The 56,667-nt window shown below is 61.0% G+C and carries 51 protein-coding genes (1 of these 51 cut by a window edge); 29 read left to right on the forward strand and 22 right to left on the reverse strand.

Annotated elements, in window-relative coordinates:
- Positions 1–971 carry the 5' portion of a branched-chain amino acid ABC transporter substrate-binding protein gene (locus NH234_RS07320; RefSeq protein ID WP_085712959.1) on the reverse strand. It extends 157 nt beyond the left edge of the window, so the window shows 971 of its 1,128 coding nt (coding positions 1–971); it begins with the start codon at positions 969–971; its stop codon lies beyond the left edge, outside the window.
- Between the two features lie 352 nt (positions 972–1,323).
- Between NH234_RS07320 and NH234_RS07325 the strand changes: the two genes are divergently transcribed.
- The gene (locus tag NH234_RS07325; RefSeq protein WP_260522488.1) at positions 1,324–1,629 is read left to right on the forward strand and encodes a DUF2288 domain-containing protein; all 306 of its coding nucleotides are present in this window, start codon (positions 1,324–1,326) and stop codon (positions 1,627–1,629) included.
- A gap of 293 nt (positions 1,630–1,922) precedes the next feature.
- Here the strand turns inward: NH234_RS07325 and NH234_RS07330 are convergent, their stop codons facing one another.
- Complete coding sequence (locus tag NH234_RS07330) at positions 1,923–4,124, reverse strand: hypothetical protein (protein ID WP_085729920.1); 2,202 nt, start codon at positions 4,122–4,124, stop codon at positions 1,923–1,925.
- 197 nt (positions 4,125–4,321) lie between these two features.
- Between NH234_RS07330 and NH234_RS07335 the strand changes: the two genes are divergently transcribed.
- Positions 4,322–5,218 carry an NAD(P)-dependent oxidoreductase gene (locus NH234_RS07335; RefSeq protein WP_367256132.1) on the forward strand — a complete coding sequence of 299 codons (897 nt, stop codon included), beginning with the start codon at positions 4,322–4,324 and terminating at the stop codon, positions 5,216–5,218.
- On the opposite strand, the gene NH234_RS07340 is transcribed toward NH234_RS07335, so the two are convergent.
- Together NH234_RS07340 and NH234_RS07345 are read right to left on the reverse strand one after the other, a co-directional pair.
- A complete protein-coding gene (locus tag NH234_RS07340) occupies positions 5,109–7,391 on the reverse strand; it encodes a bifunctional diguanylate cyclase/phosphodiesterase (RefSeq protein ID WP_085729921.1) in 2,283 nt (760 codons plus the stop codon). The two genes, NH234_RS07335 and NH234_RS07340, sit on opposite strands and share 110 nt — an antisense overlap.
- Before the next feature lie 164 nt (positions 7,392–7,555).
- On the reverse strand, positions 7,556–7,909 hold the full coding sequence (locus NH234_RS07345) for a YkgJ family cysteine cluster protein (protein ID WP_367256133.1): 354 nt from the start codon (positions 7,907–7,909) through the stop codon (positions 7,556–7,558).
- A gap of 301 nt (positions 7,910–8,210) precedes the next feature.
- Between NH234_RS07345 and NH234_RS07350 the strand changes: the two genes are divergently transcribed.
- Entirely contained in the window at positions 8,211–9,560 is a 1,350-nt protein-coding gene (locus NH234_RS07350) for a spinster family MFS transporter (RefSeq protein ID WP_367256134.1), read from the forward strand.
- Between the two features lie 67 nt (positions 9,561–9,627).
- On the opposite strand, the gene rapA is transcribed toward NH234_RS07350, so the two are convergent.
- Complete coding sequence (gene rapA / locus NH234_RS07355) at positions 9,628–12,474, reverse strand: RNA polymerase-associated protein RapA (protein WP_367256135.1); 2,847 nt, start codon at positions 12,472–12,474, stop codon at positions 9,628–9,630.
- Between the two features lie 240 nt (positions 12,475–12,714).
- On the opposite strand from rapA, the gene NH234_RS07360 reads away from it, so the two are divergent.
- A complete protein-coding gene (locus NH234_RS07360; RefSeq protein WP_085729925.1) occupies positions 12,715–13,056 on the forward strand; it encodes an aspartate-semialdehyde dehydrogenase in 342 nt (113 codons plus the stop codon).
- On the opposite strand, the gene NH234_RS07365 is transcribed toward NH234_RS07360, so the two are convergent.
- From NH234_RS07365 to NH234_RS07375, 3 genes are all read right to left on the reverse strand, one after another.
- The gene (locus tag NH234_RS07365; RefSeq protein ID WP_367256137.1) at positions 13,026–14,237 is read right to left on the reverse strand and encodes an aminotransferase class V-fold PLP-dependent enzyme; all 1,212 of its coding nucleotides are present in this window, start codon (positions 14,235–14,237) and stop codon (positions 13,026–13,028) included. The two genes, NH234_RS07360 and NH234_RS07365, sit on opposite strands and share 31 nt — an antisense overlap.
- Positions 14,234–14,704, reverse strand: coding sequence for a RidA family protein (locus NH234_RS07370; protein ID WP_367256138.1), 471 nt, complete (start codon positions 14,702–14,704; stop codon positions 14,234–14,236). The genes NH234_RS07365 and NH234_RS07370 overlap by 4 nt, the downstream gene beginning before the upstream one ends.
- An 89-nt stretch (positions 14,705–14,793) precedes the next feature.
- Positions 14,794–15,660, reverse strand: a complete 867-nt coding sequence (locus tag NH234_RS07375; protein WP_367256139.1) for a LysR substrate-binding domain-containing protein — start codon at positions 15,658–15,660, stop codon at positions 14,794–14,796.
- A gap of 185 nt (positions 15,661–15,845) precedes the next feature.
- Here NH234_RS07375 and NH234_RS07380 point away from each other — a divergent pair, with 185 nt between their 5' ends.
- Complete coding sequence (locus NH234_RS07380; RefSeq protein ID WP_167443762.1) at positions 15,846–16,007, forward strand: hypothetical protein; 162 nt, start codon at positions 15,846–15,848, stop codon at positions 16,005–16,007.
- A 145-nt stretch (positions 16,008–16,152) separates the two neighbouring features.
- On the forward strand, positions 16,153–16,269 hold the full coding sequence (gene ccoM / locus NH234_RS07385) for a cytochrome c oxidase subunit CcoM (protein ID WP_007959205.1): 117 nt from the start codon (positions 16,153–16,155) through the stop codon (positions 16,267–16,269).
- 566 nt (positions 16,270–16,835) lie between these two features.
- Here the strand turns inward: ccoM and NH234_RS07390 are convergent.
- Both NH234_RS07390 and NH234_RS07395 read right to left on the reverse strand, forming a co-directional pair.
- On the reverse strand, positions 16,836–18,311 hold the full coding sequence (locus tag NH234_RS07390) for an inorganic phosphate transporter (protein WP_367256141.1): 1,476 nt from the start codon (positions 18,309–18,311) through the stop codon (positions 16,836–16,838).
- 375 nt (positions 18,312–18,686) lie between these two features.
- Positions 18,687–18,887, reverse strand: coding sequence for a hypothetical protein (locus NH234_RS07395; RefSeq protein WP_007957826.1), 201 nt, complete (start codon positions 18,885–18,887; stop codon positions 18,687–18,689).
- A gap of 639 nt (positions 18,888–19,526) precedes the next feature.
- On the opposite strand from NH234_RS07395, the gene pcaR reads away from it, so the two are divergent.
- The 11 genes from pcaR (at position 19,527) to pcaC (ending at position 30,371) form a co-directional block, all read left to right on the forward strand.
- Positions 19,527–20,369: a pca regulon transcriptional regulator PcaR gene (gene pcaR / locus NH234_RS07400; RefSeq protein ID WP_007917109.1), complete on the forward strand. Its 843-nt coding sequence runs from the start codon at positions 19,527–19,529 to the stop codon at positions 20,367–20,369.
- Between the two features lie 295 nt (positions 20,370–20,664).
- Positions 20,665–22,011, forward strand: coding sequence for an MFS transporter (locus NH234_RS07405; RefSeq protein WP_367256143.1), 1,347 nt, complete (start codon positions 20,665–20,667; stop codon positions 22,009–22,011).
- 187 nt (positions 22,012–22,198) lie between these two features.
- The gene (locus tag NH234_RS07410; RefSeq protein ID WP_003222404.1) at positions 22,199–23,056 is read left to right on the forward strand and encodes a CoA transferase subunit A; all 858 of its coding nucleotides are present in this window, start codon (positions 22,199–22,201) and stop codon (positions 23,054–23,056) included.
- On the forward strand, positions 23,056–23,835 hold the full coding sequence (locus tag NH234_RS07415) for a CoA-transferase subunit beta (RefSeq protein ID WP_085729930.1): 780 nt from the start codon (positions 23,056–23,058) through the stop codon (positions 23,833–23,835). Before NH234_RS07410 ends, NH234_RS07415 begins: the two co-directional genes overlap by 1 nt.
- On the forward strand, positions 23,832–25,037 hold the full coding sequence (pcaF, locus tag NH234_RS07420; protein ID WP_170929614.1) for a 3-oxoadipyl-CoA thiolase: 1,206 nt from the start codon (positions 23,832–23,834) through the stop codon (positions 25,035–25,037). The genes NH234_RS07415 and pcaF overlap by 4 nt, the downstream gene beginning before the upstream one ends.
- Before the next feature lie 36 nt (positions 25,038–25,073).
- On the forward strand, positions 25,074–25,778 hold the full coding sequence (gene pcaH / locus NH234_RS07425) for a protocatechuate 3,4-dioxygenase subunit beta (protein ID WP_085729932.1): 705 nt from the start codon (positions 25,074–25,076) through the stop codon (positions 25,776–25,778).
- A gap of 1 nt (position 25,779) precedes the next feature.
- Entirely contained in the window at positions 25,780–26,346 is a 567-nt protein-coding gene (gene pcaG, locus NH234_RS07430) for a protocatechuate 3,4-dioxygenase subunit alpha (protein ID WP_085729933.1), read from the forward strand.
- A gap of 111 nt (positions 26,347–26,457) precedes the next feature.
- The gene (locus NH234_RS07435; protein ID WP_085729934.1) at positions 26,458–27,753 is read left to right on the forward strand and encodes an MFS family transporter; all 1,296 of its coding nucleotides are present in this window, start codon (positions 26,458–26,460) and stop codon (positions 27,751–27,753) included.
- Positions 27,754–27,799: 46 nt separating this feature from the next.
- Positions 27,800–29,164 (forward strand): 3-carboxy-cis,cis-muconate cycloisomerase, encoded by a 1,365-nt coding sequence (locus NH234_RS07440; RefSeq protein WP_367256146.1) that lies wholly within the window; start codon positions 27,800–27,802, stop codon positions 29,162–29,164.
- Positions 29,165–29,176: 12 nt separating this feature from the next.
- Positions 29,177–29,968: a 3-oxoadipate enol-lactonase gene (gene pcaD, locus NH234_RS07445; protein WP_367256147.1), complete on the forward strand. Its 792-nt coding sequence runs from the start codon at positions 29,177–29,179 to the stop codon at positions 29,966–29,968.
- A gap of 10 nt (positions 29,969–29,978) precedes the next feature.
- A complete protein-coding gene (gene pcaC, locus NH234_RS07450) occupies positions 29,979–30,371 on the forward strand; it encodes a 4-carboxymuconolactone decarboxylase (protein ID WP_011332825.1) in 393 nt (130 codons plus the stop codon).
- A 51-nt stretch (positions 30,372–30,422) separates the two neighbouring features.
- Here the strand turns inward: pcaC and NH234_RS07455 are convergent, their stop codons facing one another.
- The 5 genes from NH234_RS07455 to emhA all read right to left on the reverse strand — a co-directional run bounded on the left by NH234_RS07455 (position 30,423) and on the right by emhA (position 38,718).
- A complete protein-coding gene (locus NH234_RS07455) occupies positions 30,423–31,238 on the reverse strand; it encodes a methyltransferase domain-containing protein (protein WP_085729937.1) in 816 nt (271 codons plus the stop codon).
- A gap of 167 nt (positions 31,239–31,405) precedes the next feature.
- Positions 31,406–32,665, reverse strand: a complete 1,260-nt coding sequence (locus NH234_RS07460; RefSeq protein WP_367256148.1) for an OprD family porin — start codon at positions 32,663–32,665, stop codon at positions 31,406–31,408.
- 288 nt (positions 32,666–32,953) lie between these two features.
- A complete protein-coding gene (gene emhC, locus NH234_RS07465) occupies positions 32,954–34,414 on the reverse strand; it encodes an efflux RND transporter outer membrane subunit EmhC (RefSeq protein WP_367256150.1) in 1,461 nt (486 codons plus the stop codon).
- A complete protein-coding gene (gene emhB, locus NH234_RS07470) occupies positions 34,411–37,560 on the reverse strand; it encodes an efflux RND transporter permease subunit EmhB (protein WP_085729940.1) in 3,150 nt (1,049 codons plus the stop codon). The genes emhC and emhB overlap by 4 nt, the downstream gene beginning before the upstream one ends.
- 3 nt (positions 37,561–37,563) lie before the next feature.
- Entirely contained in the window at positions 37,564–38,718 is a 1,155-nt protein-coding gene (gene emhA, locus NH234_RS07475; protein WP_085729941.1) for an efflux RND transporter periplasmic adaptor subunit EmhA, read from the reverse strand.
- Positions 38,719–38,985: 267 nt separating this feature from the next.
- Here emhA and emhR point away from each other — a divergent pair, with 267 nt between their 5' ends.
- Entirely contained in the window at positions 38,986–39,618 is a 633-nt protein-coding gene (gene emhR, locus NH234_RS07480) for an efflux system transcriptional repressor EmhR (RefSeq protein WP_085729942.1), read from the forward strand.
- Between the two features lie 251 nt (positions 39,619–39,869).
- Here the strand turns inward: emhR and NH234_RS07485 are convergent, their stop codons facing one another.
- From NH234_RS07485 to NH234_RS07495, 3 genes are read right to left on the reverse strand one after another with little or no spacing between them, the layout of a single operon-like run.
- Positions 39,870–40,919 carry an alkene reductase gene (locus tag NH234_RS07485; RefSeq protein WP_282317734.1) on the reverse strand — a complete coding sequence of 350 codons (1,050 nt, stop codon included), beginning with the start codon at positions 40,917–40,919 and terminating at the stop codon, positions 39,870–39,872.
- Between the two features lie 32 nt (positions 40,920–40,951).
- Positions 40,952–42,115, reverse strand: a complete 1,164-nt coding sequence (locus NH234_RS07490) for an MFS transporter (RefSeq protein ID WP_367256151.1) — start codon at positions 42,113–42,115, stop codon at positions 40,952–40,954.
- 34 nt (positions 42,116–42,149) lie between these two features.
- Complete coding sequence (locus NH234_RS07495) at positions 42,150–42,452, reverse strand: helix-turn-helix transcriptional regulator (protein ID WP_007957866.1); 303 nt, start codon at positions 42,450–42,452, stop codon at positions 42,150–42,152.
- Between the two features lie 171 nt (positions 42,453–42,623).
- On the opposite strand from NH234_RS07495, the gene NH234_RS07500 reads away from it, so the two are divergent.
- On the forward strand, positions 42,624–43,196 hold the full coding sequence (locus NH234_RS07500; protein ID WP_085729945.1) for an ACP phosphodiesterase: 573 nt from the start codon (positions 42,624–42,626) through the stop codon (positions 43,194–43,196).
- A 14-nt stretch (positions 43,197–43,210) separates the two neighbouring features.
- On the opposite strand, the gene NH234_RS07505 is transcribed toward NH234_RS07500, so the two are convergent.
- Positions 43,211–44,005 carry a 1-acyl-sn-glycerol-3-phosphate acyltransferase gene (locus NH234_RS07505; RefSeq protein ID WP_085729946.1) on the reverse strand — a complete coding sequence of 265 codons (795 nt, stop codon included), beginning with the start codon at positions 44,003–44,005 and terminating at the stop codon, positions 43,211–43,213.
- Complete coding sequence (gene olsB / locus NH234_RS07510; protein ID WP_085729947.1) at positions 44,005–44,760, reverse strand: L-ornithine N(alpha)-acyltransferase; 756 nt, start codon at positions 44,758–44,760, stop codon at positions 44,005–44,007. Before olsB ends, NH234_RS07505 begins: the two co-directional genes overlap by 1 nt.
- A 153-nt stretch (positions 44,761–44,913) precedes the next feature.
- On the opposite strand from olsB, the gene NH234_RS07515 reads away from it, so the two are divergent.
- The 5 genes from NH234_RS07515 to NH234_RS07535 all read left to right on the forward strand — a co-directional run bounded on the left by NH234_RS07515 (position 44,914) and on the right by NH234_RS07535 (position 49,060).
- Positions 44,914–45,819 (forward strand): acyl-CoA dehydrogenase family protein, encoded by a 906-nt coding sequence (locus NH234_RS07515; protein WP_367256153.1) that lies wholly within the window; start codon positions 44,914–44,916, stop codon positions 45,817–45,819.
- A gap of 31 nt (positions 45,820–45,850) precedes the next feature.
- Positions 45,851–46,930 carry a serine hydrolase domain-containing protein gene (locus NH234_RS07520; RefSeq protein WP_367256155.1) on the forward strand — a complete coding sequence of 360 codons (1,080 nt, stop codon included), beginning with the start codon at positions 45,851–45,853 and terminating at the stop codon, positions 46,928–46,930.
- Positions 46,927–47,229 carry an amidase gene (locus NH234_RS07525; protein ID WP_367256156.1) on the forward strand — a complete coding sequence of 101 codons (303 nt, stop codon included), beginning with the start codon at positions 46,927–46,929 and terminating at the stop codon, positions 47,227–47,229. The genes NH234_RS07520 and NH234_RS07525 overlap by 4 nt, the downstream gene beginning before the upstream one ends.
- An 81-nt stretch (positions 47,230–47,310) precedes the next feature.
- Complete coding sequence (locus NH234_RS07530; protein ID WP_085729951.1) at positions 47,311–47,901, forward strand: YceI family protein; 591 nt, start codon at positions 47,311–47,313, stop codon at positions 47,899–47,901.
- A 1-nt stretch (position 47,902) separates the two neighbouring features.
- A complete protein-coding gene (locus tag NH234_RS07535; protein ID WP_085729952.1) occupies positions 47,903–49,060 on the forward strand; it encodes a phosphatidylserine/phosphatidylglycerophosphate/cardiolipin synthase family protein in 1,158 nt (385 codons plus the stop codon).
- A 69-nt stretch (positions 49,061–49,129) separates the two neighbouring features.
- Here NH234_RS07535 and bglX read toward each other — a convergent pair whose 3' ends face one another.
- A complete protein-coding gene (bglX, locus tag NH234_RS07540) occupies positions 49,130–51,421 on the reverse strand; it encodes a beta-glucosidase BglX (RefSeq protein WP_085729953.1) in 2,292 nt (763 codons plus the stop codon).
- Between the two features lie 260 nt (positions 51,422–51,681).
- Between bglX and NH234_RS07545 the strand changes: the two genes are divergently transcribed.
- The 4 genes from NH234_RS07545 (at position 51,682) to NH234_RS07560 (ending at position 55,011) form a co-directional block, all read left to right on the forward strand.
- Positions 51,682–52,290, forward strand: coding sequence for a LemA family protein (locus NH234_RS07545; protein WP_085729954.1), 609 nt, complete (start codon positions 51,682–51,684; stop codon positions 52,288–52,290).
- A 13-nt stretch (positions 52,291–52,303) separates the two neighbouring features.
- On the forward strand, positions 52,304–53,056 hold the full coding sequence (locus tag NH234_RS07550; protein ID WP_085729955.1) for a TPM domain-containing protein: 753 nt from the start codon (positions 52,304–52,306) through the stop codon (positions 53,054–53,056).
- A gap of 30 nt (positions 53,057–53,086) precedes the next feature.
- The gene (locus NH234_RS07555; protein ID WP_085729956.1) at positions 53,087–53,704 is read left to right on the forward strand and encodes a TPM domain-containing protein; all 618 of its coding nucleotides are present in this window, start codon (positions 53,087–53,089) and stop codon (positions 53,702–53,704) included.
- Between the two features lie 89 nt (positions 53,705–53,793).
- Positions 53,794–55,011, forward strand: coding sequence for an SAM-dependent methyltransferase (locus NH234_RS07560; RefSeq protein ID WP_085729957.1), 1,218 nt, complete (start codon positions 53,794–53,796; stop codon positions 55,009–55,011).
- Here the strand turns inward: NH234_RS07560 and NH234_RS07565 are convergent.
- Positions 55,001–55,915 carry a DMT family transporter gene (locus NH234_RS07565; RefSeq protein WP_085729958.1) on the reverse strand — a complete coding sequence of 305 codons (915 nt, stop codon included), beginning with the start codon at positions 55,913–55,915 and terminating at the stop codon, positions 55,001–55,003. The two genes, NH234_RS07560 and NH234_RS07565, sit on opposite strands and share 11 nt — an antisense overlap.
- Before the next feature lie 169 nt (positions 55,916–56,084).
- Between NH234_RS07565 and NH234_RS07570 the strand changes: the two genes are divergently transcribed.
- Positions 56,085–56,666, forward strand: coding sequence for a DJ-1/PfpI family protein (locus tag NH234_RS07570; protein ID WP_085729959.1), 582 nt, complete (start codon positions 56,085–56,087; stop codon positions 56,664–56,666).
- The last annotated feature ends 1 nt before the right edge of the window (position 56,667 follow it).

A 56,667-nucleotide genomic window follows, 5' to 3' on the forward strand; every position in this document is an offset into this window, starting at 1 on the left:
TCGGATTTGGCAGCGGTGATACCCTGGGCAATCACTTCAACCGCCGAGTAGGACGGGAACACGAACGGGCCGCTCGGGTCTTCTTTCTTCGCCTTGAAGTCTTCAGCCAGCTTCTGGTTGGCCGGATCCTGGTCGAAGGACTTCGGCAGGGTTACCAGCAGGCCTTCGGACGCGTCCTTGGCGATCTGCGAGATGGAGTCGTTACCCACGCCTTCCGGACCCATGAACTTGGCTTTCAGGCCTTTTTCCTGGGACTGACGCAGGATCAGGCCCAGCTCCGGGTGGTAGCCGCCGTAGTAGACGAAGTCGACGTTGGCTTGCTTGAGCTTGGAGATCATCGAGGAGAAGTCTTTGTCGCCGGCGTTGACGCCTTCGAACACGGCAACCTTGACGCCTTTGCCTTCCAAAGTTTTCTTCACGGCGGTGGCAATGCCTTCGCCGTATTGCTGTTTGTCGTGCAGAACAGCAACGATTTTCGGTTTCACGTGATCGGCAATGTAGTTACCGGCGGCAGGGCCCTGGGCGCTGTCCAGACCGATGGTGCGGAACACCATTTTGTAACCACGGCTGGTGATGTCCGGGCTGGTGGCAGCCGGGGTAATCATGATCACGCCTTCGTCTTCGTAAACGTCCGAAGCAGGCTGGGTGGAGCTGGAGCACAGGTGACCGACCACGAACTTGACGCCGTCGTTGACGACCTTGTTCGCAACGGCTACCGCTTGTTTCGGGTCGCAAGCGTCATCGTATTCAACGGCTTCGAGCTTCTTGCCGTCGACGCCGCCCTTGGCGTTGATCTGTTCGATGGCCATTTTGGCGCCACTGAACTGCATGTCGCCGTACTGGGCTACCGGGCCGGTTTTAGGGCCGGCGATACCGATCTTGATGGTGTCAGCTGCGAACGAATGGCTGGCAACCCCGGCCAGTACCATAGCGGCAAACAGTTTGGAAATCTGCTTAGTAGCCTTAGTCATAGTGCTCCACTCTTACTGTTGTATTTTTTTAGAGTCCTGACGCCGTAGCAGCAGAACCGGGCTGGATATCTTCGCGATACCTTCCGGAAATGCCCCCGGCAACTGTACCGGTACAGTGTAGAGCGCCGGTTGTTGGCCTGGGAAGCTGGCGCCCAGGGGCAAATTCTGGAGATGTCGCTTTAGTGAAAGAAAAAGACAGAATTGCGGCGGGACGTTCAAAGGGCTTATACCCCGATCATCAGCATTCCCTGGCCTTCCTGCTCTTTTCGTTCGGTACAGCCTTTTGCTACCGGGTTTTTCTGCCGGACCACCGACGTTATCATTCGCGCCGATTTCTTTTCCGGACAGTCCCATGAATCAAGAACCTAGCACCCTCTATGCCAAGCTGCTTGGTGAAACCGCATCTATTACCTGGAAAGAGCTGGAGCGCTTCTACGCCCAGGGTGCCCTATTGTGGGTCGATGGCGACCTGGATTTGATCGCCGTGGCCGAGGCCGTGGCATCGGATCAGGGCGAGAAAGTCGCTGCCTGGCTGGCCGAAGACAAGGTCGCCAAGCTGTCTGAAACGCGGGCGCTGGATATTTTCGAACGTGATCCAGAGATGTGGGCGGTGGTGGTTCGACCGTGGATCCTGGTCCAGGAAAGGGCGTTGGCCTGAAGGGTTGCACCTTGTTGGTGCGCACAATGGCCGAGGAAAAGTGTGTAGCCGAGTAGCGTGATGGCACGTTGCCGTAGAGAAATGCCACAAGCGCGGGTGGCATAACGGTGACGTAAACGTAACGGGCACAGTTTAGTAAGCAGCCTAACGGCTGCTTAATTGTTTCGGGATGTTGGAAAGGTTGGATAAATCGGGGAATTCGAGGGCCTCATCTTGAGCAGGCTCGCTCCCACAGGAAACATCTTCCAATGTGGGAGCGAGCCTGCTCGCGAAGGGCGCGACTCGGTTCAGGATCAGACCGAGTAAGTCTTGCCAGTATGGTTATTCAGCGAGATGACCTTGGTCTTGCCGATCCGGTGACGGTAAATCTCGCGCAGGTATTTGATCGACTTCTTCACACAATCTCGCGACAGGCGGATGTCGTTGATCGAGACAAATTTTTCTTTGTCGTTGATCAGCTCGCGGTACTTCTTCTCGTACATCGGTTTGATCGCGTACCAGTTGGTATCGAGGATCTTCGCCGGGTTCTCGAACTCGTTGAGCAGGTCATCGATACGCGCTTCATCGAATTCTTCATTGATGATGAAGTCGAGGATCGAGTTGTCCAGGGTCTCGTCGAAACGGTACGGGGTCTTCGCGAAGCAGCGCTTGATGAACGCCACAATCAGGGTCAGGAAGTCATCCGACAGGCACGGGCTCTTGGCGATCAGGGTGGTCAGCGACAGGTTGGCCGAGGCGCCGATCACCAGCGCGTAACGCTTCAGTGTGGTGTTGGGGAACAGGCTGTTGAGGTGGGTCTTCAACCGGTTCAGGTCCATGTACGACAGCTTGTAGTCTTTGGGCAACGAGACGATCGAGACCACCGACGAGCAGTTCTTGAAGAAGTGCAGGTCGTGCAGCGCAGCCGCGTCATAGCCGGAGTTCTTGTACTGTTCGAGCGAGGCGCGATAGCGCTTGGATTCGATCGGCAGCAGGCTGATGCCTTCGATGGCCTGGGTGACTTTGTTGAAGTGCGGCAGGTCGATCGAGCGGAAGAACAGATCGTCGATGTTCAGGCGCTGTGGCTCTTTGTCGAACACTTTGAATTTGTCGCTGCTCGGCGGCGGCGTTTCCGGCACCACGGATTCTGCGTAGGCAATCGCCACCGGGCCAGCCAGACTCATGAACAGATCGTTGGCGTCCAGGCGAATGGTCTCGCCGATATCGATGCCGGCACGACGGAAATAGTTCTGGTCGTAGTCGGTCGTGACTGCCTGGGCCGTCAGAATGTTGAAGATCTGCTGCGAGATGTACTGGTTGGCGTGCTTCTCCATCGCATTGACATCAATGTTCTGGATGTTGCCGTCGTCGCTCTCTTCGGCGTAACGCATGATGTCGTTGGAGATCAGCATCATCGCGTTCCATGGGCGGATACGGCCCATGACGCTGGCTTCGCTGCTGTCTTCGTTGGCGAAGTTGTATGAGAAATCCCATTCCTCCGACAGGTATTTGCACAGCAGGCGACCGGCGTTGATGTGCAGCGCCTCGGACATTTCGCTGCGGTGGTCGGAAATGTTCGGCAGCACGCAGATGCCGCTGGTGAAGATCGGCTCGAACACGAACGAATGACCGCTCTTGCCGTCATGCTCGTCCATCGGCTTGGTGTCGAACGTCTTGTTCATGTACGAGTGCTGCTGGGCCAGGCCGAATTCCGAGGCCATGCCTGAACCGGTACCGCCGCCGGCACTGAAGATCGAGAAATACAGGCGCGACTGGTTGGCCTTGATGCCGCAGCTGTCGATCAGGTACGAGTGGATCATTTTCCAGTCAGGGCTGGAGAAACGCTGGGTGTCCTTGTTCAGGATGATCTTCGCCAGGTACTGGCCGAGGATCGGCGCGTTACCAGCGCCACCGGCGTGGACTTCGGACAAGTCCATGATCTTCATTTTGCTGTAGTCGCGCAGGAAGCCACTTTTCTCGCCCTTGCGCGAGAAACGGATGCGCCCGGCAATGTCCTTGTCGAGGTCGCCGAGCATCACCAAGGGTTCCACCAGGAACACCGGTTTGGTCGATTTGTTCGGGCCGATCCGCAGGTTCTGCTTGATCCACTGGGCCGGGCTGTAGCCTTTGTCGGAGGCCAGGCGACGGTCAGCCACGCGGTCTTCGTTGTTGAATTCGTTGAGGTAGAACTTGCGCGCGTTGTACACCAGCTCCGCCACGTCGAGGGCGATGTTGGAGCCGCAGCGACCGAGGCCGATCAGGCACACCGACGGGAATTCCTGGTCGTTGTGCTGCTCGTTGTCGCCTTCCAGGTGCGGCGGGCGCGGGAACACCAGGTCACGCAGGCCGTCGAGGTTGTCGAGGATGCGATCGGTGTTGGTTTCGGTGAAGTACAGGTATTGCTGGGTGCCCAGAGGGCGCGAAGGAGGCAATGGCTTCATCGGGGCAGGGCTGTTCGCCGCAGGGCTCAGGGTCAGATCGGATACCGCGGTGGCCGGATTGTTTTTAGAAGTCATTGTGCGCCATTTACCTGGACTGGTTGGCTCGGCGACCACTGTCGTCGAGCCTCACGGAATGGGAATCTCGCGTCTTTTTTCTGCGCGTATTTGGCCCGTGCGTCAGGGTCTTTGCCTGTGTGTCGCACGGGGGAATCCTTTCCTGATTGATGATGGATCGGCCATGATTCGGCGATCTTTAATCAAAAGGAGGCTAAATGATGTCAACGCTACCTTCGTTGGGGTTTGCCGGAATCGGCCTGATGGGCCTGCCGATGTGCCGGCGTCTGCTGGCGGCGGGTTATCCGCTGACGGTGTGGAACCGCAACCCGGACAAATGTGCGCCGCTGGTCGAGGCGGGTGCCCGGCAAGTCGCGACCTCGGCCGAACTGTGCGGACACGCCGACGTGGTGATGCTGTGCCTGGCCGACACGGCCGTGGTGCGCGAGGTAGTGTTTGGCCCGGCCGGTGTTGCTGAAGGCGCAAGAAACGGCCAGTTGCTGGTGGACTTTTCCAGCCTTGAACCGACAGCGACTCGCGAGATGGCAGCAGAACTGGCGCAAAAGACCGGCATGGCCTGGCTCGATTCACCGGTGTCCGGCGGCGTGGTCGGGGCCGAGGCTGGCAGTCTGGCAATCATGGTCGGTGGTGACGCCGCAGATCTTGATAGTGTTCGCCCGGTGTTGCTCACCCTCGGTCAGCGCGTCACGCACATGGGCGGCATCGGTGCCGGCCAGGTGACCAAGGCCTGCAATCAGATGATTGTTGCCTGCAATGCGCTGGTGATTGCCGAAGTGGTCGCGCTGGCCGAGCAGTCCGGGGTCGACGCCAGCCTGATTGCCAAGGCGCTGGCCGGTGGTTTTGCCGATTCGAAGCCGCTGCAGATCCTCGCTCCGCAAATGGCCGAAAGCCGTTTCGAACCGGTGAAATGGCATGTGCGCACGCTGCTCAAGGATCTCGATACGGCGGTGAAGTTTTCCCGAGAAGTCGGCTCGGCCACACCGATCAGCGGATTGGCCGCACAACTGATGCGCCTGCATGGGGCGCAGGGCTTTTTGGAGAAAGATCCATCGACACTGGTGAAAATGTACCGCGAGCCAGCGTCAGCGGATTGATCGAGTGGGCGTGTTTGCGTTGATTGATCTCTTCGAGGACCGGGCGCAGTTCGTGCAGCGGCACCGGACGGCTGAGCAGGTAACCTTGAATGAAGTCGCAGCCGGAGCGCTCGAGGAATTCGTATTGCTCCAGGCTTTCCACGCCTTCGGTGACCACCTGCAAGTGCAGGGTGTGGGCCATGACGATGATCGCCTGGACGATTTCCATGTCGGCGGTGGCCTTGGGAATATCGAGAATAAATGAGCGGTCGACCTTCAAGGTGTTGAGCGGCAGCCGCTTGAGGTAAGCCAGCGACGAATAGCCGGTGCCGAAATCGTCGATCGACAGCGAGACACCCAGGGCGCGGATCTGCCGCAACAGCACTAGCGTGTTGGCGATGTTGCCCATCAGGGCGTTTTCGGTCACCTCCAGCTCCAGCCGTTCGGGGGCGACGCCGGCACTGCGCAAGGCATATTCGATTTCATTGGCCAGTTCTTCCCGCGCCAGATTCAGGGGGGAGCAGTTCCAGGCGATTTTCAAGTCGCTGCAGCCGTGGCGCGACAGCTCGCCCAGGTCTTCGCAGGCCTTGCGCAGCACCCAGTTGTCCAGCTCCGCGATCAGGCCGTTGTTTTCGGCGATGGCGATAAAACGGTCCGGGGTCAGCAGGCCGTGCACCGGATGCTGCCAGCGAATCAGCGCTTCGAGCTTGGTGACCTTGCCGGTCTTCAATTCGAAGATCGGCTGGTAATACAGCATCAACCCGTTCTCTTCGCGCAGGGCATGGCGCAGTTCTTCCTCCAGTTGCAGTTCCAGGCTGGCGCGGTTTTTCAGGTTGGAATCGAAAAAGTGCACGCCGTTGCGCCCGGCGCCCTTGGATTGATACAGCGCCAGGTCCGCGTGTTTGAGCAGTTCATCACAGGTGGTGCCGTCTTCGGGAAACAGGCTGATGCCGATGCTGGTGGTCATCACCATGCGCCGCCCCGCCAGTTCGATCGGCTCCTTCATCTTGAGCATGATGCGCTGGGCCAGGTTGCGCGCCTCTTCACGGTCGCGCAGGCCAATGAGGATGCAGAATTCGTCCCCGCCAAAACGGGCAACCACGTCTTCATGGCCGCGCACCGAGCCTTTGATGTGCTGGGCGATGACCTTGAGCAACTCGTCACCGGCGTCATGACCAAGGCTGTCATTGATGCGCTTGAAGTGGTCGATGTCGAGAAACATCACCGCGAGCATGCCGCCCTCGGTGGATTTCTGGCTGAGCTTTTCAGCAAAGAGCTGGTTGAAACCGCGACGGTTGATCAGGTTGGTCAGCGCATCGTAATTGGCTGCCTGTTGCAGCGACATCCGCGCCTGATCGAGCTGGCTGAGCAGCATGTTGACCCGGCGCAGGTCTTGCTCCTTGTTCTGCAGTTTCTTGTCGGCGAGTGCGGCGCTGATGGCGCTACCGAGGATCAGCAGGGTGATAAAGGCGACGGTGAGCCCCAGTTGCAAGTGGCTGGAATCGACCTTCAGTGTGGGAATTCTTCCCTCCGGGAGGACCAGTTGCAACGCTGCCATGCCCGTTAAGTGCATGCTGATGATGCCGGCCCCGAGAATCAGGGTAGCCACGTATTTGAGCATCTGGTTGTGCAGGCCGCTGCCTTCACGCAAATTCCCGGCCACCCACAGCGCGGCGAAACTGGCACCGATGGCAATCAGGATCGACAGCCCGAACAAGGTCGGTTCGTAGTAGGCGGTGGCGGCGGATTGCATGGCGGCCATGCCGACGTAGTGCATGCCGGCGATGCCCAGACCGATGACGATGGCGGTCTTGAAGTATTGCAGCAGACTGGGCTGCGGTTCGCTGAGGGTGTGCATCGCCAGCCAGGAGGCCAGCACGGCGATCACCAGGGAGAACAGGGTAATGGCCAGGTCGTACTGGATGTCGATCGGTGTCTGGAACGCCAGCATGCTGATGAAATGCATGGCCCAGATGCCGCCGGCCAGACAAGTGGCGCCGATCCAGCGCCAGAGCCTGCGCGATCCGGGATCTTCAGCATGGCCGACGCGTTCCGCCATATCGAGGGTGGCGAAACTCGCGGCACACGCCACCAGATAGGCGACCAGCACCAGCAAGGGATTGTGTGTGCAATTGAGAATGACCTGCCCGCTCTCCGGCAGCTCGGCAACAAACTGCAAACCAAGCCACTCCATAGCATGCCCCGTCTCTGAGTGCTTCCTTACTGCGTCATCAACGCAGGCGAATGAATGCAGTATAGAGGCCGATCTCGGGGCGCAAGCGGTGATGGCACATTGGCTCTAATGATTTTGGCATGAGCGTCATAGCGATTGGTGCTAAGTCTCGCAGGCTCGGTTTCTCAGGCCACTTCGTTCCAGTGCGGTTGCAATGGCGGCAGGCCAAAACGGGCACGCGCCTTGTCGCAGTCGGGATTCTGCTCGCCGTTTTCCCACGACGCCTCGAACTCGCGGCAGGGGCTGGAACGCTTGTCGTAGATCGTGCAGGCCACCGATTTTCCGACTTCGCCTTCCAGCGCGGTGCAGCGCGGCGCCTTGCGGTCGGTGCCGATCATGGCGACCCGGCTGGGCGTGATCTGGGTGACCAGTTCATCAGGCACGGTTCCGCCGGAGGATGCACATTCACCCCAGAAAAATGACACACGAAAATGGGAACAGCAGGCACCGCAATTCAGACACGGACTGACATCGGACATGGGAGGGGCATCAAAGGGATTGATCGGCTGGATCCGGACGGATCCGGCGCCATTCTAGGCTTTGCCACGGCGTTGGGAAGGGGGGCGCGAAAGTATTTTTTCATTGCCGGATTTTTCCGCAAAACCCCCGGTTTTCGGGGGATTCGAGCCTTTTCAAGCGCTTACGTTTCGTTACAGTGCCATGGCTCCCTATCAGGCTGACGAATGATCACAGACAGTCCCGACGAGCGTGACTAGATTGCAGGTTCCGGGCTCGGATGCGTCGGCAGTGAAGCCCTATAACAATAAAAGAGACGGACCCATGCAGAACTCGACCCAAGCGGCGAATGCCTGGCGCATTCTGTTCCTGCTGTTCCTCGCCAACCTGTTCAATTTCTTCGATCGCACCATCCCGGCGATCATCATCGAACCGATCCGAATGGAGTGGCACCTCAGCGATTTTCAGCTAGGGATCGTCGGAACCGCATTCACCATCGTCTATGCCATCGCCGGCCTGCCGTTGGGGCGCATGGCCGACACCGGCTCGCGCAGTAAGCTGATGGGCTGGGGCCTGGCGACCTGGAGTGCGTTGACCGCGGTCAACGGACTGGTCGGCAGTTTCTGGAGTTTCCTGCTGGTACGCATGGGCATCGGCATCGGCGAGGCCAGTTACGCGCCTGCCGCCAACTCGCTGATTGGTGATCTGTTCCCGGCGCACCGTCGTGCGCGGGCCATGGGCATCTTCATGCTGGGCTTGCCGTTGGGCCTGCTGCTGGCGTTTTTCACCATCGGTGCGATGGTCAAGGCGTTCGACAGCTGGCGCGCGCCGTTCTTTATTGCTGCCGTGCCGGGGTTGCTGCTGGCGGTGTTCATGTTCTTCATCAAGGAACCCAAGCGCGGCGCGGCGGAGACCGTGCAAGTGTCGCAGGAGAAAGTCGACAAGCCGATCCGCCGGATTCTCGCGGTGCCGACTTTTCTGTGGCTGGTGATGGCCGGGTTGTGCTTCAACTTTGCCACGTATGCCTGTAACTCGTTTCTGGTGCCGATGCTTCAGCGTTACTTTCTGCTGCCATTGCAGGAGGCGGCAGTGGCCACGGGGCTGATCGTCGGCGTGACCGGGCTGATCGGCCTGACCCTCGGCGGCTGGATCGCCGACAAGATCCATCAGCGTGTGGCTAACGGGCGGCTGCTGTTTGCGGCGTTCAGCCTGATCATTTCCACCGTGTGCACCGCTTGGGCACTGCACGCCGGGCTGATCGAGATCGGTGTGTTTGTCGCGCTGTTCAGTGTCGGCTGGCTGTTTGCCTATAACTTCTATACCTGCGTGTACACGGCGATTCAGGACGTGGTCGAACCGCGCCTGCGGGCCACGGCGATGGCGTTGTTCTTTGCCGGATTGTATTTGCTTGGCGGGGGCTTGGGGCCGGTGGTGGTCGGTGGATTGTCCGATCACTTTGCCAAGTCGGCCATGATTTCGGCGGGCGCCGAGCAGATGACTGAAGCCTTCAAAGCGGTCGGCCTGCATGACGCGATGTACCTGATCCCGGTGGCGCTGTTTCTGACCATGGTGTTTCTGTTTTTGGCGGCGCGGTGTTTTGTGCGGGATGCGAAGCGGATGAAGGAGGGGTTGGTCGCGGTGGTCGAGCCAGAGGGCGCTGCGGTGACTGCGTAACCGCAGGCAAACAAAAAGGCCCGCGTCGCTGCGGGCCTTTTCATGTGTGGCGATGGAGCAGGGCGGTTTAACCCGCCACCAGCACCCGGATCGCTTCGAGTCGCAGCGCAGCCTTGTCGAGCATGGCCAGGCCTTGCTCGCGCTGTTTGCGCAGGGCAACCAGTTCGCTGTCGCGTACGGTCGGGTTGACCGCTTGCAACGCGGTCAGGCGCGCCAGTTCTTCATCGGTATCGGCTGCCAGACGACGGCGGGCCTCGGCCACGCGCTCGGCGTGACGCGGGATGACCTTGTCTTCACCGGCGTTGATCCGTGGCGTCAGCTGATCGCGCTGGGCCTGGATGAACTTGTTGGCACTGGCGCGTGGCACGCTTTCCAGTTGATCGTTCAGGGTTTCGAACGACACACGGGCCGACAGGTCGTTGCCATTGGCATCGAGCAGGCAGCGCAGGGCGGCCGGCGGCAGGTAACGGCCCAGTTGCAGCGAGCGCGGTGCAACCACTTCGCTGACGTACAGCAGTTCCAGCAACACAGTGCCTGGCTTCAACGCCTTGTTCTTGATCAGCGCGACAGCGGTGTTGCCCATCGAACCGGACAGCACCAGGTCCATGCCGCCCTGCACCATCGGGTGTTCCCAGGTGATGAACTGCATGTCTTCGCGCGACAGCGCCTGGTTGCGGTCGTAGGTGATGGTCACGCCTTCGTCGTCGCCCAGCGGGAAGCTGGCGTCGAGCATCTTCTCGCTCGGCTTGAGGATCAGGGCGTTTTCCGAATGGTCTTCGCTGTCGATGCCGAACGCGTCGAACAGGGTTTCCATGTAGATCGGCAGGGCGAACTGGTCGTCTTGCTCGAGGATGTCCTCGACCAGCGCTTCACCTTCGCCGGCACCGCCGGAGTTCAACTCCAGCAGACGGTCGCGACCGGTGTGCAGCTCGGCTTCCAGACGCTCGCGCTCGGTGCGCGCCTCGTCGATCAGCGTTTGCCACTCGCCATCGTCAACCTCTTCGAGCAGCGGAAGCAGGCGCGGGCCGAACTGATGCTGCAAGGCGTTGCCGGTCGGGCAGGTATTGAGGAACGCGTTCAGCGCCTCGTGATACCACTGGAACAGACGTTCTTGCGGGCTGGTTTCCAAGTACGGCACGTGCAGCTCGATGATGTGTTTCTGGCCGATCCGGTCCAGACGACCGATCCGCTGTTCCAGCAGGTCCGGGTGCGACGGCAGATCGAACAGCACCAGGTGGTGGGCGAACTGGAAGTTACGACCTTCACTGCCGATTTCCGAGCAGATCAGCACCTGCGCGCCAAACTCTTCGTCGGCGAAGTAGGCGGCGGCGCGGTCTCGCTCGAGGATGTTCATGCCTTCGTGGAACACCGTGGCCGGGATGCCGGAGCGCACGCGCAGGGCGTCTTCCAGGTCCATCGCGGTTTCGGCGTGGGCGCAGATCACCAGCACTTTGGTGCGCTTGAGCATTTTCAGCTGATCGATCAGCCACTCGACGCGCGGATCGAATTTCCACCAGCGTTCTTCTTCGCTGGCGTCCGGCTGGGCCTGGAAGCTGACTTCCGGGTACAGCTCGGCGTGATCGCCCAGTGGCAGTTCGAGGTATTCGTCCGGGCACGGCAGTGGGTACGGGTGCAGCTTGCGCTCCGGGAAACCCTGCACGGCGGCGCGGGTGTTGCGGAACAGCACGCGGCCGGTGCCGTGGCGGTCGAGCAGTTCGCGCACGAGGCGGGCGCTGGCTTCGCTGTCGCCATCGTTGACGGCGGTCAGCAGGGCTTCACCTTCGTTGCCGAGGAAGCCGTGGATGGTCTTGTGCGCGGCAGGCGACAGGCGACCCTTGTCCAGCAGCTCCTGAACGGCTTCGGCCACCGGGCGATAGTTCTCGCTTTCGGCGCGGAAGGCGGCCAGGTCGTGGAAACGGTTCGGGTCAAGCAGGCGCAGACGGGCGAAGTGGCTGTCCTGGCCGAGTTGTTCCGGGGTGGCGGTGAGCAGCAGCACGCCCGGGATCGTCTCGGCAAGCTGTTCGACCAAGGAGTATTCCGGGCTGACTTTTTCTTCGTGCCAGACCAGGTGGTGTGCTTCGTCGACCACCATCAGGTCCCAGCCGGCGGCGAACAACGCGTCCTGGGCCTTTTCGTCTTCGACCAGCCACTCCAGGGCCACGAGGGCCAGTTGGGTGTCTTCGAACGGGTTGGAGGCATCGCTTTCGATGAAGCGTTCTTCGTCGAACAGCGCGACCTCAAGGTTGAAGCGGCGGCGCATTTCCACCAGCCACTGGTGCTGGAGGTTTTCCGGCACCAGGATCAGCACGCGGCTGGCGCGGCCCGACAGCAGTTGGCGATGGATCACCAGACCGGCTTCGATGGTCTTGCCCAGACCCACTTCGTCCGCCAGCAATACCCGTGGGGCGATGCGGTCGGCGACTTCACGGGCAATGTGCAACTGGTGCGCGATCGGTTGTGCGCGTACGCCGCCCAGGCCCCACAGCGCGGACTGCAACTGGCGGCTGGTGTGTTCCAGGGTGTGGTAGCGCAGGGAGAACCACGGCAGTGGGTCGATCTGCCCGGCGAACAGGCGGTCGCTGGCCAACCGGAACTGAATGAAGTTCGACAGCTGGGTTTCCGGCAGGGTGACGGCTTCGTTCTCGGCGTTCAGGCCGTGGTAGACGAGCAGGCCATCGGCATCCTCGACTTCGCGCACGGTCATCTTCCAGCCTTCGAAGTGAGTGATGGAGTCGCCCGGCGAGAATCGCACGCGGGTCAGGGGCGCATTCCTTAGCGCGTACTGGCGGGTTTCGCCAGTGGCCGGGTAAAGCACGGTCAACAAGCGGCCGTCCTGTGCCAGAACGGTGCCTAAACCAAGCTCTGCTTCGCTGTCACTGATCCAGCGTTGCCCCGGTTGATACTGCTGCGCCATGCTGCCTGACTCCCACCTTGAAAAAGCGGGCTATCTTAACGGAATGAGGCCCTGAGGCCAAAGGATTAGGCGTCGTTGCGGCCATTAAATGCCGACGGCCGACTGAGGGAAGATTAGGTCATGCGTCGGTTTCAGGAGCGCTGGCGGCACGATTGAGTGCCAACCCGGTCACAAGTTTTCGACCGATGGCTCAAGGCCCCGATGCCGCAGCCGATAGCCTGCTGACAGGAGACCCTTCATATGCTGCCACCGATGCTCCCCTTGAGCGCCGTGCCGATCACTTCCCAGCAGGACCCGATCCGCCAGCGGCCGGACATTCCTCCGGTGGTGCCGGTGCAGGAAAGCTCCAACGAAAGCACGATCGACCTGCAAAAGCGTGACCCGGAGGAAGACGGTTATCTGCTGCGCGAAGAACAGCGGCGCCAGCAGGAGCGTGAGCGTCGCCGGCACGAAGCCGACGACGATCCGGAAGAACACCTCGCCGTGCCGGGCACCGAACTCAATGCCGACAACACCGTGCCGGTGGTGCCGCTCATGGAAGATCAGCCGCGTCAGGGTTTGTGGGTCGACATCGAGATCTGAGGCTGCGCGGCCAGTTCAGCCAGATTCGTCAGCAATGTTTCGACTTCTTCTTCGGTATTCAGATAACTCACCGACACCCGCGCAATATTCGCCAACCCACGTGCCTGCATGTCCAGCGGTGTGTAGGCCACGCCATTGACGCCGACGTTGATTCGCCGCTCGGCCAGCGCCTGCTTCAGCGCCAGGCAATCCCAGCCTTCCAGCGTGAAAGCGATCAGTCCGGATTGTTCGTTGGCCGGCCCGAGATCTTGCAGTGTCAGCCCCGGAATCCCTTTCATACGCTTGCGCAATGGTTGGCTCAGTTCAACGATCCGTTTTCGGATTGCCGTTGCTCCGATGCGCTGATGTTCCTCCAGCGCATTGGCCAGCCCGGCCAGCAGCGCCAGCGATACTTCACTGGTTTCAAAGCGGCGGGCATCATCACGCAAAGTAAAGCGCTGGCCGTCCCACGGCGCCGACAGGACGTCGCGCTGCACCGGCAACAGTCGTTGCAGGAATTCTGGTCGGATGTACATCAACGCCGTACCGCGTGGCCCACGCAGGAACTTGCGCCCCGCACCCTTGAGCACATCGCACTGCAAGGCCTGGACGTCACAGGGCAATTGCCCCAGCGCCTGTCCGGCGTCGATGAAATACGGAATGCCATGACGACGGGCTATCGCTCCGATCTGCGCCGCCGGGTTGATCAGGCCACCATTGGCCGGCAGCCAGGTCAGGGCGATCAGGCGCACATTACGGTCAATCATTTGCGCCAGCGCCTTGGGATCGACAGCGCCATGAACATCGCAAGGGATCACTTCCAGTCGCGCGCCGGCCTTCACCGCTTCGGCCATGCAGGCCAGGTTGCCGGCCCATTCATGGCGCCCGACCAGAATCCGCTCACCCGAGTACCACGGTCCCAGAGCATTGAATGCCTGGCCCCACGCCGCCGAACCGCTGCTGGCAAAGGCGATGTCTTCGGGTTGGGCATTGAGCAGGGTGGCTGCGGCTGCTCGTGCGCGTTGCTGCACTTGAATGTCCGCCGTTTCCATCGGTCCGCCGAGCGCTTCGCGTTGTAACTGTCCGATTACCGCGTCGAGGGTAGTCTGACTCGGTAGCGAGGCCCCGGCGTGATTGAAGTGGATCACCTGCGCGCAACCGGGCGTGGCATCGCGAAGATGCTGGATTTCGTCGACGTTCACGGCTTGAGTTCGAAGATCGCGTCGACTTCCACCGCTACGCCGGCCGGCAGGCTCGACACGCCCACGGCGGTGCGCACATGGCGGCCCTTGTCGCCGAGGACGTTGACCAGCAGATTCGAGGCGCCGTTGGCGATCACGCCCTGGCGCGGGAAGTCGGGAGTACTGGCGATGAACGCGCCGAGCCGGATGATCCGTACCAGTTTCGACAGGTCATCGCCCAAGGCATCGCTGAGTTGTGCCAGCAGGCCTAATGCGGCAAGTTCGGAGGCGTTGATCCCTTCTTCGTCGGAGATCGCCTCGCCAAGTCGTCCAAGAAAGGCAGGTTTGCCATCGAGCATGGGAATCTGCCCAGCGATGTACAACTGATTCTGACTGATCACGTGACTGACGTAGTTGGCCACCGGCTGACTGGGTGCGGGCAATTGCAGGCCGAGTTGCTGGACGCGTTGTTTGATCGAGTCGGTCATGTGAAATCCTCCTGAATGAGGACTCCAGCATGTTGGCGCAGGAGGGTGGGCGACAAACGGATAGATTTGATTCGACGTATCCAAAAAACTCATGCGTCGATGACTTGCTCCAGCCATTGGCTGAACGCCTGAGCCGCTGGGCTTGGCGGGCGCTCCGGAGTGACCAGCCAATAGCCGATTTCGCCGGTCATGGGTGAGGTGTCGAAGGCTGGCACCAGTGCACCTTCCTTGAGTCGGCGATCAATCAGGCATTGGCGACCCATGGCGATGCCTTGGCCGGCCACCGCCGCTTCGACCACGATGTTGTAGTCGTGGAGCATCACGCTGGGCACTTGTGCGAGGTCGATGCCGCTGTGTTGCTGCCAGTCGATCCATTCGAACGGCTGGTGCGACTTGGCCATCAACAGCGGGCCGTTTTGCACGCCTTTGGCCTTGAAGGCGGGGCTGCACACCGGCGTCAGGGTTTCCGTCATGAATCGGTGTGCCTGGGCTTTCGGCCAGCCGCCCTTGCCGTAGCGGATCGCCAGGTCCACTTCGCCACCGTCGACATCGGCCAGTTGTACGGCAGGCAGCAATTCGACGTGGATGTTCGGGTATTTGGCGTTGAAGTCCGCCAGTCGCGGTGCCAGCCAGAGCGTGGCGAACGAAGCGAGCAGACCGATGCGCAGAGTGGTGGAGCGCTCGCCGCGCAAGTCACGGGTGGCGGCGGCAATCGCGGCGAGGGCGGGCTCGATCTGTCGGTAATATTGTTCGCCGGCCGGCGTCAGGTCGATCGCCCGGGTGCGGCGCACGAACAGTGGCTGTTCGAGAAACTCCTCGAGTTTATGCACCTGATGGCTGATCGCACTTTGCGTCACCGACAGTTCGTCGGCAGCCTTGATGAAGCTCAAGTGACGGGCCACGGCCTCGAAGGCGCGCAGGGCCATCAGCGGCGGCAGATCCTGATGCAAGGGCACGGCAGATATCCTCGTGGTTCAGCGCAAAGCGCAGAGTGTGCGGGCAAAAGCGCTGGCCGGTACACGATTTGTTGTATAGCGCCTGCGTCGACGACTGGTCAGCGTCGGCGCGAGGCCGCATTATTGGCGCAGTCCTGTCGGTGATCCGGCAGTTGTGATTCAGTCCAAGCGATGCATCGAACGCCATGAGCCAAGACGACAAACTGATCGACCTCAGCACCGAACGCGCCAAGCGGGTTCACGACCTCAACGAAAAACGCCTGAATGAAGTGCGCAAGGCTTTCGAGCAGGCAATGCCGTTGGGAAAACCGAAGAAAAAGTCGAAAAACAAACCGAAAAAGCGTTGATTTCCCCTGCATCCTTTGATGCAGGTCAGTTATTTCCCCTCCTTTCTCCCACGTGTTGACCGGCATTGATCCCGGTCAATTCCTGTGCCTGCCTGATTGGTTAACTTAGTTCCATCGCAGCAAAGCAGGGGCCAGGAGGCCAGTCATGTTTTTCGATAACGTGGTGTTTGCCGGGGTTCTCACAGTAGGCCTGATGGTTCTGTTTTTTGCAGGGTTTGGATTTTTTATCTGGAAGGATGCGAACAAGCGCAAGAAGCCTTGATTCTTCCGGATTTGATGAGCACGCAAGGCATTTTGGGCAACTTCGGTTGCCCTTTTTTTTGGTCTTCTTGGCGGCCTTTGAGCCGACCAGGTTGTGGTTTGTTTTGTGTGAATATCCGTTTTTTTGTAACGGCTTCTTATGGTTCCGCCCTTACGGCGGCTCACTTTTTCAAACGCCAAAAAGTAAGCAAAAGGCTTGGCCCCTGCGTTCGGCGCCTCGCTGAGGCTCGACGTTCCTTCGTTCCGGGATTCATCCGGGGGCATCGCCTACGGTTTGCTTCGCTGCACCTCCTCTCGATGCATGCGGCTGCGCCGCAAGGTCGCTGCGCTCCCACCCCCGGATAAATCCCTCCACTCAGCCTACCGATGGGGCCGGCACGTCAAGAGCGGTACTCGAGCTAACGCTCATCGTGTTGAGTGGTGGGAAGCCAAAGCAGAAGCAGGAGTTGTTGATCGTTCCCACGCTCTGCGTGGGAATGCCGCCCGGGACGCTCTGCGTTCCATTTCTGGAAGCAACAAAAAAGGCGTGATTCTTGCGAATCACGCCTTTTTCATTACAGCGATCTATCAGCTACCCAGCGCCTTCGACGCCAGCCAGAACAGGCCGGCCGACAGGGCTACGGTGGCTGGCAGGGTCAGGACCCAGGCCAGCAGGATGGTTTTCACCGTGCCGCCTTGCAGGCCGCTTTTGTTGGCGACCATGGTGCCGGCCACGCCCGAGGAGAGGACGTGGGTAGTGGACACCGGCAGGCTGAAGATGTTGGCCAGGCCGATCAGGCTGGCGGTGGTGATCTGTGCCGACATGCCTTGCGAGTAGGTCATGCCTTGCTTGCCGATCTTCTCGCCGATGGTCAGTACCACACGTTTCCAGCCAACCATGGTGCCCAGGCCCAGGGCCAGGGCGACTGCCAGAATCACCCAGAACGGGGCGTATTCGGTGGTGGTGGTCAGGTCTTTGCGCAGTTTGTCCAGGTCGGCTTTTTCACGAGCGGCGAGGCCAGGCAGTTTGCTGACTTTCTTCGCGGTGTCGTCCAGGCAGAGCAGGTAGCGGCGCACTTCGATGCGGCTTTCCGACGACAGCGCGTGGTAGTCCGCTACACCTTTGAGGGTGTCGAGCAGGGCGGTGATGGTCGGTTCGGTCTGTTGCGGGTTGCAACGGAATTTCTCCGGCAGGTCGCCTTCCACGCTTTTGCCCAGCGCCAGGAACTCGCCCAGGGTATCGGCGTTGCGCTTGTAGAACTGGCTCAGGTGCAGAGTTGCGTCGCGAGTACGTTCGATCTGGTAAGTGGTGCTGTTCAGGTCGAGCACGAACTGCGCAGGCACGATACCGATCAGTACCAGCATGATCAGGCCGATGCCTTTCTGGCCGTCGTTGGAACCGTGCACGAAGCTTACGGCCATGGCCGAGATCACCAGGACCAGACGGTTCCAGAACGGTGGGTGCTTTTTGTCGTCGATCTTGCGGCGCTGTTCAGGCGTCTTGTGCATTTTCGACAGCGGGCGCCACCATTTAAGGCCGATCAGGATCAGCGCAGCGATCAGGAAACCGGCCATTGGCGAGAACACCAGCGAGGCGCCGATATCGATCGCTTTCTGCCAGTTTACGCCGTCGGCCAGTGGAATCTCGTTGATCAGGGCGTTGGCCAGGCCGACACCGAGGATCGAACCGATCAGGGTGTGGGAACTGGAGGCCGGGATACCGAAGTACCAGGTGCCCAGGTTCCAGGCGATAGCGGCGGCGAGCAGCGAGAACACCATTGCCAGACCATGGCCGGTGTTCACATTGATCAGCAGTTCCACCGGCAGCAGGTGAACAATGGCATACGCCACGCCAACGCCGCCCAGCAGCACGCCGAGGAAGTTGAACACGCCCGAGAAGAACACCGCCAGGTGAGGCGGCATCGCTTTGGTGTAGATAACAGTGGCTACCGCGTTAGCGGTGTCATGAAATCCATTGATGAACTCGAAGGCGAGGACAAATGTCAGGGCGAGCAGGAGGCTCACAAGCACCCAGGCATCCAGTCCGCTGAATAAATCGATCATGAAGGTTTTCTGACCCGGTCATAAGGGGGCGCGATTATGCCAGAAAAGACTGGAAATCGATCCCCTACCTGCTCATCGGTAACCTTCTTAGCCAAATTAATTTGTATCAAGGTGCATTACCCAAGCTTTTTGCAGGGTTTTGCAAGGTGTTGATTCAATTGAAAAAAATGCGAAGCACCGATGAATTGACCGGTGTGCGGGAGGGGGCAGAAGCTTGTATGAAATATCTGAGAAACGTGTCTGACATGCTCCAAACCTGTGCAATACAGGGGAGTTGGCCGCTGCCCGCGGGTAGCGGGCGCGCAAGGCATCGTCAGCCCACCGCGCTTGTAACCCGGTGAGTACGCTTACCCTCGAAAGTCTCAAAGGAAGGCATCAAGGCTCTTCGGCTTTGAGTTCCTCTTCCATTTTTTTCAGTTCTTGCTGGAAGACCTGATCCTGAACGGTAGGGCGTTTACGCCAGGCTTTGCGTTCCGGTTCGGGCTGGGCGGCGTAGGTGGTGACTTCCCCGCCGTAAACTTCCTTGTAACGTTGTTCCTGGCGCTCAAGTTCCGCGCGCAGTTCGTCTTTCGTCACAGTGCTACCTGTATGAGTTGAGATAAATGTCTGGTGAAACGCACTGCAACGAATCAATTGAACCGGTTCGCCAACTAGCCACGGCCTGAACAGGCAGCGGTGTTATCGGCAGGACGGTCAAGACTTCCATGTTACAGGCGGCTACGGCACCAGATTAAAACTGACGCAGCATCAGTTTCCTGTTTCAGCGAGCGCGCTGGCGGTGCATGGTGATGATCGTCAGGTGCTGGCCGGGGCTGAAGGCAATGGACATCGCCTCAGCGAGTGGCGTCGACGGCAATAAAAGTGCGGCGCCACTGAGGTGCATTATAGCGGCCGATTCGGGATTGACTATCTTTGCCAAGTTAAAAACGGTTCCGGATGTGTGATTGTTTTGTGACTCGCAACTTTTACCAATAGTTGAATCGTTGTTGTCGGGTGTTGTATTTCTGGCGCCATTTAGCCGAACAACTAAGGCGCCGGGTGCATGAGTGATACCGAGTTTGAAACGGTCGTGAGCGATTCTCGCCGAGACGCAGGGATCGTTGCGATTATCGGTCGATGGTTCGATAATCGCCCAGTGTTGGCGATCGGGCGCTTGTGCACCTGTCTGCGAGCCGCTTGTATAGCCGTCGATCCGTACAGGAAAAAGGACCTGACATGAACGATCAAATGCGCAATTCCTTTACGTCGGTGGCGCCGCCGATCGTTGCTTCACCGGCCAAACGCATCCAGGCCCTGACCGGCGATCCGGATTTCATGACCTCCCTGGCCCGTGGCCTGGCGGTGGTCCAGGCGTTTCAGGAACGCAAGCGTCACTTGACCATCGCCCAGATCAGCCACCGTACGGAAATCCCCCGCGCCGCCGTGCGTCGTTGCCTGCATACGCTGATCAAACTCGGTTACGCCACTACCGACGGGCGCACGTACTCGTTGCTGCCCAAAGTGCTGACCCTCGGTCACGCCTATTTGTCTTCGACGCCGCTGGCGGTTTCCGCCCAGCCTTACCTCGACCGCATGAGCGAGCAGCTTCACGAGGCCTGCAACATGGCCACACTGGAAGGCGACGACATTCTCTACATCGCGCGTTCGGCCACGACTCAACGCCTGATCTCGGTGGACCTGTCGGTGGGCGGGCGCTTGCCGGCGTATTGCACGTCCATGGGACGGATTCTGCTGGCAGCGCTGGACGACACCTCGCTGCGCGAATACCTCGATCACGCTGAACTGGTGGCCAAGACCAGTCGCACGATTCACACCCCCGACGCCTTGCTCGAATGTTTGCAGGAAGTCCGGCAGCAGGGCTGGTGCATCGTCGATCAGGAACTGGAACAAGGTCTGCGTTCAATTGCCGTGCCGGTGTATGACGCTTCCGGTCAAGTGGTGGCCGCGCTCAATGTCAGCACCCACGCCGGTCGCGTCAGCCGTACCGAACTGGAACAGCGCTTTCTGCCCGGCCTGTTGAGCGCCAGTCGTGACCTCAGCGCGCAGTTGTTCGCCTGATGAACCTGTTCGATAAACGCACAGAGTTGCGTTTATCGAATTGACGCTAAAACCCTCGGATCATTAATGTCGCGGCAGCGTCATCCGGCGCAAATGTGAATGAGCCCGCCGGATTGTCGACTCCCATAATAATGACAAGAGGCAACTTCCCATGCGCACGTTCCCAGACTGTCGCCGCTCCCGTTCCTGTTGACGGTATTAGCGCAACGCCTGATTTCTTCCCTATATAGTTGTGACCGTGCCGACCTCTGGCCGGCCGCCGTTCGACTGCGTTTTCTTGCGTGGAATAAAAATAATGAACCAGCCTCAGTCCGCTGTGGGGCACTGCCTCGACGTGCAGTCCTTCATCAATACCCAACCGATCTCGCGCTATCAGTGGCGCGTCGTGATCCTGTGTTTCCTGATTGTGTTCCTCGATGGCCTCGACACCGCGGCCATGGGATTTATTGCTCCAGCGCTTTCCCAGGACTGGGGCATCGACCGCGCCAGCCTCGGCCCGGTGATGAGCGCCGCGCTGATCGGCATGGTCTTCGGTGCGCTGGGCTCCGGTCCGCTGGCTGACCGCTTCGGGCGAAAAGTCGTCCTGGTTGGCGCGGTATTTCTGTTCGGTGCTTTCAGCCTGGCGTCGGCCTACGCCACCAACGTCGAGCAATTGCTGGTGCTGCGATTCCTCACCGGTCTGGGATTGGGCGCCGGCATGCCGAACGCCACCACGCTGCTGTCGGAATACACTCCGGAACGCAAGAAGTCGCTGCTGGTGACCAGCATGTTCTGTGGCTTCAACCTCGGCATGGCCGGCGGCGGATTCATCTCGGCCAAGCTGATTCCGGCGTTCGGCTGGCACAGCCTGTTGCTGATCGGCGGGATTCTGCCGCTGATCCTCGCCGTGGTGTTGCTGCTCTGGTTGCCGGAATCGGCGCGTTATCTGGTGGTGCGTAATCGTGGCACCGACAAGGTACGCAAGACTCTCGCACCCATTGATCCTGCCACCGTCGCTCAGGCCGCGAGTTTCAGTGTCCCGGAACAGAAAACCGTAAAAGCCCGCAACGTGTTCGCGGTGATTTTCTCGGGCACCTACAGCGTAGGTACGTTGCTGCTGTGGCTGACTTATTTCATGGGCCTGGTGATCGTGTACCTGCTGACCAGTTGGCTGCCGACCCTGATGCGCGACAGTGGCGCGAGCATGGAGCAGGCAGCCTTCATCGGCGCGTTGTTCCAGTTCGGCGGGGTGTTGAGCGCGGTCGGCGTAGGCTGGGCGATGGACCGGTTCAATCCGCACAAGGTCATCGGCATTTTCTACCTGCTGGCCGGGGTGTTTGCCTACGCGGTCGGGCAGAGCCTGGGCAACATCACGCTGCTGGCGACGCTGGTGCTGGTGGCGGGCATGTGCGTCAACGGCGCGCAATCGGCGATGCCGTCGCTGGCCGCGCGGTTTTATCCGACCCAGGGCCGAGCGACCGGTGTGTCGTGGATGCTGGGCATTGGCCGGTTCGGCGCGATTCTCGGCGCATGGATGGGCGCGACGCTGCTGGGCCTGGGCTGGAATTTCGAACAGGTGCTGACAGCGCTGGTGATCCCGGCCGGGCTGGCCACGGCTGCGGTGGTGATCAAGGGTCTGGTCAGTCACGCGGACGCGACCTGATATCGGAATTGATCGACCCGCCCTCGGGGCGATCATTAGGGTGGTAACAATCTGTTCGATAAACGAACACTCAGTCGATTATCGGATTGTTTGGCGAAAATCAGCGGCTTAATCTTTAGTGACTCCGGCGCAGAACCTCGCGCCTTTTTATCACTGGCGATCCACTACAAAAACGGGAGCCCGCTCCATGGCTGAGATCCTTTCGCTGCACGACGCGGTGAAGCAATTCGTCAACGACGGCGACACCGTCGCGCTCGAAGGCTTCACTCACCTGATCCCTACGGCGGCGGGTCATGAAATCATTCGTCAGGGCAAGAAAGATCTGACCCTGGTGCGGATGACGCCTGACCTGATCTACGACCAACTGATCGGTGCCGGCTGTGCGCGCAAGCTGATCTTCTCCTGGGGGGGCAACCCTGGCGTGGGTTCGCTGCACCGTCTGCGTGACGCGGTCGAGAAACAATGGCCACACGCCCTGGAAATCGAAGAACACAGCCACGCCGACCTGGCCAACGCTTACGTCGCCGGCGCGTCCGGCCTGCCGTTTGCGGTGTTGCGGGCCTACGCCGGTTCCGACCTGCCGAAGGTCAACCCGCTGATCAAATCCGTGACTTGCCCGTTCACCGGCGAAGTGCTGGCGGCGGTGCCGTCGGTGCGTCCGGACGTGACCGTGATCCACGCCCAGAAAGCCGACCGTCAGGGCAACGTGCTGTTGTGGGGCATCCTCGGCGTGCAGAAAGAAGCCGCGCTGGCCGCCAAGCGCTGCATCGTCACCGTCGAAGAAATCGTCGACAACCTCAACGCCCCGATGAACGCCTGCGTGCTGCCGACCTGGGCCTTGAGCGCGGTCTGCCACGTACCCGGTGGCGCGCATCCGTCCTACGCCCACGGTTACACCGAGCGTGACAATCGCTTCTATCAGGCGTGGGATCCGATCGCCCGCGACCGTGAGACGTTTACCGCGTGGATCAACGAATACATCCATGGCTGCGCTGACTTCAGCGAGTTCCAGGCCAAGTTGGCCGCTGCTTCGGAGGCCAAGTAATGACTTACACCACCAATGAAATGATGACCGTCGCCGCGGCCCGTCGCCTGAAGAACGGCTCGGTGTGCTTCGTCGGCATCGGCCTGCCGTCGAAAGCCGCCAACCTGGCGCGCCTGACTTCGTCGCCGGACGTGGTGCTGATCTACGAATCCGGCCCTATCGGCGCCAAACCCAGCGTGTTGCCACTGTCCATCGGTGATGGCGAACTGGCGGAAACCGCTGACACCGTCGTGCCGACCGGTGAGATTTTTCGTTACTGGCTGCAGGGCGGACGCATCGACGTCGGTTTTCTCGGCGCAGCGCAGGTTGACCGTTTCGGCAACATCAACACCACGGTGGTGGGCGACTATCACCAGCCGAAAGTGCGCCTGCCGGGTGCCGGTGGCGCGCCGGAAATCGCCGGTTCTGCCAAAAGCGTGCTGATCATCCTTAAACAGTCGTCGCGTTCGTTTGTCGACAAGCTCGATTTCATCACCTCGGTCGGCCATGGCGAGGGCGGCGATTCACGCAAGCGTCTGGGCCTGCCGGGCGCCGGGCCGGTCGGGATCATCACCGACCTGTGCATCATGGAGCCGGAAGAGGGGACCCACGAGTTCGTCGTTACTGCCCTGCATCCGGGTGTGACCCGCGAGCAAGTGGTCGCCGCCACTGGTTGGGCGATCCGTTTTGCCGACAGCGTGGCCACCACTGCCGAACCGACCGAAGTCGAGCTGACCGCCCTGCGCGATCTCGAAGCCCGCACCGCAGCGGCCCACGGCCAGGCACCGGGAGAAGCATGATGCGCGACGTTTATATCTGCGATGCGATTCGTACCCCCATCGGTCGTTTCGGTGGTGGTCTGGCGGCTGTTCGCGCCGACGATCTGGCCGCCGTGCCGATCAAGGCCCTGATGGAGCGCAACCCGTCGGTGGACTGGAGCGCGATCGACGAAGTGTTCCTCGGCTGCGCCAACCAGGCCGGCGAAGACAACCGCAACGTGGCGCGCATGGCGCTGTTGCTGGCGGGCCTGCCGGACAGCGTGCCCGGCGTTACCCTCAATCGCCTTTGTGCGTCGGGGATGGATGCTATTGGGACGGCGTTCCGCGCCATCGCCAGCGGCGAAATGGAGCTGGCGATTGCCGGTGGCGTCGAGTCGATGTCCCGCGCACCGTTCGTGATGGGCAAGGCCGATGCGGCGTTTTCGCGCAACATGAAACTGGAAGACACCACCATTGGCTGGCGTTTCATCAACCCGCTGATGAAGGCCCAGTACGGCGTCGACGCGATGCCGCAGACCGCCGACAACGTGGCTGACGATTACGAAATTTCCCGCGAGGATCAGGACGCTTTCGCCCTGCGCAGTCAGCAACGGACGGCCGCCGCACAGGCTGCCGGCTACTTTGCCGAGGAAATCGTCGAAGTGCGGATCGCCCACAAGAAGGGCGAAACCGTGGTCAGCCAGGACGAACACCCACGCGCCGACACCACGATTGAAGCGCTGACCAAGTTGAAACCGGTCAACGGCCCGGACAAGACCGTCACTGCCGGCAACGCATCGGGCGTGAATGACGGTGCCGCCGCGCTGATTCTGGCCTCGGCCGAAGCGGTGAAAAAACACGGTTTGACTGCCCGCGCCAAAGTGCTGGGCATGGCCAGTGCCGGGGTCGCGCCACGGGTGATGGGCATCGGCCCGGTGCCGGCGGTGCGCAAACTCACCGAACGCCTTGGAGTGGCGGTCAGCGATTTCGATGTGATCGAACTCAACGAAGCGTTTGCCAGCCAGGGTCTGGCGGTGCTGCGCGAGCTGGGATTGGCGGACGACGCCGCCCAGGTCAACCCGAACGGCGGGGCGATTGCCCTCGGCCACCCCTTGGGCATGAGCGGTGCGCGGCTGGTATTGACGGCGCTGCATCAGCTGGAAAAGACCGGCGGCAAGAAAGGTCTGGCGACCATGTGTGTCGGTGTCGGCCAGGGGCTGGCCCTGGCGATCGAACGCATCTGACACACAGCCGTGACGAATTGAACAGAGGAAAGCGAAATGACTGACAAGCCTGGCTACCGTCGTCCACAGGAAGGCACCCAGCCGCCGTACCTGCACCCGACTTATCAATCCACCAATCTGCGCTCGCCATCCAAGCCATTGGTGTTTCTGCCCCATTCGCTGTCTGAAATCACTGGCCCGACCATCGGTGCCGAGCGAGTGGCCGACACCGATAACGATCTGACCGCACAGCATGCCGGCGAGCCGCTCGGCGAGCGGATCATCATCCACGGGCGCGTGCTCGACGAAAACGGCCTGCCGGTGCCGGGGATTCTGGTCGAGATCTGGCAAGCCAACGCCGCCGGTCGCTACAACCATGCCCGTGACTTGCACGACGCACCGCTGGACCCGAACTTCACCGGCACCGGCCGCACCGTGACTGACGCCGACGGCTGGTATCAGTTCCAGACCATCAAGCCGGGCGCGTATCCGTGGGGCAACCACCACAACGCCTGGCGTCCGGCGCACGTGCACTTCTCGCTGTTCGGACCGAGCATTTTGACGCGTCTGGTCACGCAAATGTATTTCCCGGGCGATCCGCTGCTGGCGTATGACCCGATCTATAACTGCGTGCCGGATACCTCGGCCAAGGAACGCCTGATCGCCGCATTCGATCTGGAAAAAACCATTCCGTCCTACGCCCTTGCTTATCGCTGGGACATCGTGCTGCGCGGCCGCGAAGCCACGCCGATGGAGAAATGAGATGACCCTGATTGCGACCACGTCCCACACCGTCGGGCCGTATTACCACATCGGCCTGACCTGGCTGAACCGCGAGAATCTCGCCAACGAACTGACCCTCGGCCAGCGCGTGGCGATCAGCGGACAAGTGGTGGACGGCAACGGCGATGTCGTCAACGACGCCATGCTCGAAGTCTGGCAGGCCAACGCCGCCGGTAAATACGATCATCCGGAAGACGAGCAGGCTAAACCGCTGGACCCGAATTTCGAAGGTTTCGGCCGGGTGCCGGTGGATGCCGAAGGGCGCTTCCGTTTCACCACGATCAAGCCGGGCACCGTCGAAGGCCTGAAAGGCACGACCCAGGCGCCGCATCTGGTGGTGTTGGTGTTTGCGCGCGGTCTGGTGAAGCACTTGCTGACGCGGATTTATTTCGAGGGCGATCCGGCGAACGTCAATGATCCGCTGCTCGAATGCGTACCGGCCGAGCGGCGCAGCACGTTGCTGGCGAAGCCGGATGCAGAGGGTGTCTATCAGTGGAATGTGATCCTGCAGGGCACTGACGCGGAAACCGTGTTCTTCGATTACTAAAAGAACACTGCACCTTCCCTGCTACAGGGAAGGTGTGTTGCTGGTCCAATGTGGAACGGGACTGTTGCGAAGTGTGTCTAGACTCTCACTGTCCCTATCGAGTGAAAAACAATGATAACCACCACAGCTCATTACACGGGCGAGGAGCGCAGCAAGCGCATCTTCGCCATTGTCGGCGCCTCGTCCGGCAACCTGGTCGAATGGTTCGACTTCTATGTCTACGCCTTCTGCGCGATCTATTTCGCCCCGGCGTTTTTCCCCTCGGACAACCCCACGGTGCAGCTGGTAAACACCGCAGGCGTGTTCGCCGCCGGGTTCCTGATGCGACCGATCGGCGGCTGGATCTTCGGCCGGGTGGCGGACAAGCACGGGCGCAAGAATTCGATGCTGATCTCGATTCTAATGATGTGCTTCGGCTCGTTGCTCATTGCCTGTCTGCCGACCTACAACAGCATCGGCGTCTGGGCACCGTTGCTGTTGCTGTTCGCGCGCCTGTTGCAGGGCTTGTCGGTGGGCGGTGAGTACGGCACCACAGCGACCTACATGAGCGAAGTGGCACTCAAGGGGCAGCGCGGTTTCTTCGCTTCCTTCCAGTACGTGACCCTGATCGGCGGTCAACTGCTGGCGGTGCTGGTGGTGGTGATCCTGCAGCAGTTCCTCTCTGAAGACGAACTGCGGGCCTACGGCTGGCGGATTCCGTTTGTGGTCGGGGCGGTGGCGGCGCTGATTTCGTTGTTCCTGCGTCGCACCCTGAAAGAAACCACCAACAAGGAAACCCGTGAACACAAGGACGCCGGCAGCATCGCTGCGCTGTTCCGCGATCACAAAGCCGCGTTCATCACCGTGCTGGGTTACACCGCCGGTGGCTCGCTGATTTTCTACACCTTCACCACGTACATGCAGAAGTACCTGGTGAACACTGCCGGTATGCACGCCAAGACCGCCAGCTTCATCATGACCGGCGCGCTCTTCTTATATATGTGCATGCAGCCGCTGTTCGGCATGCTCGCCGACAAGATCGGCCGGCGTAACTCGATGCTCTGGTTCGGCGCCCTCGGCACGCTGTTCACCGTGCCGATCCTGCTGAGCCTGAAAAGCATCAGCAGCCCGTTCCTGGCTTTCGTGCTGATCACCGTGGCACTGGCGATTGTCAGCTTCTACACCTCGATCAGCGGCCTGGTGAAAGCCGAAATGTTCCCGCCGGAAGTCCGCGCCCTCGGCGTGGGCCTGGCCTACGCGGTGGCCAATGCGATCTTCGGCGGTTCGGCGGAGTACGTCGCTCTTAGCCTCAAGGCCGGGGGCATGGAAAACGCCTTCTACTGGTACGTCACGGTGATGATGGCAGTGGCGTTCCTGTTCAGCCTGCGCCTGCCGAAACAGGCCGCGTATTTGCACCACGATCTCTAAACCGAAGTGCGCGGGCCGCGATGGCCCGCGCCGGCAAGGACTGTTTATGACTCAGCGACCGGGCAATCAATTGTTCGATGCCTATTTCACTGCCCGCGAAATGCGCGAGGTGTTCTGCGATCAGGGCCGGGTGCAGGCGATGCTCGATTTCGAAGCCGCTTTGGCCCGGGCCGAAGCGCGGGTCGGGGTGATTCCGGCGAGTGCTGTGGCATCCATTGAGAACGCCTGTCGCGCCGAGCTGTTTGATTTCGCAGCCTTGGGCGAAGCCATCGCCACAGCGGGCAATTCGGCGATTCCGCTGGTCAAGGCGTTGGGCAAGCGGATCGCAGCATCCGACGCTGAAGCCGAACGTTATGTGCATCTGGGCGCCACCAGCCAGGACGTGATGGATTCCGGGCTGGTGTTGCAATTGCGTCAGGCGCTGGAATTGATTGAAGGGGAGCTGGCGCAACTGGCCGATGCCCTCGCCACCCAGGCGCAATGCCACGCCGCGACGCCGCTGGCCGGGCGCACCTGGCTGCAACATGCGACCCCGGTGACTCTCGGCATGAAGATCGCCGGTTGGCTTGGCGCGATCACTCGCAGCCGTCAGCGTCTGCGCGAACTCAAGCCGCGCCTGCTGGTGCTGCAATTCGGCGGCGCGTCCGGCACCCTCGCGGCGTTGGGCGAACAGGCGTTGCCGATTGCCCGTGCGCTGGCCGAAGAACTGCAATTGACCCTGCCGGAACAGCCGTGGCACACCCAGCGTGATCGCATCGTTGAGTTTGGCGCGGTGCTCGGTTTGATCGCAGGCAGCCTCGGCAAACTCGGCCGCGACATCAGCCTGTTGATGCAGACCGAAGCGGCGGAAGTGTTCGAACCGTCGTCACCGGGCAAGGGTGGCTCCTCGACCATGCCGCACAAGCGCAACCCGGTGGGCGCAGCGGTGTTGATTGGCGCGGCGACCCGGGTGCCGGGTCTGGTCTCGACGCTGTTCAGTGCCATGCCTCAGGAACACGAACGCAGCCTCGGCTTGTGGCACGCCGAATGGGAAACCCTGCCGGAGATCTGCTGCCTGGTGTCGGGCGCGCTGCAACAGGCGCGGCTGCTGGCTGATGGTCTCGAAGTCGATGCCGCGCGCATGACCCGCAACCTCGAATTGACTCAAGGTCTGGTGCTGGCCGAAGCAGTGAGCATCGTGCTCGCACAACGGGTAGGTCGCGACGCGGCGCATCATCTGCTCGAACAATGCTGCAAACGGGCGGTGGCCGAACAGCGCCATCTGCGTGCGGTACTCGGTGACGAGCCGCAAGTGACCGCCGAACTCAGCGCTGCTGAACTGGATCATCTGCTTGATCCCGCCCACTACCTTGGCCAGGCGCAGGTCTGGGTCGAGCGTGCGGTGGCCGAACACAACGCATTGTCTGACTGAAAGGAGAGGGCTGTGGCTTTCGTTCAACTCGCCGACGGCGAACTGCATTACTCATTGGAAGGCCCGGTCGATGCGCCGGTGCTGGTGCTGTCCAACTCGCTGGGTACCGATCTGCACATGTGGGACGCCCAGATGCCGGCGTTCACCGAGCACTTTCGCGTGCTGCGTTTCGATACCCGTGGTCACGGTCAGTCGCTGGTGACGCCGGGGCCTTACAGCATCGAGCAACTGGGTCGCGACGTGGTGGCGCTGCTGGATGCGCTGCACATCGAACGTGCGCATTTCTGCGGTCTGTCGATGGGCGGTTTGATTGGTCAGTGGCTGGGGATCAACGCCGGCCAGCGCCTGAATAAACTGATCGTCTGCAACACAGCGGCGAAAATCGGCGATCCAACGGTATGGAATCCACGTATCGAAACCGTGCTGCGCGACGGCCCGGCGGCGATGGTCGCGTTGCGTGACGCGTCGGTTGCCCGTTGGTTTACGCCGGATTTTTCGGCGGCCAATCCGGCAGCGGCCAAGCAGATCACCGACATGCTCGCGGCCACCAATCCTGAAGGTTACGCCGCCAACTGCGCGGCGGTGCGCGATGCGGATTTTCGCGATCAACTGGCGTCGATCACGGCTCCGTTGCTGGTGATTGCCGGCTCGGAAGATGCGGTGACGCCACCGTCCGGCGGGCATTTCATTCAGGAGCATGTGCGCGGCGCCGAGTACGCCGAGTTCCATGCTGCACATCTTTCCAACGTTCAGGCCGGCGACGCGTTCAGCGATCGTGTGCTGACGTTCCTGCTGGCCGCTTGAGGGGACTTTTGTGGACGAGAAACAACGTTATGACGATGGCATGCAAGTGCGCCGCGCGGTGCTCGGTGACGCTCATGTCGATCGCAGCCTGACCACGCTGACCGAGTTCAACTCGGAGTTCCAGGAGATGATCACCCGTCACGCCTGGGGCGACATCTGGACCCGCCCTGGCCTGCCGCGTCACACCCGTAGTCTGATCACCATCGCCATGTTGATCGGCATGAACCGGGAAGGTGAACTCAAATTGCATCTGCGCGCAGCGGCCAACAATGGCGTGAGCCGCGGCGAGATCAAGGAAGTGATCATGCAGAGCGCGATCTACTGCGGGATTCCGGCAGCGAATGCGACGTTTCATCTGGCCGAATCGGTCTGGGATGAGTTGGGTACCGAATCACGCGAGTGATCGTTGAACTCGAAGGATCGCAGCCTGTGGAACGCTGCGATCCTTTGAGCTTCACACCTTCGCCACAATGAAAATCCGCTTGAACGCAAACAACGTGTGCCCGTTTTCCTCCTGCGGATAATGCGCATGCACTCGCATCAGGTAGCGATAGATGAAGCGCGCCTGTTCTTCTGACGTCAGTCCGTGCATCACCGGCCTTAGCGCCGACGCCTTCACCCAGTCATAAATCGGTGAGCTTCCGCGCACGACCTGCAACTGCTCGGTTTCCCAGATCTCCAGCGACTGGGTCAGCGGCGCGAGCAAACGGTAGTAATCCTCCAGCGATAACAACGGCCGCGCCGCCATGCGCTGGCGCAATTGCGCAGTGCCGATGGGGCGGCCGCAAGGGCCGGCATCGTCGAGGGTGTCGAGCATCAGCCGATACCACAGCGCATCGCGCCAGTCGGGCATGTGGGCGGCCAGGCATCCGCCGGGGTTGAGGTGGTGGAGTAATCCCGGGAACAGCGTTTGATGGTCATCGATGAAATGCAACACGGCGGCGGCGAACAGCAGGTCGGCCGGTTGTCGGGGTTTCCAGCGTTGCAGCTCCGCGTGTTGCCAGCGCGCCTTGATCGGCAGGCAGCGGGCGACCTTTAGCATGTCATTCGAACTGTCGATACCTTTGAGAAGTGCTCGGGGCCAGCGATCTGCCAGAACCTTCGTGGCAATCCCGGTGCCGCAACCGAGGTCATAAATGCGTTGAGGATTGTCCAGGTCGACACGACCGAGCAATTCATCGACCGGTTGTTGCCTGAGACGGGAAAACTGCAGGTACGCCTTGGCATCCCAGTCCTTGTCGACGGGAGCCGGTTTGAGTCGGGTGATCATGAGGTGGTCCTCCGGTGATCAGCAGGGTCTTCCGATGACAACCTGGCCAAGTCTTGAGGACCTACATCAACAGATAACGGAAGCGAAGAGGGTGGAGCACCTGAGTCCTTCAGGTTTTTCCACTCTAGATGATGGCTGGTGCAACGCCAGCCATTCGGACAGGCGGCCTAGAGCAGGCTGATCGGATAGCTGACGATCAGACGGTTCTCGTCGAACTCGTTGTTGCTGAAGTCACGACGCATGGTCGAGTTGCGCCATCTGACGTTCAGGTTCTTGAGCGCGCCGCTTTGTACGGTGTAGCCCAGTTCCGATTCGCGGCCCCATTCCTTGCCGTCAGTGATGGTGCCGGTGTGCACGTTGTCGCCGCTGATGTAGCGGTTCATCAGGGTCAGGCCGGGCACGCCGAGGGCGGCGAAGTTGTAATCGTGGCGCAGTTGCCAGGAACGTTCCTGCGCGTTGTCGTAGCTTGCGTTGTAGCTGTCGTTGGCCAGAGTGCCGCCGCTGGTGCCGTTGACGCGCATCCAGGCGCTGTCACCGGTGAGCTTTTGCAGGCCGACGTAGAAGGTGTTGCCGCCGTATCGGGCCGAGAACATCCCCGACCAGGTCTTGTTGTCGAGGTCGCCGGCGCGGGCACTGCCATCGTCTTTGCCGTAGAAGAAACCGAGGTTGGCGCCGAGGGTCCAGTCGCCGACCGGCTGGCTGTGAATCAGGTTGACGTATTGCTGGCTGTAGATGTCCTTGAGCTCGGCGTTCCACAGGCCGATCTGGGTGCGCTTGTCGTTGAACACGTATTCGCCACCCTGGAAGTTGAAGCGGTCGGAGGTGAACGCGGCTTTGCCGGTCATCGACATGTCGCTCATGCTGCTGTCGTCACGGGGGCTGTTGGCGCGGAACTGGCCGCCGTAAAGGGTCAAGCCGTCGATTTCCTTCGAGGTGATCTGACCGCCGCGAAAGGTCTGCGGCAGGGAGCGGCCGTCGTCCGAACGCAGGATCGGCAGCACCGGCATCCACTCGCCGACCTTCACTTCGGTCTGCGACAGCTTTGCCTTGAACGCGACGTTGGTGCGGCCGAAGTTGTCCGCCGGGCGCCCGTCACGATCGAGCGGCAACAGTTGCGTGCCGCCCGTGCCTTTGCCGCCATCAAGCTTCACCGAATACAACCCCAGTACATCCATGCCGAACCCGACGGTGCCCTGGGTGAAGCCGGACTTGGCGTCGAGGATGAAGTTCTGCGTCCACTCTTCAGCCTTGCCCTGAGCCTTGGTCGGGTTGGTGAAGTTACGGTTGATGTAGAAGTTGCGCAGGTTCAGGTTGACCTTGGCCCCTTCGATGAAACCGGCTTCTTCAGCCGCGGCGGGCAGCGCGACGCCGGCCAGGGCGAGGGCGATCAGGCCGGGAAGTGCGTAGGGCGCAGGGGACGTTGTCATGTTCTCGGGTCTCTCTTGTTTTTTTGGGCGAACGGGGACGCTGCGGCCGTTTTTCATGGCGCAGAAATTCAACGGAATCAGAGGGCAAGCGGCGGCGATCAGCCGGATGGAGCGGGGCGCGGAAGCATGGTGTCGAACCTGATGTTATTGGTTTTGTGGCTCGAATGGTGCGGGGCGCGGGCGAGGCGATTCAATCGGCGAAAGTGGAATTCGGGCGATTATCGAACGCAAGATTGACAGGCAACAAAAAGCCCGCCAGTGGGCGGGCTTCTTGTGTTCACCGGATGATCAGAACAGCTTCATCTTCGGCGCTTCTTCTTTGAGCGGTTCGTTCTGCGCGGTTTGCGCATTCCAGCCACCGCCCAGAGCCTTGTACAAGTTGACCGCGCTGGTCAACTGCGCGAGGCGGTCGGTAATCAGGGCCTGTTGGGCGCTGAACAGCTGACGCTGGGCATCGAGGAAGGTCAGGTTGCTGTCGACGCCAATGCGGTAGCGACGCTCTGCCAGGCGGTAGTAATCCTGGTTGGCGGCGACGAAATCACGCTGGGCCTGCAACTGCTCGGTGTAGGTCTGGCGGGCGGCCAGGCCGTCGGCGACTTCCTGGAAGGCCGTTTGAATGGACTTCTCGTAGTTCGCCACGCCAATGTCCTTCTGGATCTTGGCGTAGTCGAGGCTGGCGCGCAGGCTGCCGGCGTTGAAGATCGGCAGGTTGATCTGCGGCTGGAACAGCCACGTGCCCGAGCCACCCTTGAACAGGCCGGACAGGTCCGGGCTCAGGCTGCCCGCGTTGGCGGTCAGGCTGATGCTCGGGAAGAACGCTGCACGGGCCGCGCCGATGTTGGCGTTGGCGGCCTTCAGGTTGTACTCGGCCTGAAGGATGTCCGGACGACGTTGCAGCAGATCCGACGGCAGACCGGCCGGCACGTCGGCCAGCAGGTCATCCGACAGCGGTTTGGCCGCTTGCAGGTTGGCCGGCACGCTGGTGCCGAGCAGCAGGGTCAGGCTGTTTTCGTCCTGGGCCACCAGGCGGGTGTAGCGCGCCAGTTGGGCACGGGCGTTCTCGACCGAGGTGCGCGACTGCGCCAGGTCCAGCGCCGAGGCCACACCGACCTCGTTGCTGCGGCTGGTCAGCTTGTAGCTTTCCTCGAAGGCACCGAGGGTGTCTTGAGTCAGCTTGAGCAGTTCCTTGTCGGCCTGCCAGGTCAGGTAGGCGTTGGCCACGCTGGCCACCAGGCTGATCTGGGTGCTGCGGCGCGCTTCTTCGGTGGCGAAGTATTGTTGCAGCGCTTGTTCGCTCAGGCTGCGAACCCGACCGAACAGGTCGAGCTCGTAGGCGCTGATGCCGACGGTGGCAGTGTAGGAACTGGTGATGTTCGCTTCACCAGTCTGCGATGCACGGGCCGGAACCCGCTGACGACTGCCGCTGGCATTGGCGGAAACCGCCGGGAACAGGTCGGCACGCTGGATGCGGTACTGAGCCGCGTAGGCGTCGATGTTCAGCGCCGCGACACGCAGGTCGCGGTTGTTTTCCAAGGCAACCTGGATCAACTGTTGCAGGGCCGGGTCATGGAAAAATTGCTTCCAGCCCTGCTCGGCAGCGGCCTGCGCCGGTGCCTGGGCCGGCGAGTACGCCGGGCCCTGCGGGAATTGCGCGGCCACCGGTGCTTCAGGCTGCTGATAATCCGGTATCAGCGAGCAACCGCTCAGCACGAAGGCGGCGACTGCGATGGAGAGTAGCGACTTGCTCATTGGCCAGCCTCTTTAGGAGTTTCTTTGGTGTCATCCTCGCCAGCGATTTTGCGCTGACCCATGGACGACACAGTGACGAAGAACAGTGGAACCCAGAAGATCGCCAGGATCGTTGCGGTGAGCATACCGCCAATCACACCGGTACCGATCGCGTGTTGACTGCCCGAGCCTGCGCCGGTGGAGATAGCCAACGGTACAACACCGAGGACGAAGGCCAGCGACGTCATGATGATCGGTCGCAGACGCATGCGGCAGGCTTCAATGGCCGCATCGCGCAGACTGCGTCCCTGCTCGTGCAGTTCCTTGGCGAATTCGACGATCAGAATGGCGTTTTTAGCCGCCAGACCAATGGTCGTCAACAGACCCACCTGGAAGTACACGTCGTTCGACAGACCGCGCAGGCTGGTGGCCATCAGCGCACCGATGATCCCCAGTGGCACCACGAGCATGACCGCGATCGGAATCGACCAGCTTTCATACAGCGCCGCCAGACACAGGAACACCATCAGCAGCGACAGGGCGTACAGCGCCGGAGCCTGAGAGCCGGACAGTCGTTCTTCGTACGACAGACCGGTCCACGAGATACCCACGCCGGCCGGCAACTTCTTGGCAATCGCCTCGACTTCGGCCATCGCTTCACCGGTGGAGTAACCCGGCGCCGGAGAACCGAGGATCTCCATCGCTTCCACACCGTTGTAACGCGCCAGTTTCGGCGAACCGTAGATCCACTCGCCCTTGGCGAACGCGGAGAACGGAACCATGGTGCCGGCGCTGTTGCGCACGTACCACTTCTTCAGGTCTTCAGGGCTCATGCGAGCGCCGGCCTGACCCTGCACGTAAACCTTCTTCACACGGCCGCGGTCGATGAAGTCGTTCACGTAGCTACTACCGAAGGAGATCGACAGGGTGCTGTTGATGTCGGAAAGGCTCAAGCCCAGGGCACGGGCCTTCTCGTCGTCGATTTCCAGGTGGTATTGCGGCTCGTCGTTCAGACCGTTCGGACGCACCTGGTAGAGCACCTTGCTTTGCGCCGCCATGCCGAGGAACTGGTTACGGGCTTCCATCAGTTTTTCGTGACCGATACCGGCGCGGTCCTGCAGGAACACGTCGAAACCGGTGGCGTTACCCAGCTCCAGTACGGCCGGCGGGGCAAAGGCAAACACCATCGCGTCGCGGAAGCTGAAGAAGTGCTGCTGGGCACGTTGTGCCAGGGCGAACACGCTGTTGCTCGCGTCTCGCTCGTGCCATGGCTTGAGCATGATGAACGCCAGACCCGAGCTCTGTCCGCGACCGGCGAAGTTGAAGCCGTTCACGGTGAACACCGAGGCTACCGAGCTGGATTCTTTGTCCAGCAGGTAGGAGCGCATTTCGTCGATCACCACCTGCGTGCGCTCGGCACTGGAACCGGCTGGGGTCTGCACCTGGGCGAACAGTACGCCCTGGTCTTCTTCCGGCAGGAACGCCGTTGGAATGCGGGTGAACAGCCAGATCATGCCGACCACGATCAGCAGGTAGGCCAGCAGGTACGGAGCCTTGCGTTGCAGGATGTTGCCGACACCACGCTCGTAGCTGCGAACGCTACGGTCGAAGTTGCGGTTGAACCAGCCGAAGAAACCTTTTTTCGGCGTGCCGTGCTCGCCTTTCGGAATCGCCTTGAGCATGGTGGCGCAGAGGGCCGGGGTGAAGATCAGCGCAACCATTACCGACAGGGCCATGGCCGAGACGATGGTGATCGAGAACTGACGGTAGATCACACCGGTGGAACCGCTGAAGAACGCCATCGGCAGCAATACCGCCGACAGTACAAGCGCGATACCGACCAGGGCGCCCTGGATCTGGCCCATGGACTTTTTGGTCGCTTCCTTCGGTGACAGGCCTTCTTCTGCCATCACCCGCTCGACGTTCTCCACCACGACGATGGCGTCGTCCACCAGCAAGCCGATGGCCAATACCATACCGAACATGGTCAGGGTGTTGATGCTGAAACCGGCGGCCGCGAGGATGCCGAACGTACCGAGCAATACCACCGGCACGGTCATCGTGGTGATGACGGTCGCACGGAAGTTCTGCAGGAACAGGAACATCACCAGGAACACCAGCACGATCGCTTCGACCAGGGTTTCAACCACGCCCTTGATCGACTCGGTCACCACCGGGGTGGTGTCGTACGGGAACACTACTTCCATGCCTTGCGGGAAGAACGGCTTGAGGTCGTCAATCGTCTTGCGCAGGGCTTTTGCGGTGTCGAGGGCGTTGGCACCGTTGGCCAGTTTTACCGCCAGACCGGAGGCCGGTTTGCCGTTGAACTGCGCCGCGATACTGGAGTTTTCACCACCCAGACCGACATCGGCGACGTCACCGATACGGACTTGCGAGCCATCCTGGTTGACCTTCAGCAGAATCGCCTTGAACTGCTCGGCGGTCTGCAGACGGGTCTTGCCGATGATCGTGGCGTTCAATTGCTGGCCTGGCAGCGCCGGCAGACCGCCGAGCTGACCGGAGGAAATCTGAACGTTCTGCGCCGAGATCGCGGCACTGACATCGGCCGGGGTCAGGTTGTAGTTGTTCAGTTTGGCCGGGTCGAGCCAGATGCGCATCGCATACTGGGCACCGAAGACCTGGAAGTCACCGACACCGGCGGTCCGGGAGATCGGGTCCTGCATGTTCGACACGATGTAGTTGGACAGGTCGTCCTTGGTCATGCTGCCGTCACGCGACACCACGCCGATCACCAGCAGGAAGTTCTTCACTGCCTTGGTCACGCGGATACCCTGTTGCTGCACTTCCTGCGGCAACAGCGGGGTGGCCAGGTTCAGCTTGTTCTGGACCTGGACCTGCGCGGTGTCGGAGTTGGTGCCTTGCTCGAAGGTCGCGGTGATGGTCATGCTGCCGTCGGAGTTACTTTCCGAGGACACATAACGCAGGTTGTCGATACCGTTGAGCTGTTGCTCGATGACCTGCACCACCGTGTCCTGAACCGTCTGTGCCGAAGCACCCGGGTAGGTCACGGAAATCGCAATCGCCGGTGGCGCAATGCTCGGGTACTGGTTGATCGGCAACTTGAGGATCGATAGAGCCCCGACCAGCATGATCACCAGGGCAATTACCCAGGCGAAAATCGGACGGTCGATAAAAAATTTCGACATGAGTTACTCCCCTTTGCCGCCGTAGGCTTTGTCAGCTGCCTTGGCGGGTGCCGGGTTCTTGGCTACGTTGGTCGCTTCGGTCGGATTGACCTGAACACCTGGACGCACGAATTGCAGCCCTTCGGTGATCAGGCGATCGCCGGCTTTCAGGCCGTCTTCGATCAGCCACTGGCTGCCGACGGTACGGCTGGCCTTGAGCTGACGCAGTTCGACCTTGTTGTCCGCACCCACGACCAGCGCGGTCGGGGTTCCCTTGAGGTCACGGGTCACGCCTTGTTGTGGCGCCAGAATGGCCGCGGCGTTGACACCGGCCTGCAGCTGGGCGCGAACGAACATGCCCGGCAACAGGGTGTGATCCGGGTTCGGGAACACGGCGCGCAGAGTCACGGATCCAGTGGTCGGGTCGACCGACACTTCGGAGAATTCCAGCTTACCGTCGAGCTTGTACTGGCTGCCGTCTTCCAGGGTCAGCTTGACCGCCGCGGCGTTGTCACCGGCCTTCTGCAGACGGCCGCTTTCCAGTTCACGGCGCAGTTCCAAAAGTTCGACCGAGGACTGCGTCACGTCGACGTAGATCGGGTCCAGTTGCTGGATGGTCGCCATCGCATCGGTCTGCCCGTTGCTGACCAGCGCACCTTCGGTGACCGAAGAGCGGCCGATACGCCCGGAGATCGGTGCGTAAACCTTGGTATAGCGCACGTTGATCTGCGCGCTCTGCAGCGAAGCTTCCGATTGCAGGCGGTTGGACACGGCCGTGTCGTATTCCTGACGGCTCACGGCCTGCTCGTCGACCAGTTGCTTGTAGCGGTCGGAGATCGACTTGGTCGAACGCAGGTTGGCTTCGGCGCTTTTCAGGGTCGCTTCATAGACCGAAGGATCGATCTGATACAGCTGCTGGCCGGCTTTGACATCGCCGCCTTCCTTGAACAGACGCTTGAGAATGATGCCGTTGACCTGCGGACGGACTTCAGCGATGCGGAACGCACTGGTGCGGCCCGGGAGTTCCGACGTCAGGGTAAAGGCCTGTGGTTGCAGGGTGACGACGCCGACCTGAGGAGGTGGTGCGGCGGGAGCCGCCTCTTCCTTTTTACATCCGCTGAGCAGCGATGCCAGGGCGACGGCAGTGACCAGAGCGGTAACAGCTGGCTTGAATTGCATGAAGATCCTCGGGTCAGGCGCGCGAAAAGCGCACAAGAAGTGTGGAAGGGTAAAAAATGAGTGCCGGGTGGATAAGTAGCTTGCTAAGGAATATACTTACGTTCATGGTTGTTTGTAAACACCTTGGCTGCGTACCCATCTGGTTACAAAAGTCGTGGCAAGGTCTGAAATTGTAGGCCGGGGGAGTCGATCCGCGAGAGATCCACCCCTTTTTATTCAGCGGATATTCAGCCATCCCTGAAACATCCTGTTTGAGGTTTTACTGCCATGGTTCGTCGCACCAAAGAGGAAGCTCAGGAAACGCGAAGCCAGATTCTGGAAGCCGCCGAGAAAGCTTTCTTTGAGAGGGGAGTGGCCCGCACCACGCTCTCCGATATCGCGAGCCTGGCCGGCGTGACGCGGGGCGCCATCTATTGGCACTTCAGCAACAAGGCCGATTTGCTGCAGGCAATGCTCGATACGCTGCACGAGCCGCTGGACGAGTTGGCCAAGGCCAGCGAAAGCGAGGACGAACCCGACCCACTGGGTTGCATGCGCCAACTGCTGATTCATTTGTTTCATCAAGTTGCGCTGGACCCGAAGACCCGGCGTATCAACGAAATTCTGTTTCATAAGTGCGAATTCACCGATGAAATGTGCGACCTGCGCCAACAGCGCCGGACCGCCAGCCTCGATTGCAATGTGCGGATCGCGCTGACATTGAGTAATGCGGTCAATCGTGGGCAACTGCCGGCGGACCTCGACACCGCCCGCGCCGCCATCAGCATTCACGCCTTTATCGATGGCATCCTGTATCAGTGGCTGCTGGCCCCGGACAGTTTCGAGCTGTACGCCGAAGCTGAGCGCTGGGTCGATACAGGGCTGGATATGCTGCGCTGGAGCCCCAGTCTGCGCAAATGAAACAAAATTCGTTATTGGGTTCAGTTTGTGTCAATTAAGGACGCGGATGAATATCCCTGTTCACTCGCCCCGCCGCAGTGGATTGCTTTTATATACCTCAACCCATCGAGTTGATACGTAGCGAACTACGTATTTTGTAGGGATTTTGTGTCGAGCCAGTGAACGAATATGAGCAACTCGCAAACTCCGCGCCCAATAAAAAGCCCCCGACTCTCACGAGTCGGGGGCTTTTTGCGTTTCTGCGGTGTGGATTACATCGTCGGGTAGTCGAGGTAGCCAACCGCGCCTTTGCCGTAGAAGGTTTCCGGGTGCGGTTCGTTCAGCGGCGCGTCGGCCTTCAAGCGAGCCGGCAAGTCCGGGTTGGCAATGAACGGGATACCGAATGCCACAGCGTCAGCCTTGCCCGCTGCCAGCCACGCGTTGGCGCTGTCCTTGGTGAAGCGTTCGTTGGCGATGTACGCGCCGCCGAAAGCTTCTTTCAGTTGCGGGCCGAGGCTGTCGGCACCTTCTTTTTCGCGGGAGCAGATGAAGGCGATGCCGCGCTTGCCCAGTTCACGAGCGACGTAGGTGAAGGTTTCGGCCAGATTGTCGTCGCCCATGTCATGGGAGTCTGCGCGCGGCGCCAGATGCACGCCGACACGGCCGGCGCCCCAGACTTCGATGGCCGCGTCGGTCACTTCCAGCAGCAGACGGGCGCGGTTTTCCAGGGAGCCGCCGTAGTTGTCGGTGCGCTGGTTGGTGCTGCTTTGCAGGAACTGGTCGAGCAGATAGCCGTTGGCGCCGTGGATTTCCACGCCGTCGAAACCGGCCGCCTTGGCGTTTTCCGCGCCGACGCGGTAGGCGTCGACGATGTCAGCGATTTCAGCGGTTTCCAGAGCACGTGGCGTCGGATAGTCGGCCAGCGGGCGAACCAGGCTGACGTGACCTTTAGGCTGGATGGCGCTCGGTGCAACCGGGGTTTCGCCGTTCAGGTACGACGGGTGGGAAATCCGGCCCACGTGCCACAGTTGCAGGACGATCTTGCCGCCGGCGGCGTGAACCGCCTTGGTCACATTGGTCCAGCCACGCACCTGATCGTTGGACCAGATGCCCGGGGTGTCCGGGTAGCCGACGCCCATCGGGGTCACCGAGGTGGCTTCACTGATGATCAGGCCGGCAGAGGCGCGTTGCACGTAGTACTCGGCCATCAATGCATTCGGCACACGACCTTCGTCGGCGCGGCAGCGAGTCAGCGGTGCCATGATGATGCGGTTGGACAATTCGAGGTCGCCCAGCTTGATCGGATCGAAAATTGTTGCCATGAGATACAACCCTCGTGAGTTAAATGAGTGAGTCAGTTAGCGGTGGCCAGCTCGGGATTGCCGTTCTGGCGGAATGTGATCAGGGTCACCAGCAGGGCCAGGACCGCCAGCGCTGCAGCGGCAAGGGGGACGCTGGTCAGGCCATAGCCGTGAGCGATGACGGTGCCGCCGACCCAGGCGCCGAGGGCGTTGCCGACGTTGAAGGCGCCGATGTTCAGGGTCGACACCAGGTTCGGTGCGGCCTGGCCGTAGGTCACGACGTTCACTTGCAGGGCCGGTACGGCGGCGAAACACGCGGTGGCCCAGAGGAACAGGGTGATCTCGGTGGGGATCAGCGCGACGCTGGTCCAGGTCAGGACGGTGGAGGTCACGGCCATGGCGATGAACACGCCGATCAGCGTCGCGGCCAGGCCTTTGTCGGCCAGTTTGCCGCCGATGATGTTGCCGACGGTCAGGCCCAGGCCGATCAACATCAGGGTCCAGGTCACGCCACGGGGCGAGACGCCAGTGACATCGCCCAGCAGCGGTGCGACATAAGTGAACAGGGTGAATACCGAAGCGGCGAACAGCGCAGTCATACTCAGGGACAGCCAGATACCGGCGCCTTTGAGCGCGGCCAGTTCGGCGCGCATATCGAGTTTTTCTTCGTCACGCTTGGCCGGCAGGAAGCGGATCAGGCCGATCAGCGCGATCACACCGATCACGGTCACTGCCCAGAAGGTCGAGCGCCAGCCGGCTTCCTGACCGAGCGCGGTGCCCAGCGGTACGCCGAGTACGTTGGCCAGTGTCAGGCCGGTGAACATCAGGGCCACGGCCGAGGCGCGCTTGTTCGGCGCCACCAGGTTGGCCGCGACCACCGAACCGATGCCGAAGAACGCACCGTGGCACAGGGCGGTGACCACTCGGGCGAACATCAGCACCTCGTAGTCAGTGGCGATGGCGCAGAGCAGGTTGCCAATAATGAAGATGCCCATCAACGCGACCAGTGCAGCCTTGCGCGGCAGTCTTGCGGTGGCCATCGCCATGAACGGCGCACCAATCGCCACGCCCAGGGCGTAGCCGGTCACCAGCCAGCCGGCGCCGGGAATCGACACACCGAGATCCGCCGCCACATCGGGCAACAGGCCCATGATGACGAATTCCGTGGTGCCGATGGCGAAGGCGCTCAGGGCGAGTATGAGGAGCGAGAGGGGCATCGTTTGGTCCTTTTCGGCTGGCTGACGTTAAGGGTCAGAGCTCTTTGCTGAGAGTGCTGAGGAACGCCTGGATCACGTCCTCGTTACGTTTGAAAAAGTGCCACTGCCCGGCTTTCTGGCTGCTGATCAGCCCGGCCCGTTGCAGGGTGGCCAGGTGGGCGGAGACGGTCGATTGCGACAGGCCGCAGCGTTGGTCGATCTGCCCGGCGCAGATGCCGTACTCGTGGTTGTGGATCTGTTCCGGAAACTGGGCTTTCGGGTCTTTCAGCCAGTTGAGGATGTCTCGCCGTACTGGGTGTGCCAGGGCTTTTATTATTTCGTCGAGGTCAATGTTCATGGCTGGTTGCTCGTGATGTGTGTAGCGCTATATCGCGATGAGGCGAACTTTAAATCGGTATTTCGCGATATACCAATATGAATTCGATCTGACGACCGTACAAATCGGTATATCGGGTTATAACGATATGTGAGGTGTAAACAAACTCCGGCGCGGTGCTAAGCTGCGCCCATGAACTATCTCGCACATTTGCACCTCGGTGGCCAGCGCCCCGGTCAACTGCTCGGCAGTCTGTATGGCGATTTCGTCAAAGGACGGCTGCAAGGGCAGTTCGATCCGGAGATCGAAGCGGCAATTGCCTTGCATCGTCAGATCGATGTGTTCACCGATCGTCACCCGTTGGTGGACGCTTCACTGGCGCGTTTTTCCACGACCCGCCGCCGTTACGCCGGCATCGTCCTCGACGTGTTTTTCGACCATTGCCTTGCCCGCGATTGGGCACTCTACGCCGACCGACCGCTGGCGCAATTCACTACTGACGTTTACCGGGTGTTGTCCAGCGAGCGGCAATTGCCCGAGCGCCTGGCGAAGATCGCCCCGCACATGGTGGCCAATGACTGGTTGGGTTCGTATGAGGAGTTCGAAGTGCTGGATCAGGTATTGCGCGGGATTTCCCGACGCCTGAGCAAGCCTGAAGAACTGGCAGGGGCGATGCAGGAGTTGCGGCGTCTGTATGAACCGCTCAGTGACGACTTTCGCTTGTTCTACCCACAGCTGCAGGACTTCGCCGGCCGGCAGCTGTAGGCAGAGGATGACGATCAGGCGGCGATCAACTCGCCTGCACGACGCGGTTCGGCCGGTTTGGCCACCTCGCCGAACAATGCTTTCTGCACTGCTTGCTGGGCTTCGTACGCCAGTGCCGCGCGCTCCCGACCCTGACAGGCAATCGGCTTGAGCAAGTGAACTTCCACATCGCCGCAATCGTTGCTGAACAGGCGCATCAGGTGCGACAGCAGATCATCGTCACCAATGAACGGCGCCAGCGAATCGATCTCGCCATTGCGCAGATAACGGATCGCCACTGGTTGCAGCATGACTTCGGAATCAATCGCCGCCGACAGCAGGCGACCATGAAAGGTACGCAGCGAGCGGCCGTCGGTGGTGGTGCCTTCCGGGAACATCAGCAGCGGGTGATCGGTTTGCAGGTGACGGGTCATCTGCTTGCGGATCAACTGGCTGTCGCCCGAACCGCGACGGATGAACAGACTGCCGGCCTTCGCCGCCAGCCAGCCGGCCACCGGCCAGGTGCGCACTTCGGCCTTGGACAGAAACGACAGCGGCGTGAGCATGCCGAGCAGCGGAATGTCAGTCCACGACACATGGTTGCTGACCCACAGCATCGGCTGCTTCGGCAGTTCACCATGGACGGTCACGCGAAAGGGCAGGGCATTGCTCAGGCGCGCCATGAAAAACCGCGACCAGCGCTGCCGGCGTTGCATCGAATGAGCCAGCCCCAGACGTTCGAAAACCCCGAAGACACTGGCCATGCTCAAGCCCAGCGTCACCACCAGCAGCACCCGCGCGATCCGTGCGTACACCCGCAGCCGGCTCATCACACGGCCGCCTTGAAGTGCTTGGCGTAGCGTGGGCAGAGTTCGTCGCGCTTGAGCAGGATGAACACGTCGGCGACCTGGAAGTCCTCGTCCCAGCACGGCTCGCCGCAGATCTTCGCGCCCAGGCGCATGTAGGCCTTGAGCAGCGGTGGCATTTCGGCGATCACGTTCGATGGAATATCCAGCGTTGGCAGCGGATTCTTCGGTTCGGCGCGCAGATGTTCGGTGCACAGATAACGTTCGCGCAGGCGCTGCATGATCGCGTGGGCCTGTACACCGCCGTCCTGCATCGGGATGCTCGCGCACCCCATCAGGTAGCTGTAGCCGCCCTGATTGAGGACTTCGGCCAGTTCGCCCCAAAGCACAGCGATGGTGCCGCCGTTGCGGTAGGCCGGGTCGACGCAGGTGCGACCGATTTCGAGGATCGGGCCTTGCAGGCCGGCGAGGCCGTGCAGGCTGAATTCTTCTTCACTGTAGAACTTGCCCAGGCTGCTGGCGGCGGTGTGGTCGAGCAAACGGGTGGTCGCCACCAGACGGCCGGTGTTCAGGTCACGCACGCCGATGTGGCTGCAGTGAACATCATAGTCATCCATGTCCAGACCCAGCTCCGCGCCGTTCAGTTTGGCGTTGAACTCGCCGCTGAACACGTTGAAGCGCAAGGCCTGGGCTTGCTGCAAGGCCTCGGCGCCGATCAGGCGTTCGGCTTGCAGGCGGCGTTCATTGCCGGTGTCGCTGATGCGGGCGATCTGAGTCATTTGAATCTCCGTACGGGCCTTTAACCCGTCGTGGGTTACAGCCGATCGACTTTCTTTATGCAGCCGTGTTGTGCAAAGTCAGGCTATGTAGCCCCGGTGTCATCGCCATGAATGTTTGGTGATGCTTATATGACAGCCCACGAGGAGCCTCTGATGACCTGGTCGACCCTGCTTGAATGTCGCGAACGCCTGCCCGCCGTTGCCGATCTGGCGGAGGGTTTCGCCACGCTGCTGCATCAACTGGGCAGCGTCACGCCGTTCGAACTGGCGGTGGCGGGAGGGCGGCGGATGGCAACGCCGGGGCTGGCGTTTCTGGTGGGCTATCAGGCGGCGCTGCGCATGCTCTGGCCGAGCGCGCCGCCAAGCCTGGGCGCGTTGTGTGCGACCGAACAGCGCAGCCTGCGCCCGGCGGACATGCAGACCCGGCTCACGGATCTGCGCCTCAACGGGCAAAAGGATTTCGTCACCGCCGGCGATGCGGCGGACTGGCTGCTGATCGCCGCCCGCAGTGAGCAACCCGGCGAATCACCGCGCCTGAGCCTGGCGGTGGTGTACCCCGGCGAATCCGGTGTGCGCGTGGAAAAACTCCCGGCACTGCCGTTGATGCCGGACATCAGTCATGGTCGGCTGCATCTCGACGATGCCCTTTGTGAGCTGCTCGCCGGGGACGGTTGGGACGCTTACGTCAAACCGTTCCGCACCCTTGAAGACGTTTACGTGTTGAGCGCAATGACTGCATGGCTGTACGGCGTCGGTCAGGACAGCAGCTGGCCGCAGCCGCTGCAATTGCGCTTGTTGGCGCTGTTGGCCGGGTGTGCGGAGGTCAGTCGCCAGCCGCCGAACAATCCCGTCGGGCATGTGCTGCTCGGTGGCTTGTTTGCGCAGTTCGACGGGCTCAAACCGGAGGTCGATCAGGCGTTGCGCGACAGTCATCCGGAGTGGGCGGCGATGTGGCAGCGCGACCAGGCACTGATGCAACTGGCAGCAGGCGCACGGGCCAAACGGCTGGCCAAGGCGTTGGCGGCAAGCCAAAACACAGCTGTCATGAACGCCGGCTAGGCTTGGCAGATTCATCCCCAGAGCCCTCACCATGTTCAAAGGCCTGTCCCTGTTTTTGCTGCTGATAAGCTTCACCGTTCAGGCCGAACAATGGCCGGGCGAGCAGTGGCCGACCGGTGCGAAAATCGCCGGCCCCGCCGTCGAAACACTGGAGGCTTATGCCTTCCCGAGCCGCGACGACAACACCCGCAAAGGCATCCGCACCGATGCCTTGCTGGTGATCCGCGACGGCCAGCTCATCTACGAACGCTACGCTGCTGCAACCACCGCCGACACCCCAAACCTGACCTGGTCGATCAGCAAAAGCCTGATGGCCACGGTGTTCGGCGTGGCGTACGGCGAAGGCTTGTTCAAACTCGATGACCCTGCCGCAAAATATTATCCGGTGCTGGAAAAACACCCGGCCATCACTCTCAAGGATCTGCTGCACTGGGCCTCGGGCATCGACTGGCAGGAAGACTACGAATACGCCCCGTTGAAATCCTCGGTAGTGGCAATGCTCTACACCCGTGGCCACCGCGACATGGCCGCCTTCACTGCCGATCACGACAGCTACGCACCAGCGGGGCAGGCGTTCCGCTATTCCAGCGGCGACAGCAATCTGTTGGCCGCCGCGCTGAAAGCCATCGTCGGCCCGCAGCGTTATCCGGACTATCCGTGGACAGCGCTTTTCGATCCGTTGGGCATCCGCCACGCCACTTGGGAAACCGATGCCACGGGCACTTTCGTCGCGTCTTCCTATGCCTACCTGACGGCCCGGGATCTGGCGCGAATCGGCCTGCTGATGGAACGGGACGGACGCTGGAACGACCGGCAGTTGTTGCCCAGGGATTGGGTCGCCTTCAACCGCCAGCCCTTCGCCGGCTACAAGGCCCATCAGGACGAAGCCGTGCCCGGCGGCCACTGGTGGCTCAATCGCCCGGCGGATGGCGCCGCCTCGCCGTGGCCCGACGCACCGCCCGACACCTTCGCTGCCCTCGGCCATTGGGGCCAGGCGCTGTACGTGATCCCGAGCGAAAAACTGGTGATCGTGCGCTACGGCGATGATCGCGACGGCAGCTATCGCCACAACGAATTGCTCAAGCGCGTGCTCGGGGCGGTGCGGCCATGAAACTGTTCAGAAAAATCCTGCTGGTGCTGCTGGTCGTGCTGTTGGGCTGGGGCTGGCACGAGCGGGAAAACCTGTGGGCCTTCCCCGACATCATCAGTGCCTATACCGCCAAGGAATACTGTTCGTGCCGCTACGTGATGAATAACGAAGCCAAGTATTGCCGGGGCTACGTCAAGCAGTGGCTGCCCGGTGAGCTGACCGATGACAGCACACAAAAACTCGTCAGCGCCAGTGGCATGGGCCGTACCAACAGCGCCCAATGGCAGGGCGAACGTCAGGGGTGTCGCCTCAAGCCCTGATTCGCAAAATGAACTACCGGTTTGCATCCCGGCTTCAGACAGTTAAGGTTCGTGCAGGTTTATCGGCCCCACGAGTCTTCAATGTTCAACCGTTCTCTGCGCAACGCCTTCGCCGGCCTGCTGCTGGGCGCTGCTGCGCTGCCGGCCCAGGCCAACTGGTATCTGGACGGCGAGTCGTCGCGGCTGTCGTTCGTCAGCACGAAAAACGCCAACGTGTCCGAAGTTCAGCGCTTTCTGGTGCTGCATGGCAAGGTCGATCCCGACGGCCGCGCCGAAGTCGAGGTCGAGCTGGACTCGATCAACAGCGGCGTCCCGCTGCGCGATGAGCGCATGCGCAAGGAGTTGTTCCAGATCGAGCAATTTCCCGAGGCGACCATCACCACGCAAATCGACCTGCGCCCGATCAACGATCTGGCTCCTGGCGCGCAGCTTGAATTGCGTCTGCCGCTGACCGTCAACCTGCACGGCAAACAGCATGAATACCCTGCCGAACTGCTCGCCACGCGCCTCGATGACCGACGCTTTCAAGTGGTGACGCTGGAGCCGCTGGTGATCAGCGCCGAGGATTTCGAACTGCTGCCAGGCCTGGAAAACCTGCGCAAAATGGCCGGCCTGTCGGCCATCAGTCTGTCGGTGCCGGTGGGTGCGGTGCTGATCTTCGCGGCGCGCTGACATGCGCGGCGCAGTGTTCCCGTGGCGTGACGGCAACCGCTTCGAACTGTTGATCGATGGCCCGCAATTCTTCCCGCGCATGCTTGAGGAAATCGCCCGCGCCCGTGAGCAGATCGAACTGGAGTTGTACCTGGTGGAGGCCGGCGCCTGTGCCGAAACCGTGGTTCAGGCGCTGGTGCTGGCGGCCGAGCGGGGCGTGCGGGTGCGCTGTCTGTTCGATGATTACGGCAGCCTGGCCTTCACCCTGGCCTTGCGTCAGCGCCTGACGCTCGCCGGCGTCGAGCTGCGTTTCTACAATCGCCTGAACTGGCGGCGCTGGGTCGGCAATTTCTATCGCGACCACCGCAAGCTGTTGCTGGTCGATCAGCGTTTGGCGGTGGTTGGCGGCACGGGGGTGACCGACGAATTCTGGACCCCGGGCCACGACACCAGCGAATGGCACGAAGTGATGGTGCAAATCACCGGCCCCCTGGTGCTCGACTGGCAACTGCTGTTCGACCGCCAATGGATTGCCAACCGCCATCGCCGGGCCTGGAAACCCCACGCGAATTTCGGCCTGCCGCGATTGCCGCGCGTACCCGACACCGGCGAGGGCATGGGCCGTGTGGCCTACGCCGACGCCCGCCAGCATCGCGACATTCTGCAATCACTGTTCCGCGCACTGAACAGTGGCCAGAAGCGTATCTGGCTGGCGACGCCTTACTTCCTGCCGACCTGGAAAATCCGCCGCTCCCTGCGCAAGGCCGCCGCCCGTGGCCTTGACGTGCGCCTGCTGCTGACCGGGCCGCGCACCGATCACCCGTCGGTGCGCTACGCGGGGCATCGCTACTATCCGCGCCTGCTCAAGGCCGGGGTGAAAATCTACGAATACCAGCCGTGTTTCCTGCATTTGAAAATGGTGCTGGTGGACGATTGGGTGAGCATCGGTTCGTGCAATTTCGATCACTGGAATCTGCGCTTCAACCTTGAAGCGAACCTGGAAGCGCTGGATCCGTCGTTGACGGTAGCGGTGGCGGCGAGTTTCGAGAAGGACTTCGGCCTGAGTGAGCAGGTGAGCCTGGAGGAATGGCAGCGCCGGCCGTTGTGGCGGCGGGTGAAGCAGCGGATCTGGGGATGGGTGGATCGGGTGGTGGTCAACCTGCTCGATCGCCGGGGCTGATTCAATACCGCAAAAACAATGAGGGAACTGGCAAGCCAGCTCCCTCATTTTTATGTGTAGCTTTAACCGTTACAGCAATTCAAAGCTCTGCTGCGTCACGTCCTGGGAGTCCAGGCCGATCTGCACGTTGAACTTGCCAGGCTCGGCCGCGTACTTGAGCTGGGCGTTGTAGAACTTCAGGTCATCTTCGCTGATGGTGAAGTGCACGACTTTCTGCTCGCCGGCCTTGAGCATGATCTTCTGGAAGTTCTTCAGCTCCTTGACCGGACGGATCATCGAACCGGTGACATCCTGGATGTACAGTTGCACCACGGTTTCGCCGTCACGCTTGCCGGTGTTTTTCACCGTGACACTGGCGTCGAGCTTGCCGGTGGCGTTCAAGGTGGTCGACGACAGCGCCATGTCGCTCAGGCTGAAATCGGTGTAGCTCAGGCCGTAACCGAACGGGAACAGGGGCCCGGTGGTGTCATCGAAATACTGCGAGGTGTAGTTGCCCGGTTTGCCCGGCGTGAATGGCCGGCCAATGCTCAGGTGGTTGTAGTAGGTCGGGATCTGGCCCACGGAACGCGGGAAGGTTACCGGCAGTTTGCCCGACGGGTTGTAGTCGCCGAACAACACGTCGGCGATGGCGTTGCCGCCCTCGGTGCCGCTGAACCAGGTCTCCAGAATCGCGTCAGCCTGTTCTTTCTCTTCAAGAATCGTCAGCGGACGGCCGTTCATCAGCACCAACACCAACGGCTTGCCGGTGGCTTTCAGGGCACGGATCAGCTCGCGCTGGTTTTCCGGGATGTTCAGGTCGGTACGGCTCGACGATTCGTGGGACATGCCACGGGACTCGCCCACGGCTGCAACGATTACGTCAGCGTCCTTGGAGGCTTTTACCGCTTCGTCGATCAGCACGTTGGCCGGGCGCGGGTCATCGACCACTTCCGGCGCATCGAAGTTGAGGAAGTTCAGGTAGTCGAGGATCTTCTTGTCATTGGTGATGTTGGCGCCACGGGCGTAGATCAGGTTCGCCTTGTCGCCGATCACACTGCTCATGCCGTCGAACAGCGTGACCGATTGCGCCGGTTTGCCGGCAGCGGCCCAGCTACCCATCATGTCGATCGGGGCCTTGGCCAGTGGACCGACCAGCGCAACCTTCGCGGTTTTCTTCAGCGGCAGGGTTTCGTTCTGGTTCTTCAGCAGCACCAGGCTGCGACGAGCGACGTCACGGGCGTCGGCGCGGTGCAGGCGGCTGTCGGCGTAGGTGTCAGCCGGGTCGTCTTCAGCCTTGCCGATACGCAGGTACGGGTCCTTGAACAGGCCCATGTCGTACTTGGCGGCGAGGACTTCACGCACGGCGTTGTCGATGTCTTTCTGTTCAATCTCGCCGGACTTGAGCAGTCCCGGCAGTTCTTTGCCGTACAGGGTGTCGTTCATACTCATGTCGATGCCGGCCTTGATTGCCAGCTTCGCCGCTTCGCGACCGTCGGCGGCCACGCCGTGCTTGATCAGTTCGAAGATCGCGCCGTGGTCGCTGACTGCCAGGCCCTTGAAGCCCCACTCCTTGCGCAGCAGGTCATTCATCAGCCAGGTATTGGCGGTGGCCGGGATGCCGTTGATCGAGTTCAACGCCACCATCACGCCGCCGGCGCCGGCATCAATCGCGGCGCGGTACGGTGGCAGGTAGTCCTGGTACATCTTCACCGGGCTCATGTCGACGGTGTTGTAGTCGCGACCGCCCTCGACCGCGCCGTACAGGGCGAAGTGCTTGACGCTGGCCATGATGCTGTCGGCCGCGCTCGGGGTGTCGCCTTGATAGGCCTTGACCATGACTTTGGCGATACGCGAGGTCAGGTAGGTGTCTTCACCGAAACCTTCGGAGCTGCGGCCCCAGCGCGGGTCGCGGGAAATATCGACCATCGGCGCAAAGGTGATGTCGAGGCTGTCGGCAGCGGCCTCTTTGGCGGCAATGCGCCCGGACTGGCCGATGGCATCCATGTCCCAGCTCGATGCCAGGGCCAGAGGGATCGGGAAAATCGTACGGTGACCGTGGATCACGTCGTACGCGAAAAACATCGGGATCTTCAGGCGACTGCGCATGGCAGCGTCCTGCATCGGACGGTTTTCCGGGCGGGTGATCGAGTTGAACGTGCCACCGATGTTGCCGGCGGCGATCTCTTTGCGGATCAGCTCGCGGGGCATTTCCGGGCCGATACTGATCAGGCGCAACTGGCCGATCTTCTCGTCGAGGGTCATTTGTTTCATCAGGTTACTGATGAACGCGTCCTTGTTTTCCAGGGGTACCGGGGTCGTGGCGGCCAGTACTTGATGACTGGCCAGGCTGACGAACAGGCCCAGCAAACACAGCTTCTTCATGAATAGTTTTCTCAAGGGCCTAAACGGCGTTGCAATGCCGGCCAGCCAAAATTTAGGGAGCGACTATTGTTGTTCGGGTGCTGATTCAGAAAACGACAGCCGAATGTACGTCGAATGTTTCGGCGACGTGATCGCGCAGGGCCTCTTTTTAGCCCATCGGCCCGCTGCAATCCAGTGGTGCGGGCGATTATGCCCCAACCGCCGGCTGAGAATGTTTCGCGAGTCATTATTCATGAAATGTGCAAGGGAGCACCCGTCCGATGAATGTCAGTCCTGTCTACCGCTCGCGTTTGCAGGTCGCCACCTTGCTGGTGCTGGCCACGTTGTTGACCGCTTGCGGCATCAACAACATTCCTACCCTCGACGAACAGGCCAAGGCTGCCTGGGGCCAGGTACAGAACCAGTACCAGCGCCGCGCCGACCTGATCCCCAATCTGGTGGAAACGGTCAGGGGCTACGCCAAGCACGAAGAGGCCACCCTGACAGCGGTTGTCGAGGCCCGTGCCAAGGCGACGTCGATCCAGGTCGATGCCAGTACCCTCGACAACCCGGAAAAGCTCAAGCAGTTTCAGCAGGCACAGGACCAACTGAGCGGTGCCTTGAGCCGGTTGATGGTGGTCTCCGAGCGCTACCCGGACCTCAAGGCCAACCAGAACTTCCTCGCCCTGCAATCGCAACTTGAAGGCACCGAGAACCGCATCGCTGTGGCACGTCGCGATTTCATCCTGGCGGTGCAGAAGTACAACACCGAGATCCGTACCTTTCCTGGCCGCTTCTGGCACAGCGTGATGTACAGCGATCTGCCGATCCGCGAGACCTTCGAAGCCACCAGCCCCGGCGCGGACAAGGCCCCGGAAGTGAAGTTCTGAGCCGGGGATGCCTATGCGTGTGTTGAAGTTGGGCCTGGTGCTGATGCTGTGGCTTTTCGCTGTCAGCGCCCGGGCCGAGTTGATCTTTCCGGCGCTGACCGGGCGGGTGGTGGACGACGCGCAGATGATCGAGCCCTCGGTGCGCGCGCAGCTGAACCAGCAGTTGCAGGCCCACGAACAGGCGACCGGCGAGCAACTGGTGGTCGTCACATTGCCGAACCTGCAAGGCGCAACCATCGAGGACTACGGGGTCGAACTCGGCCGGCACTGGGGCATCGGCCAGAAGGACAAGAATAATGGCGCGCTGTTGATCGTCGCCCGGGACGAGCGCAAATTGCGCATCGAAGTCGGCTACGGGCTGGAGGATCGCCTGACCGATGCCCAGAGTTCGGTGATCATTCATCAGGTCATCACGCCGTCGTTCAAGGCCGGCAATTTCAGCAAAGGCATCAGCGACGGTGTCGCGGCAATGCTGGTGGTGCTGGGGGGTAATCCGCTGGATGAACCTTCTACGGTGTATGAATCATCTGGCGATCCTTCGGACGATTTCGTCTCGCGGCACCCGGCGTTGTTCGTATTTCTGGTGATGTTGTTCATCCTGACTGTTTTTATCTGCCAGATGCTCGGTATCCTTCCCGCCGGCCGCGGCGGCTCCGGAGGAGGGGGCGGCTTTGGTGGCGGAGGTTTTGGCGGCGGCGGTGGAGGCGGGGGCTTCAGCGGCGGCGGTGGCAGTTTCGGCGGGGGCGGGTCCTCCGGCGGCTGGTGATAACAATAATGAGAGCAGGCACTTCACGACATGGCATTACTGACTGAACACGAACAACGCAAGGTCGCCGAGGCCATCGCCCGGGTCGAGCGCGACACCGACGCCGAACTGGTGACGGTGCTCGCGGCCCGCGCCGACGACTACGCGTACATCCCGTTGCTGTGGGCGAGCCTGCTGGCGCTGGTGGTGCCGGGGATCGTGCATTACCTGACCGGCTGGCTGACGATGCATAGCCTGTTGCTGGTGCAATGGGTCAGTTTTGTCGTGCTGTGCCTGGTGTTTCGTCTGCCCAAGGTCACTACCCATCTGATCCCGCGCCATGTCCGGCACTGGCGCGCTTCGAACCTGGCGCGGCGGCAGTTTCTCGAACAGAACCTGCATCACACGGTGGGCGGCACCGGCATGCTGATTTTCGTCTGCGAGGCGGAGCGGTATGTGGAGATCCTGGTGGATGAAGGGATTTCCAAAAAACTGGATAACAAGAGCTGGGATTCGATTGTCGCGGTGTTTACCGAGCAGGTGCGGCAGGGGCAGACGTTGCAGGGCTTTGTCACTTGCATCGAGGCCTGTGGCGAGTTGCTCAAAGTGCATGTGCCGGTGACGCAGGTAAGGAATGAGTTGCCCAATCGCTTGGTGGTGTTGGGATAAGCCGTTCGGGAAATTAGCCGTGCCCTTGAACGCCATCCCCCCTAAACTAGCGGCCATTCCCGATTTGCCCGTCCGAGGCCGTTTTCTGCATGTCTGCCACCGCCGTTTCCACCCCCGATCACCACGCCCAGTTCATCGAGCTGCTGCAAACCAGCCTCGAACAGAACGGCTTCATCAAACTGGTGCTTGCCAAGTACGTCGGCGAAGAAGCGGATCTGCAGCGGATCATCATCAAACCGGTGACGGTCAAGGCACAGCCGTGCCTGTCGTTCGTTTATCGCTACAAGACCCGTGACATCACCAAGAACCTGCCGCTGGACGAAGCGCTGGCGACGATTGCCGGGCTGTTGCCGGCGGCGTTCAAAAATGCGCATTTGCTCACGCTGACTGACGAAGCCCAGCTCGAATACAGCAAAAAGGGCAAAAGTTCGCTGTTCAAGAGCAAACCCCAGCAATTGCGCGAAGTGCCGTCCGCCGAGCATAACCGTGAGAAGAACCGCTTCCTTGATCTGAAAAGACCGTTCCTCAAGGATCTGGGCGTCACTAACGCGCAACACGAACTCATCCCGGCGATGTCGCGCAAGTGGAAGCAGATCAACAAGTTCATCGAAGTCTTCAGCCATGCACTGACTTCGTCACCGCTGGCCCTGGACAAACCGGTGCGGGTGGCGGATTTCGGTTCGGGCAAGGGTTATCTGACGTTCGCCATTCATGACTATTTGCGCAACACCCTTAAGGCCGAGGGTGAAGTCACCGGCGTCGAACTGCGCGAAGAGATGGTCAACCTGTGCAACGCCGCCGCGCAGAAACTCGACCACCCGGGGCTGGTTTTCAAGTGCGGTGATGTGCGCAGCGTGGCGCCGAGCGAGCTGGAAGTGATGATCGCCCTGCATGCCTGCGACATCGCCACCGACTACGCGATCCATACCGGCATTCGTTCCGGCGCAGCGATCATCATGTGCTCGCCGTGCTGCCACAAGCAGATCCGACTGCAGATCCAGAGCCCGGCACTGCTCAAGCCGATGCTGCAATACGGTTTGCACCTGGGCCAGCAGGCGGAAATGGTCACTGACAGCCTGCGTGCGCTGTTCCTCGAAGCCTGCGGTTACGAGACCAAAGTGTTCGAATTCATCTCGCTGGAACACACCAACAAGAACAAGATGATCCTCGCCGTGAAGCGCGCCGAGCCGGTGGACTCGGCCCAGTTGCTGGTGAAAATTCAAGAGCTGAAGGCGTTCTATCACATCAGCGAGCATTGCCTCGAAACGCTGCTGCTCGCCGATGGCCTGCTGCCGCTCAAGGCTTGAGCTGAACCCCGGCCGGTAACGTGCCCGGTTGAGCCGGGCGCACCGCGGTCTTGCGCCCGAGCATCACCGTCGCGATCACCCCGCAGGCGAACAGCCAGGTGATCGGTTCCACGTGTTCCCCGAAGAACAGCGCGGAAAACGCGATGGTGAAAAAGATCTGCAACAGCTGAATCTGACTGACCCGGGCAATGCCGCCCATGGCCAGCCCGGCGTACCACGCGAAAAAACCCAGGAATTGCGAGAACAGCGCAACGTAACCGAAGGCCCACCAGGTTTTCGTCGACACTGCGCCCTGATGCTGGAACGCCAGATACAGCACCGGGCCGATCAGTAACGGCGTCGACAGCACCAGCGCCCAGCAGATCACCTGCCAACCGCCCATTTCCCGTGCCAGGCGTCCGCCCTCGGCATAACCCAGACCACCCACCGCAATCGCACCCAGCATCAGCAAATCACCGGCCTGAATGCTGCCGGCGCCGGTGTACAACGCGTAACCCAGAACGAGCGCACTGCCTAAAGCGGCGCAGGCCCAGAAGGCTTTCGATGGACGCTCATGGGACAGCCACGCGGCGTACAGCGCCACGCACAGTGGCTGCAAACCGTTGACCAGCGCGCCGTGGGACGCCGGCAGCGTTTGCATGGCCCACGCCGACAGCACCGGGAAACCGAGAATCACCCCGGCGATTACCAGACTCAAACCTTTGACCTGATGCCAGGTCGGCCACTTTTCCCGGCGCCACAACAGCAGCAACGCCGCCGGAATCGCCGCGAACAACGCGCGGCCGAGGCCGTTGAGCAGCGGGTGCAGTTCCTGCACCACGATGCGGGTGAAGGGCAGGGTAAGGCTGAAGATCACAACACCGAGCAGGCCCAGGGCCATGCCGGTGTTTTCGCGCGAAGACATGTTGGCAACCAGATTCGAGGGTGGCAGGGAGGTGGCTTCATCTAGCCACAAACCACGGCAATCGGGCTGTTACAGCTGGGCGCAGAGTTATCCATACAGTTTGCGAACGCTATCGCGGTCCTTGGGCTACTTTGAATACTCCTGTGCATTCACCAGAGGAGTCCTGTCCATGGCCGCGAAAAAAATTCTGATGCTGGTCGGCGATTACGTCGAAGACTACGAAGTGATGGTGCCGTTCCAGGCCCTGCAAATGGTCGGGCACACCGTGCACGCCGTGTGCCCCGAAAAAGCCGCCGGCAAGACCGTGCGCACCGCGATTCATGATTTCGAAGGCGATCAGACTTACAGCGAGAAACCCGGTCACCAGTTCGCCCTGAACTTCGATTTCGCCAAGGTCGACGCCAAGGACTACGACGCGTTGCTGGTGCCCGGTGGCCGTGCGCCGGAATACCTGCGGCTGAACGAAAAAGTCCTGGAACTGGTGCGAGCTTTCGACAAGGCCGGCAAGCCGATTGCTGCCGTCTGTCACGGTGCGCAACTGCTGGCGGCGGCGGGGATTCTCGAAGGACGCGAGTGCAGCGCCTATCCGGCTTGTGCCCCGGAAGTACGGCTGGCCGGCGGCACTTACATCGACATTCCGGTCACGGACGGTCATGTCCAGGGCAATCTGGCCACCGCACCCGCCTGGCCGGCACACCCGAAATGGCTGGCCGGGTTCTTGGGGTTGCTCGGGACTAAAATCACCCTGTGAC

Origin of the sequence: Pseudomonas sp. stari2 (assembly GCF_040760005.1) — a bacterium.
In the GTDB taxonomy this organism is placed as follows: domain Bacteria; phylum Pseudomonadota; class Gammaproteobacteria; order Pseudomonadales; family Pseudomonadaceae; genus Aquipseudomonas.

Excerpts from the sequence above, each read along its gene's own strand:
- NH234_RS07325 (WP_260522488.1), top strand. The coding sequence starts at position 1,324 with ATGAATCAAGAACCTAGCACCCTCTATGCCAAGCTGCTTGGTGAAACC.
- NH234_RS07330 (WP_085729920.1), bottom strand. The coding sequence starts at position 4,124 with ATGACTTCTAAAAACAATCCGGCCACCGCGGTATCCGATCTGACCCTG.
- NH234_RS07335 (WP_367256132.1), top strand. The coding sequence starts at position 4,322 with ATGATGTCAACGCTACCTTCGTTGGGGTTTGCCGGAATCGGCCTGATG.
- NH234_RS07340 (WP_085729921.1), bottom strand. The coding sequence starts at position 7,391 with ATGGAGTGGCTTGGTTTGCAGTTTGTTGCCGAGCTGCCGGAGAGCGGG.
- NH234_RS07345 (WP_367256133.1), bottom strand. The coding sequence starts at position 7,909 with ATGTCCGATGTCAGTCCGTGTCTGAATTGCGGTGCCTGCTGTTCCCAT.
- NH234_RS07350 (WP_367256134.1), top strand. The coding sequence starts at position 8,211 with ATGCAGAACTCGACCCAAGCGGCGAATGCCTGGCGCATTCTGTTCCTG.
- rapA (WP_367256135.1), bottom strand. The coding sequence starts at position 12,474 with ATGGCGCAGCAGTATCAACCGGGGCAACGCTGGATCAGTGACAGCGAA.
- NH234_RS07360 (WP_085729925.1), top strand. The coding sequence starts at position 12,715 with ATGCTGCCACCGATGCTCCCCTTGAGCGCCGTGCCGATCACTTCCCAG.
- NH234_RS07370 (WP_367256138.1), bottom strand. The coding sequence starts at position 14,704 with ATGACCGACTCGATCAAACAACGCGTCCAGCAACTCGGCCTGCAATTG.
- NH234_RS07380 (WP_167443762.1), top strand. The coding sequence starts at position 15,846 with ATGAGCCAAGACGACAAACTGATCGACCTCAGCACCGAACGCGCCAAG.
- ccoM (WP_007959205.1), top strand. The coding sequence starts at position 16,153 with ATGTTTTTCGATAACGTGGTGTTTGCCGGGGTTCTCACAGTAGGCCTG.
- NH234_RS07390 (WP_367256141.1), bottom strand. The coding sequence starts at position 18,311 with ATGATCGATTTATTCAGCGGACTGGATGCCTGGGTGCTTGTGAGCCTC.
- pcaR (WP_007917109.1), top strand. The coding sequence starts at position 19,527 with ATGAACGATCAAATGCGCAATTCCTTTACGTCGGTGGCGCCGCCGATC.
- NH234_RS07405 (WP_367256143.1), top strand. The coding sequence starts at position 20,665 with ATGAACCAGCCTCAGTCCGCTGTGGGGCACTGCCTCGACGTGCAGTCC.
- NH234_RS07410 (WP_003222404.1), top strand. The coding sequence starts at position 22,199 with ATGGCTGAGATCCTTTCGCTGCACGACGCGGTGAAGCAATTCGTCAAC.
- NH234_RS07415 (WP_085729930.1), top strand. The coding sequence starts at position 23,056 with ATGACTTACACCACCAATGAAATGATGACCGTCGCCGCGGCCCGTCGC.
- pcaF (WP_170929614.1), top strand. The coding sequence starts at position 23,832 with ATGATGCGCGACGTTTATATCTGCGATGCGATTCGTACCCCCATCGGT.
- pcaH (WP_085729932.1), top strand. The coding sequence starts at position 25,074 with ATGACTGACAAGCCTGGCTACCGTCGTCCACAGGAAGGCACCCAGCCG.
- pcaG (WP_085729933.1), top strand. The coding sequence starts at position 25,780 with ATGACCCTGATTGCGACCACGTCCCACACCGTCGGGCCGTATTACCAC.
- NH234_RS07435 (WP_085729934.1), top strand. The coding sequence starts at position 26,458 with ATGATAACCACCACAGCTCATTACACGGGCGAGGAGCGCAGCAAGCGC.
- NH234_RS07440 (WP_367256146.1), top strand. The coding sequence starts at position 27,800 with ATGACTCAGCGACCGGGCAATCAATTGTTCGATGCCTATTTCACTGCC.
- NH234_RS07455 (WP_085729937.1), bottom strand. The coding sequence starts at position 31,238 with ATGATCACCCGACTCAAACCGGCTCCCGTCGACAAGGACTGGGATGCC.
- NH234_RS07460 (WP_367256148.1), bottom strand. The coding sequence starts at position 32,665 with ATGACAACGTCCCCTGCGCCCTACGCACTTCCCGGCCTGATCGCCCTC.
- emhC (WP_367256150.1), bottom strand. The coding sequence starts at position 34,414 with ATGAGCAAGTCGCTACTCTCCATCGCAGTCGCCGCCTTCGTGCTGAGC.
- emhB (WP_085729940.1), bottom strand. The coding sequence starts at position 37,560 with ATGTCGAAATTTTTTATCGACCGTCCGATTTTCGCCTGGGTAATTGCC.
- emhA (WP_085729941.1), bottom strand. The coding sequence starts at position 38,718 with ATGCAATTCAAGCCAGCTGTTACCGCTCTGGTCACTGCCGTCGCCCTG.
- emhR (WP_085729942.1), top strand. The coding sequence starts at position 38,986 with ATGGTTCGTCGCACCAAAGAGGAAGCTCAGGAAACGCGAAGCCAGATT.
- NH234_RS07485 (WP_282317734.1), bottom strand. The coding sequence starts at position 40,919 with ATGGCAACAATTTTCGATCCGATCAAGCTGGGCGACCTCGAATTGTCC.
- NH234_RS07490 (WP_367256151.1), bottom strand. The coding sequence starts at position 42,115 with ATGCCCCTCTCGCTCCTCATACTCGCCCTGAGCGCCTTCGCCATCGGC.
- NH234_RS07495 (WP_007957866.1), bottom strand. The coding sequence starts at position 42,452 with ATGAACATTGACCTCGACGAAATAATAAAAGCCCTGGCACACCCAGTA.
- NH234_RS07500 (WP_085729945.1), top strand. The coding sequence starts at position 42,624 with ATGAACTATCTCGCACATTTGCACCTCGGTGGCCAGCGCCCCGGTCAA.
- NH234_RS07505 (WP_085729946.1), bottom strand. The coding sequence starts at position 44,005 with ATGAGCCGGCTGCGGGTGTACGCACGGATCGCGCGGGTGCTGCTGGTG.
- olsB (WP_085729947.1), bottom strand. The coding sequence starts at position 44,760 with ATGACTCAGATCGCCCGCATCAGCGACACCGGCAATGAACGCCGCCTG.
- NH234_RS07515 (WP_367256153.1), top strand. The coding sequence starts at position 44,914 with ATGACCTGGTCGACCCTGCTTGAATGTCGCGAACGCCTGCCCGCCGTT.
- NH234_RS07520 (WP_367256155.1), top strand. The coding sequence starts at position 45,851 with ATGTTCAAAGGCCTGTCCCTGTTTTTGCTGCTGATAAGCTTCACCGTT.
- NH234_RS07525 (WP_367256156.1), top strand. The coding sequence starts at position 46,927 with ATGAAACTGTTCAGAAAAATCCTGCTGGTGCTGCTGGTCGTGCTGTTG.
- NH234_RS07530 (WP_085729951.1), top strand. The coding sequence starts at position 47,311 with ATGTTCAACCGTTCTCTGCGCAACGCCTTCGCCGGCCTGCTGCTGGGC.
- NH234_RS07535 (WP_085729952.1), top strand. The coding sequence starts at position 47,903 with ATGCGCGGCGCAGTGTTCCCGTGGCGTGACGGCAACCGCTTCGAACTG.
- bglX (WP_085729953.1), bottom strand. The coding sequence starts at position 51,421 with ATGAAGAAGCTGTGTTTGCTGGGCCTGTTCGTCAGCCTGGCCAGTCAT.
- NH234_RS07545 (WP_085729954.1), top strand. The coding sequence starts at position 51,682 with ATGAATGTCAGTCCTGTCTACCGCTCGCGTTTGCAGGTCGCCACCTTG.
- NH234_RS07550 (WP_085729955.1), top strand. The coding sequence starts at position 52,304 with ATGCGTGTGTTGAAGTTGGGCCTGGTGCTGATGCTGTGGCTTTTCGCT.
- NH234_RS07555 (WP_085729956.1), top strand. The coding sequence starts at position 53,087 with ATGGCATTACTGACTGAACACGAACAACGCAAGGTCGCCGAGGCCATC.
- NH234_RS07560 (WP_085729957.1), top strand. The coding sequence starts at position 53,794 with ATGTCTGCCACCGCCGTTTCCACCCCCGATCACCACGCCCAGTTCATC.
- NH234_RS07565 (WP_085729958.1), bottom strand. The coding sequence starts at position 55,915 with ATGTCTTCGCGCGAAAACACCGGCATGGCCCTGGGCCTGCTCGGTGTT.
- NH234_RS07570 (WP_085729959.1), top strand. The coding sequence starts at position 56,085 with ATGGCCGCGAAAAAAATTCTGATGCTGGTCGGCGATTACGTCGAAGAC.